This window comes from Aeromonas sp. 601039 (assembly GCF_049174415.1).
Lineage (GTDB): Bacteria > Pseudomonadota > Gammaproteobacteria > Enterobacterales > Aeromonadaceae > Aeromonas > Aeromonas veronii_A.
Window position 1 is genome coordinate 1 of sequence record NZ_JAAKTL010000013.1, and the last position, 57,671, is coordinate 57,671.

49 protein-coding genes (1 of these 49 running past the window's edge) are annotated in these 57,671 nt (G+C 57.8%); 21 read left to right on the forward strand and 28 right to left on the reverse strand.

The window, feature by feature from the left end:
* Positions 1-265 precede the first annotated feature (265 nt).
* Positions 266-1,102: a tRNA cyclic N6-threonylcarbamoyladenosine(37) synthase TcdA gene (tcdA, locus tag G5195_RS12120; RefSeq protein ID WP_421222020.1), complete on the forward strand. Its 837-nt coding sequence runs from the start codon at positions 266-268 to the stop codon at positions 1,100-1,102.
* A 21-nt stretch (positions 1,103-1,123) separates the two neighbouring features.
* Here tcdA and G5195_RS12125 read toward each other — a convergent pair whose 3' ends face one another.
* Positions 1,124-1,558, reverse strand: a complete 435-nt coding sequence (locus G5195_RS12125; protein WP_421206282.1) for a SufE family protein — start codon at positions 1,556-1,558, stop codon at positions 1,124-1,126.
* 13 nt (positions 1,559-1,571) lie between these two features.
* Positions 1,572-2,792: an aminotransferase class V-fold PLP-dependent enzyme gene (locus G5195_RS12130; RefSeq protein WP_421222018.1), complete on the reverse strand. Its 1,221-nt coding sequence runs from the start codon at positions 2,790-2,792 to the stop codon at positions 1,572-1,574.
* A 181-nt stretch (positions 2,793-2,973) separates the two neighbouring features.
* On the opposite strand from G5195_RS12130, the gene rep reads away from it, so the two are divergent.
* On the forward strand, positions 2,974-4,986 hold the full coding sequence (rep, locus tag G5195_RS12135; protein WP_421222017.1) for a DNA helicase Rep: 2,013 nt from the start codon (positions 2,974-2,976) through the stop codon (positions 4,984-4,986).
* Here the strand turns inward: rep and G5195_RS12140 are convergent.
* The 5 genes from G5195_RS12140 to G5195_RS12160 form a co-directional block, all read right to left on the reverse strand.
* The gene (locus G5195_RS12140; RefSeq protein WP_216979758.1) at positions 4,983-7,265 is read right to left on the reverse strand and encodes a putative bifunctional diguanylate cyclase/phosphodiesterase; all 2,283 of its coding nucleotides are present in this window, start codon (positions 7,263-7,265) and stop codon (positions 4,983-4,985) included. The two genes, rep and G5195_RS12140, sit on opposite strands and share 4 nt — an antisense overlap.
* A gap of 85 nt (positions 7,266-7,350) precedes the next feature.
* Positions 7,351-7,806 carry a c-type cytochrome gene (locus G5195_RS12145; RefSeq protein ID WP_204480583.1) on the reverse strand — a complete coding sequence of 152 codons (456 nt, stop codon included), beginning with the start codon at positions 7,804-7,806 and terminating at the stop codon, positions 7,351-7,353.
* 197 nt (positions 7,807-8,003) lie between these two features.
* Positions 8,004-9,032, reverse strand: a complete 1,029-nt coding sequence (tdh, locus tag G5195_RS12150) for an L-threonine 3-dehydrogenase (RefSeq protein WP_421236180.1) — start codon at positions 9,030-9,032, stop codon at positions 8,004-8,006.
* A 55-nt stretch (positions 9,033-9,087) separates the two neighbouring features.
* Complete coding sequence (locus G5195_RS12155; RefSeq protein WP_127007235.1) at positions 9,088-10,278, reverse strand: glycine C-acetyltransferase; 1,191 nt, start codon at positions 10,276-10,278, stop codon at positions 9,088-9,090.
* Positions 10,279-10,393: 115 nt separating this feature from the next.
* Positions 10,394-11,038: a TetR/AcrR family transcriptional regulator gene (locus G5195_RS12160; protein WP_005340848.1), complete on the reverse strand. Its 645-nt coding sequence runs from the start codon at positions 11,036-11,038 to the stop codon at positions 10,394-10,396.
* 158 nt (positions 11,039-11,196) lie between these two features.
* Between G5195_RS12160 and rfaD the strand changes: the two genes are divergently transcribed.
* From rfaD to G5195_RS12180, 4 genes are all read left to right on the forward strand, one after another.
* Positions 11,197-12,153 carry an ADP-glyceromanno-heptose 6-epimerase gene (gene rfaD / locus G5195_RS12165; protein ID WP_040069912.1) on the forward strand — a complete coding sequence of 319 codons (957 nt, stop codon included), beginning with the start codon at positions 11,197-11,199 and terminating at the stop codon, positions 12,151-12,153.
* A gap of 118 nt (positions 12,154-12,271) precedes the next feature.
* Entirely contained in the window at positions 12,272-14,032 is a 1,761-nt protein-coding gene (locus G5195_RS12170) for a polysaccharide deacetylase family protein (RefSeq protein ID WP_421222011.1), read from the forward strand.
* A 3-nt stretch (positions 14,033-14,035) separates the two neighbouring features.
* Positions 14,036-15,262: an O-antigen ligase family protein gene (locus G5195_RS12175; protein ID WP_421222009.1), complete on the forward strand. Its 1,227-nt coding sequence runs from the start codon at positions 14,036-14,038 to the stop codon at positions 15,260-15,262.
* Positions 15,259-16,335 carry a glycosyltransferase family 9 protein gene (locus G5195_RS12180; protein ID WP_421222007.1) on the forward strand — a complete coding sequence of 359 codons (1,077 nt, stop codon included), beginning with the start codon at positions 15,259-15,261 and terminating at the stop codon, positions 16,333-16,335. Before G5195_RS12175 ends, G5195_RS12180 begins: the two co-directional genes overlap by 4 nt.
* A gap of 38 nt (positions 16,336-16,373) precedes the next feature.
* Here G5195_RS12180 and G5195_RS12185 read toward each other — a convergent pair whose 3' ends face one another.
* Together G5195_RS12185 and G5195_RS12190 are read right to left on the reverse strand one after the other, a co-directional pair.
* Positions 16,374-17,351, reverse strand: a complete 978-nt coding sequence (locus G5195_RS12185; protein ID WP_216952610.1) for a hypothetical protein — start codon at positions 17,349-17,351, stop codon at positions 16,374-16,376.
* 52 nt (positions 17,352-17,403) lie between these two features.
* On the reverse strand, positions 17,404-18,465 hold the full coding sequence (locus tag G5195_RS12190; RefSeq protein WP_421222005.1) for a glycosyltransferase: 1,062 nt from the start codon (positions 18,463-18,465) through the stop codon (positions 17,404-17,406).
* A gap of 236 nt (positions 18,466-18,701) precedes the next feature.
* Between G5195_RS12190 and G5195_RS12195 the strand changes: the two genes are divergently transcribed.
* From G5195_RS12195 to G5195_RS12220, 6 genes are all read left to right on the forward strand, one after another.
* Positions 18,702-19,913 (forward strand): 3-deoxy-D-manno-octulosonic acid transferase, encoded by a 1,212-nt coding sequence (locus tag G5195_RS12195; protein WP_216980247.1) that lies wholly within the window; start codon positions 18,702-18,704, stop codon positions 19,911-19,913.
* A gap of 198 nt (positions 19,914-20,111) precedes the next feature.
* The gene (locus tag G5195_RS12200; RefSeq protein WP_194494871.1) at positions 20,112-20,933 is read left to right on the forward strand and encodes a helix-turn-helix transcriptional regulator; all 822 of its coding nucleotides are present in this window, start codon (positions 20,112-20,114) and stop codon (positions 20,931-20,933) included.
* Between the two features lie 40 nt (positions 20,934-20,973).
* Positions 20,974-21,609 carry a LysE family translocator gene (locus G5195_RS12205; protein WP_323913342.1) on the forward strand — a complete coding sequence of 212 codons (636 nt, stop codon included), beginning with the start codon at positions 20,974-20,976 and terminating at the stop codon, positions 21,607-21,609.
* A gap of 57 nt (positions 21,610-21,666) precedes the next feature.
* Positions 21,667-22,797: an ABC transporter substrate-binding protein gene (locus tag G5195_RS12210; protein WP_368173774.1), complete on the forward strand. Its 1,131-nt coding sequence runs from the start codon at positions 21,667-21,669 to the stop codon at positions 22,795-22,797.
* A gap of 390 nt (positions 22,798-23,187) precedes the next feature.
* Positions 23,188-23,844 carry a DUF3313 domain-containing protein gene (locus G5195_RS12215; protein ID WP_421236181.1) on the forward strand — a complete coding sequence of 219 codons (657 nt, stop codon included), beginning with the start codon at positions 23,188-23,190 and terminating at the stop codon, positions 23,842-23,844.
* A 278-nt stretch (positions 23,845-24,122) separates the two neighbouring features.
* Complete coding sequence (locus G5195_RS12220; RefSeq protein WP_019445003.1) at positions 24,123-24,635, forward strand: cupin domain-containing protein; 513 nt, start codon at positions 24,123-24,125, stop codon at positions 24,633-24,635.
* Positions 24,636-24,738: 103 nt separating this feature from the next.
* Here the strand turns inward: G5195_RS12220 and G5195_RS12225 are convergent, their stop codons facing one another.
* Positions 24,739-25,239, reverse strand: a complete 501-nt coding sequence (locus G5195_RS12225) for a DUF1993 domain-containing protein (RefSeq protein ID WP_100644779.1) — start codon at positions 25,237-25,239, stop codon at positions 24,739-24,741.
* Between the two features lie 311 nt (positions 25,240-25,550).
* Here G5195_RS12225 and ydfZ point away from each other — a divergent pair, with 311 nt between their 5' ends.
* The 4 genes from ydfZ to G5195_RS12245 all read left to right on the forward strand — a co-directional run bounded on the left by ydfZ (position 25,551) and on the right by G5195_RS12245 (position 28,597).
* Positions 25,551-25,748 (forward strand): putative selenium delivery protein YdfZ, encoded by a 198-nt coding sequence (ydfZ, locus tag G5195_RS12230; protein WP_005342516.1) that lies wholly within the window; start codon positions 25,551-25,553, stop codon positions 25,746-25,748.
* Between the two features lie 203 nt (positions 25,749-25,951).
* Entirely contained in the window at positions 25,952-26,389 is a 438-nt protein-coding gene (locus G5195_RS12235; protein WP_362785704.1) for a DUF2846 domain-containing protein, read from the forward strand.
* 33 nt (positions 26,390-26,422) lie between these two features.
* A complete protein-coding gene (locus G5195_RS12240; RefSeq protein ID WP_179902909.1) occupies positions 26,423-27,784 on the forward strand; it encodes a hypothetical protein in 1,362 nt (453 codons plus the stop codon).
* 51 nt (positions 27,785-27,835) lie between these two features.
* Positions 27,836-28,597, forward strand: coding sequence for a hypothetical protein (locus G5195_RS12245; protein WP_421236182.1), 762 nt, complete (start codon positions 27,836-27,838; stop codon positions 28,595-28,597).
* A gap of 158 nt (positions 28,598-28,755) precedes the next feature.
* Here the strand turns inward: G5195_RS12245 and uvrD are convergent, their stop codons facing one another.
* A complete protein-coding gene (gene uvrD / locus G5195_RS12250) occupies positions 28,756-30,927 on the reverse strand; it encodes a DNA helicase II (RefSeq protein ID WP_167557297.1) in 2,172 nt (723 codons plus the stop codon).
* A 506-nt stretch (positions 30,928-31,433) separates the two neighbouring features.
* On the opposite strand from uvrD, the gene G5195_RS12255 reads away from it, so the two are divergent.
* The 4 genes from G5195_RS12255 (at position 31,434) to G5195_RS12270 (ending at position 36,169) form a co-directional block, all read left to right on the forward strand.
* Complete coding sequence (locus G5195_RS12255; RefSeq protein ID WP_005340803.1) at positions 31,434-32,432, forward strand: BMP family lipoprotein; 999 nt, start codon at positions 31,434-31,436, stop codon at positions 32,430-32,432.
* A gap of 85 nt (positions 32,433-32,517) precedes the next feature.
* On the forward strand, positions 32,518-34,083 hold the full coding sequence (locus tag G5195_RS12260) for an ABC transporter ATP-binding protein (protein WP_158114109.1): 1,566 nt from the start codon (positions 32,518-32,520) through the stop codon (positions 34,081-34,083).
* Positions 34,083-35,201 carry an ABC transporter permease gene (locus tag G5195_RS12265; RefSeq protein WP_005357011.1) on the forward strand — a complete coding sequence of 373 codons (1,119 nt, stop codon included), beginning with the start codon at positions 34,083-34,085 and terminating at the stop codon, positions 35,199-35,201. The genes G5195_RS12260 and G5195_RS12265 overlap by 1 nt, the downstream gene beginning before the upstream one ends.
* Before the next feature lie 2 nt (positions 35,202-35,203).
* A complete protein-coding gene (locus G5195_RS12270; RefSeq protein ID WP_005340795.1) occupies positions 35,204-36,169 on the forward strand; it encodes an ABC transporter permease in 966 nt (321 codons plus the stop codon).
* 265 nt (positions 36,170-36,434) lie between these two features.
* Here G5195_RS12270 and G5195_RS12275 read toward each other — a convergent pair whose 3' ends face one another.
* The gene (locus G5195_RS12275; RefSeq protein ID WP_421236183.1) at positions 36,435-38,426 is read right to left on the reverse strand and encodes a bifunctional 2',3'-cyclic-nucleotide 2'-phosphodiesterase/3'-nucleotidase; all 1,992 of its coding nucleotides are present in this window, start codon (positions 38,424-38,426) and stop codon (positions 36,435-36,437) included.
* 364 nt (positions 38,427-38,790) lie between these two features.
* Here G5195_RS12275 and G5195_RS12280 point away from each other — a divergent pair, with 364 nt between their 5' ends.
* Positions 38,791-39,732 (forward strand): hypothetical protein, encoded by a 942-nt coding sequence (locus G5195_RS12280; RefSeq protein WP_421236184.1) that lies wholly within the window; start codon positions 38,791-38,793, stop codon positions 39,730-39,732.
* A gap of 81 nt (positions 39,733-39,813) precedes the next feature.
* On the opposite strand, the gene mgtE is transcribed toward G5195_RS12280, so the two are convergent.
* The 16 genes from mgtE to argS all read right to left on the reverse strand — a co-directional run.
* Positions 39,814-41,238: a magnesium transporter gene (mgtE, locus tag G5195_RS12285; RefSeq protein ID WP_421236185.1), complete on the reverse strand. Its 1,425-nt coding sequence runs from the start codon at positions 41,236-41,238 to the stop codon at positions 39,814-39,816.
* A 146-nt stretch (positions 41,239-41,384) separates the two neighbouring features.
* The gene (cysG, locus tag G5195_RS12290; protein WP_421236186.1) at positions 41,385-42,785 is read right to left on the reverse strand and encodes a siroheme synthase CysG; all 1,401 of its coding nucleotides are present in this window, start codon (positions 42,783-42,785) and stop codon (positions 41,385-41,387) included.
* A gap of 12 nt (positions 42,786-42,797) precedes the next feature.
* On the reverse strand, positions 42,798-43,610 hold the full coding sequence (gene nirC / locus G5195_RS12295; protein ID WP_421236187.1) for a nitrite transporter NirC: 813 nt from the start codon (positions 43,608-43,610) through the stop codon (positions 42,798-42,800).
* Positions 43,611-43,667: 57 nt separating this feature from the next.
* Positions 43,668-43,985, reverse strand: coding sequence for a nitrite reductase small subunit NirD (nirD, locus tag G5195_RS12300; RefSeq protein ID WP_041202829.1), 318 nt, complete (start codon positions 43,983-43,985; stop codon positions 43,668-43,670).
* On the reverse strand, positions 43,985-46,531 hold the full coding sequence (gene nirB, locus G5195_RS12305) for a nitrite reductase large subunit NirB (RefSeq protein ID WP_421236188.1): 2,547 nt from the start codon (positions 46,529-46,531) through the stop codon (positions 43,985-43,987). Before nirB ends, nirD begins: the two co-directional genes overlap by 1 nt.
* Positions 46,532-46,827: 296 nt before the next feature.
* Positions 46,828-47,916 (reverse strand): ABC transporter permease, encoded by a 1,089-nt coding sequence (locus G5195_RS12310; protein WP_216949949.1) that lies wholly within the window; start codon positions 47,914-47,916, stop codon positions 46,828-46,830.
* Positions 47,917-47,919: 3 nt separating this feature from the next.
* Positions 47,920-49,029, reverse strand: a complete 1,110-nt coding sequence (locus tag G5195_RS12315) for an ABC transporter permease (RefSeq protein WP_421236189.1) — start codon at positions 49,027-49,029, stop codon at positions 47,920-47,922.
* The gene (locus G5195_RS12320; RefSeq protein ID WP_421236190.1) at positions 49,026-50,795 is read right to left on the reverse strand and encodes an ATP-binding cassette domain-containing protein; all 1,770 of its coding nucleotides are present in this window, start codon (positions 50,793-50,795) and stop codon (positions 49,026-49,028) included. The genes G5195_RS12315 and G5195_RS12320 overlap by 4 nt, the downstream gene beginning before the upstream one ends.
* Positions 50,792-51,760 carry a secretion protein HlyD gene (gene hlyD / locus G5195_RS12325; RefSeq protein WP_421236191.1) on the reverse strand — a complete coding sequence of 323 codons (969 nt, stop codon included), beginning with the start codon at positions 51,758-51,760 and terminating at the stop codon, positions 50,792-50,794. Before hlyD ends, G5195_RS12320 begins: the two co-directional genes overlap by 4 nt.
* 85 nt (positions 51,761-51,845) lie before the next feature.
* The gene (locus G5195_RS12330; RefSeq protein ID WP_421204075.1) at positions 51,846-52,487 is read right to left on the reverse strand and encodes a TetR/AcrR family transcriptional regulator; all 642 of its coding nucleotides are present in this window, start codon (positions 52,485-52,487) and stop codon (positions 51,846-51,848) included.
* Positions 52,488-52,633: 146 nt separating this feature from the next.
* Positions 52,634-52,978, reverse strand: coding sequence for a hypothetical protein (locus G5195_RS12335; protein ID WP_335837535.1), 345 nt, complete (start codon positions 52,976-52,978; stop codon positions 52,634-52,636).
* A 143-nt stretch (positions 52,979-53,121) separates the two neighbouring features.
* A complete protein-coding gene (gene hslU, locus G5195_RS12340) occupies positions 53,122-54,450 on the reverse strand; it encodes an HslU--HslV peptidase ATPase subunit (protein ID WP_033136355.1) in 1,329 nt (442 codons plus the stop codon).
* A gap of 66 nt (positions 54,451-54,516) precedes the next feature.
* Positions 54,517-55,050: an ATP-dependent protease subunit HslV gene (hslV, locus tag G5195_RS12345; RefSeq protein ID WP_005342555.1), complete on the reverse strand. Its 534-nt coding sequence runs from the start codon at positions 55,048-55,050 to the stop codon at positions 54,517-54,519.
* Positions 55,051-55,236: 186 nt separating this feature from the next.
* Positions 55,237-55,431 carry a DUF1737 domain-containing protein gene (locus tag G5195_RS12350; RefSeq protein ID WP_216952631.1) on the reverse strand — a complete coding sequence of 65 codons (195 nt, stop codon included), beginning with the start codon at positions 55,429-55,431 and terminating at the stop codon, positions 55,237-55,239.
* 35 nt (positions 55,432-55,466) lie between these two features.
* Positions 55,467-56,309: an SPOR domain-containing protein gene (locus G5195_RS12355; RefSeq protein ID WP_421209204.1), complete on the reverse strand. Its 843-nt coding sequence runs from the start codon at positions 56,307-56,309 to the stop codon at positions 55,467-55,469.
* A gap of 3 nt (positions 56,310-56,312) precedes the next feature.
* Positions 56,313-57,671: the 3' portion of an arginine--tRNA ligase gene (argS, locus tag G5195_RS12360; RefSeq protein WP_128816165.1), read on the reverse strand. It continues 387 nt past the right edge of the window; only the last 1,359 of its 1,746 coding nucleotides appear in the window; its start codon lies off the right edge, out of view; it ends in the stop codon at positions 56,313-56,315.

Here is a 57,671-nt window from a genome sequence, read left to right on the forward strand (position 1 = left end):
TCAGAAGTGAAACGCGGTAGCGCCGATGGTAGTGTGGCATTCGCCATGCGAGAGTAGGACACTGCCAGGCACCCAATACAAGAAACCCCGCTCATCTGAGCGGGGTTTTTTATTGCGTGTCATTCAGCAAATAGTCTGAAAATTGACCTTTTATTCTCTCTTCTCTGCCGTTTTCCCTGTTTTTCCTCCCCTATTTTCTCCGGTTCTGCCATCGCCGCTGGCTCTGGTTGCCGTTATAATGGCCGCCCTCAAGCAAGGTGGTGGTATGAAAGCAGAATATCTACAGCGATTCGGGGGCATTGCCCGTCTTTATGGTCAGAACGCCCTGCGTTCCTTTAGCCAGGCCAAGGTCTGTGTGGTGGGGATCGGCGGTGTGGGCTCCTGGGCAGCCGAGGCGCTGGCCCGCGCCGGTATCAACCAGATCACCCTGATCGACATGGACGATATCTGCATCACCAACACCAATCGCCAGATCCACGCTATGCAGGGGACGGTTGGTCGCCTCAAGACAGAGGTGATGGCCGAGCGCATTCGCGCTATCAATCCGGATTGTGAAGTGATCGAGGTGGACGATTTCGTCACCGCCGATAACCTGGCCGAGCATATCAAGCGGGAGTTTGACTATGTGGTGGATGCCATCGATTCGGTCAAGGCCAAGGTGGCGCTTATTGCCTTCTGCAAGCGCAACAAGATCCCGGTGATTGTGGCGGGCGGTGCTGGCGGGCAGATGGATCCGACCCAGATCTCTGTGGCCGATTTGGCCAAGACTATTCAAGACCCGTTGGCTGCCAAGGTGCGCTCCGACCTGCGCCGGTTGCACAACTTCAGCAAGAATCCGGCGCGCAAATTCGGAGTGGAGTGTGTCTTCTCAACCGAGCAGCTGAGTTATCCGGATGGTAATGGTGGCACCTGTCAGGCCAAAGCGGCCAGCGATGGCACCATGAAGATGGATTGCGCCTCCGGTTTTGGCGCCGTGACGCCAGTGACGGCAACCTTTGGGCTGGTTGCCGCGTCCCGGGTATTGAAGAAGATTGCCGAGCGGGGGGCCCGCGCCGAGAAAGAGGTCGGGAATGAAGAAGTAGGGGCGATTGGCGAAGCCTAATCGACCACTGAACAAGGCGGGTTAGACCGCTTGTTCCCGGATCGCCAGCACGATCGCTCTGAGCCCGTTACCTCGTGACGGGCTCAAGTGTTTCTCAAGCCCAAGTTCGCTGAAATAGCCTTCCATATCAAAATCCTGGATCGCCGCAGACGATTGGTGGTTGAGCGCGGCCAGCACGATGACGATCAAGCCACGCACGATGCGGGCATCGGAATCACAGGCAAAATGCCAGCAGCCATCCTCGCTTTTCTCTCCCTTCAGCCACGCCTGGCTTTCACAACCCTTGAGGCGGAATGCCTCCTGCTGCCATTCGCCGGGTAGCACCGGTAACTGCTTGCCGAGCTGGATGATGAGCCGGTACTGGTTCTCCCAGCCGTGAGCGGCGGCAAACTGCTGGCGGATGATGTCGGCGTTGGGCTCAAGGCCAATCTGGGTATAGCTTGCGAGGTTACTCATTCGGTTGTCTGCCTTAGAAGAAGTCACTGAGTTTGTGCAGGGCGGCCAGCAGGGCATCGACATCATCCCGATTGTTGTAGCAGCCCAGCGAGGCGCGCATGGTGCCGCCGATCCCGAGCGATTCCATCAGCGGCATAGCGCAGTGATGGCCGACTCGCAAGGCGATCCCCTGCATGTCGAGCAGGGTAGCGGCATCTTGCGGGTGGATATCCTCCAGCAGGAACGAGACCACACCGGCGCGCTGGTCGGGTTCGCCGATCAGGCGCAGCCCCGGCACCTGTTGCAGGCCTGCGACCAGATAGTCGGTTAGCGCCTGCTCATGGCTGGCGAGCCAATGCCGATCTTGCCCCATCACAAAGTCGATGGCTGCGGCGAGGCCGATAGCGCCAGCAATATGGGGGGTGCCCGCCTCGAACTTGAAGGGCAGGGTATTGAAGGTTGTGCCGCTGAAACTGACCCGATCGATCATCTCGCCACCGGCTTGCCAGGGCGGCATCCGCTCCAGTAGTTCGGTGCGGCCCCACAACACACCGATGCCGGTCGGGCCATAGAGCTTGTGACCGGAGAAGGCGTAGAAGTCGCAACCTATGGCCTGCACATCCACCTCGAGATGAGCCACCGCCTGAGCGCCATCGAGCAGGGTCAGAGCGCTGACTGCCTTGGCCGCTGCCACCATCTCTTTGACTGGATTGACGGTGCCAAGGGCATTGGATACGTGGGCCACGCTTACCAGACGGGTCCGTGGCCCCAGCATGGCGTGATAGGCGGCCAGATCGAGATCGCCCCGCTCATCGAGCGGGATGACCCGGATCACCGCGCCGGTACGCTGGGCGACCAGTTGCCATGGGACGATATTGGCGTGGTGCTCCAGCGTACTGAGGATAATTTCGTCCCCCGCCTTGAGCTCGCTCATCCCCCAGCTCTGGGCCACCAGATTGATCGCCTCCGTGGTGCCACGGGTCCAGATCACTTCGTGGCTGCGGGGTGCATTGATAAAGCGGGCGACCGTCTCGCGGGCAGCCTCAAAGGCTCGGGTAGCGCGGCCACTCAGAGCATGGGCGGCGCGGTGCACATTGGCATTGTCGGCCCCATAGTAGTGAGCGATGGCATCCAGTACCGCTTGCGGTTTCTGGGTGGTGGCCGCGTTGTCCAGATAGACCAGAGGGTGGCCGTTTACCTCCTGCGCCAAGGCCGGAAACTGGCTGCGCAGTTGGGTGTGCTGTTGCTGATTCATGCTCCCCTCATCATCCGGAAAAAGTCATCATCTCGAAAGGTCGGCCATGATCCTGAAAATAGCGCCCGAACACAAGGCGCGATAAGCCGGAATGGCGGTTGCCTGCCGTGCAGCAGGTACGGCTCGTCGGGTGATTTCTGGTACAATGCCGCCCCTCATCATAAGCCAAGAGATCCGGCCCATGAAGCTCAACCCCAATCAGAACGAAGCGGTCAAGTATGTCTCCGGCCCTTGCCTGGTGCTGGCGGGTGCCGGATCGGGCAAGACCCGCGTCATCACCAACAAGATTGCCTATCTGGTGCAGCAGTGTGGTTACAACGCGCGCAACATCGCCGCAGTTACCTTTACCAACAAGGCGGCACGGGAGATGAAGGAGCGGGTCGGCCAGACTTTGGGCCGAAAGGAGGCGCGGGGGTTGATGGTCTCCACCTTCCATACTCTGGGGCTCGAGATCATCCGCCGGGAGCACAACAGCCTGAATCTCAAGGCCAACTTCTCCCTGTTCGACGACACCGACCAGCTGGCGCTGCTGAAAGAATTGACTGAAGACGAGCTCGACAACGACAAGGACAAGCTCTCGGCCCTCATTACCCAAATCTCCAACTGGAAGAACGATCTCATCCTGCCTGCCCGCGCCATGCGCATTGCCCGCGGGCCGGAAGAGGTGCTGATGGCCCAGCTCTACGAGCGTTATCACCGCCAGATGGTGGCCTATAACGCGCTGGATTTTGACGACCTCATCGTGATGCCGACCCTGCTGCTCAAGAGCAATCAGGAGGTACGCGAGCGCTGGCAGAACAAGATCCGCTATCTGCTGGTCGACGAATACCAGGACACCAACACCAGCCAATACGAGCTGGTGAAGCAGATCGTCGGCGAGCGGGCCCGTTTTACTGTGGTGGGGGATGATGACCAGTCTATCTACTCCTGGCGCGGTGCCAAGCCGCAGAATCTGGTGCTGCTGAGCGAAGATTTCCCCAGCCTCAAGCTGATCAAGCTGGAGCAGAACTACCGCTCCAAGGGGCGCATCCTCAAGTGCGCCAATATCCTGATCGCCAACAACCCCCATGTGTTCGACAAGGCGCTCTTCTCCGAGCTCGATTACGGGGTGCCGGTCAAGGTGCTGTTTGCCAAGAATGAGGAGCACGAGGCGGAGCGCATCGCCGCCGAGATGATGGGCCACAAGTTTATGAACCGCACCCGGTTCAAGGATTACGCCATCCTCTATCGGGGCAACCATCAGTCGCGCATCTTCGAGAAGGCGCTGATGACCAACCGGATCCCTTACCGTATCTCCGGCGGCACCTCGTTTTTCTCCCGTACCGAGATCAAGGACATCATGGCCTACCTCAAGCTGCTGGTGAATCCGGATGAGGACACTGCCTTCCTGCGGGTGGTCAACCTGCCGCGACGCGAGATCGGCCCCACCACCCTCGAAAAGCTTGGCCAATACGCCAACCAGCGCGGCAAGAGCCTGTTTGCCGCCAGCTTCGAGCTGGGGCTGGAACAGCACCTCTCCGGCCGTGGCCTGACGGCTTTGCAGGCCTTTACCAACTGGCTGGTTCGCCTTGGTGATCAGGCGCTGCGCGGCAATCCGGTGGAGGCGGTGCGGGACATGATCAAGGAGATCCACTATGAAGAGTGGCTCTACGAGACCTCCCCCAGCCCGAAAGCGGCCGAAATGCGGATGCAGAACGTCTCCACCCTCTATCGCTGGATTACCGAGATGCTGGAAGGGGATGAGCTGGAGGAGTCGATGACGCTGGCTCAGGTGGTCACTCGACTCACCCTGCGCGATATGATGGAGCGCAATGAGGGGGAAGATGATGCCGATCAGGTGCAGTTGATGACCTTGCATGCCTCCAAGGGGCTGGAGTTCCCCTATGTCTACATGGTGGGGATGGAGGAGGGCTTGCTCCCCCACCAGACCAGCATCGATGAAGACAACGTCGAGGAGGAGCGGCGTCTCGCCTACGTGGGCATTACCCGGGCCCAGACCGAGCTGACCTTTACCCTCTGCAAGGAGCGGCGCCAGTTTGGCGAGTCGGTACGGCCAGAGCCGAGCCGCTTCCTGCTGGAGCTGCCGCAGGATGACCTTGAATGGGAAAACCAGAAGAAGGTGACTGCCGAGGAGCGCCAGCAGAAGGGGCAGATGGCGGTGGCCAATCTGCGCGCCATGTTCAAGAAAGATTAGGAGGTTGCGTTGCCGGGGGATAGCAGTGGAATGATGTCTGCTCCCGGCATGGGGGGAGATATATAGCGTCCTTGCCCCATCCGGCAGCCGATATCTATCAGCTTCTGTAACTGCTGCTGGTTCTCAATGCCTTCAACCACAAGGGTGTAATCGAGATCCTGACAGATATCCCGCATGGCGCGGATCAGCGCCAGATCTTTGGGGGACTGCAGCATCCGCTGGGTAAAGCTGTCATCCACCTTGATGTAATCTACCGGGAAATGGAACAGGGCGTTGAGGGAGGAGAAGCCGGTACCAAAGTCGTCCAGGCTGATCTGAATGCCCTTGGCACGCAGTTCATGCAGGGAGGCCAGCGCATCGGAATCCTGCCGCGACAGCTCCCGCTCGTTGAATTCAAAGATCAGATAGCCTGGTGCTATCCCCTCCTCATCGATAATGTCCACCAACCGCATGATGTGATCATGGTTGACCAGATGTTTGCCGGAGAGGTTGATGGCGACCTTGAACTTGCTCTGGCCCGAGATCGGAAGCCACACTTTCAGTTGCTGGCAGGTGTGGCGCAGGATCTGATAATCCAGCTCCAGAATCAGGCCACATTGCTCCGCCAGCGGAATAAAGTCGAATGCATCCTTCAGAATTCCCTCTTCGGTCAGCCAGCGCGCCATCACCTCCAGACCGGTCAGGCGGCTATCCTGTAGCCGGATCACCGGTTGGTAGTAGGGGACGATACGCCCTTCCCGCAGGGCCCGAGCCAGCATCTCTTCCGGCGAATTCCAGTTCTGGTTGATGCAATCATCCGAGTAGCTGACGATGCGGCTGCGGCCATTGCGTTTGGCCTGGTACATGGCCAGATCGGCCTGGTGGAGTAACTGGCTGATATCCGATGTCTGTTCGGACACACTCGATACCCCCAGGCTGACGGTAATACTCAGCTCATTGCCAAGCAGCCGGAACGGATAGGAGAGGCGGCTGATGATACGGTTGAGCACCGGGCTGATGTCATCTTCATGTTTGCTGCTATCGAGATAGATGACGAACTCGTCGCCCCCCAATCTGGCCACCATATCGTTTTGCCGGATGCAGGTCTGGAGGCGGCGGCTTACCTCCTTGAGCAGCTGATCACCAGCACTGTGGCCCAGGGTGTCATTGATCTGCTTGAAGTGATCCACATCGATGAAGATCACCGCAAACCCCGGTGACTTGTAGCGGTTGTAGTGGGTCATGGCTTGATTGAGGTGGTTCATCAACAGCGCCCGGTTCGGTAGCTGGGTCAGCGGGTCGTGAAGCGCATCGAATTGCAGCCGCCGTTCCAGCTCCTGATGCTGCTTGAGCTGCTTTTGCAGCCTGAGGTTGGTCTGACGCAGCTGTTGCAGCCGCTGGTTGATGGAGTCTTCACTATTGATGTCGTTAAGCTGCTGGCGGATCCGCTTCAGCTCCAACAGCAGGGTGAGCTGACCACGCAGGAAGTCGAGAAACAGCTTGTCGTCTGTCTCCAGCGGTTGCGCGGTGCTGATGATGAAGTGGGCGAAGTACTGTTGTTGCAGCCGTAGCGGCATGCTGTGCCAGTAGGTTGCCTCCCTGTTGACCTCGATATTGCTGGTGCTGTGGCACAAACCGCTGATGAATTCGTCGCTTTGACGAGGATGTGCGGGATAAATCTTCTCAAGCGTATGGCTGTGGAGCCTGACCAGCAGCATATCCTCAATGGCGAGCATCTGGCGCAGCACCGCCTCCAGCTGGGAGAAGAGCGCCTGACCGGGCAGGGTGTTGGCCAGTCGCATGATGCGGCTGATGCTCTCGATTTTCTTTTTCCAGTTCGGGTCTTTGCGGATCAGCGGCGAAGGCAGCTCGGTGAGATGGGAGCCCGCTTGGGTTTCGGTCAGCCGCTTGGATAGACACTCCAGCAGCAGGCGTAATGTGGGCAGGTCGGATGGTTCGCCGCGAGCCAGCAGCCACTGCACCTGACCATGTTCGATAGGAAAGACGCACCACCCTTCGGCCTCATCGAGCTGGGTGAGCTGATCGGTGATGCGGGACTGCTCCCGCCCCAGTTGTTGCTTGAAGGTATCGCTGATTTTGTAGGCGTAGAGCCAGTTCAGACCACTGTCGGAGAGGCCCAGCATGCCGAAATGCTGCAACGGGCAGAGCTGGTTTATCTGCTTTATCAGATCATCATAATCGCTGCTCTGCGCTGTAGGGGGAGCCGGAAAATCCATAATGGCAGAGACCAACGCCAGCAGAGGAGTTGAGTAGTGGGATTCGGTGGAATGGGGCGACATGAGCAACTCCCGACTATGCCTACCCTACAAGAGTAGTCGGAAGCCGATAGATTGAAAGGGCCGCAATTGCGGCCCTTTCAAATACTTAGAGGTTGTCAGTCATGTAGTGGATGGCGTTTTCAATCTCTTCATCACTACAGTTCGCACAGGTGCCGCGCGGAGGCATCATGCCGGACTTGCCGGTAAAGCCTTCAATGGCATGTTTCTTGAGAGTATCAATGCCTTGGGCGATGCGAGGATCCCAGGCTGCCTTGTCACCCCGTTTGGGGGCACCGGCGGCGCCGGTGTCGTGACAGGCAAAGCAGGCGCCCTTGTATACCGTTTCGCCATCGCGGGGACCGGAAGAGGCGGTCGCAGCAGGTGCAGCACCCGCGCCGGCAATACCTTCCAGATCCTTGGCGGTATAGACCTGACCGATCGGTTTGATCCGCTCGGCAATAGCCTCCGGTGACATCTCATCGGCAGCAAGCACTGCCCCAGACAAGCTGGCGGCCGTCATCCCGACAGCCAGCAAATAGCTCAGTTTTTTCAACACGCTCATATACTCCCAGCAGTCTTTTATTATCCATGTAAACGACGGGATTATAACCGAATAGTTACAGCCATTTAAACGCTTGTGTGTGAAGTGTTAAACACTCTGCGTACAAAGTTTTGGGCGATATCACGGCAATTCTGGTGGTGGAGATAAAAAGAAACCCGGCATTCGCCGGGTTTCGAGTAACCAAAGGGTGAAAAGGGTTATTTATCCCAGCTCAGGATCACCTTGCCGGAGTGGCCGGAGCGCATCGCATCGAACCCCTGCTGGAATTCGTCGATGTGGAATCTGTGGGTGATGATGGGGGAGAGATCCAGCCCGGACTGGATCAGGCTGGCCATCTTGTACCAGGTCTCGAACATCTCGCGGCCATAGATCCCTTTGATAAACAGCCCCTTGAAGATCACCTTGTTCCAGTCGATGGCCATGGTAGAGGGGGGAATGCCGAGCATGGCGATCTTGCCGCCATGGTTCATCTTGTCGAGCATCTCCTGGAAGGCGTTCGGGATGCCGGACATCTCCAGCCCCACATCGAACCCTTCGGTCATGCCCAGCTCGCTCATCACGTCGGCCAGCTTCTCCTTGGCCACGTTGACCGCGCGGGTGGCGCCCATCTTGCGGGCCAGCTCCAGCCGGTATTCGTTGACGTCGGTGATCACCACGTGGCGCGCACCCACATGGCGGCAGACGGCGGCGGCCATGATGCCGATGGGGCCCGCCCCGGTGATGAGCACATCCTCACCCACCAGATCGAAGGAGAGGGCGGTGTGCACCGCATTGCCAAACGGGTCGAAGATGGCGGCCAGCTCGTCCGGGATGTTGTCCGGCAGCTTGAAGGCGTTGAATGCGGGGATCACCAGATATTCGGCGAAGGCCCCCGGGCGGTTGACGCCCACACCTGTGGTGTTGCGACAGAGGTGAGTGCGCCCGGCGCGGCAGTTGCGGCAGTGACCGCAGGTGATGTGCCCTTCGCCGGAGACCCGATCGCCGATGGCGAAGCCGCGCACCTCCTGACCGATGGCGACCACTTCCCCAACATATTCGTGGCCGACCACCATGGGTACCGGAATGGTCTTCTGGGACCACTCGTCCCAGTTGTAGATGTGGATATCGGTGCCGCAGATGGCGGTTTTGCGGATCTTGATCAGCAGGTCGTTGTGGCCGAGCTCGGGGGCCGGCACATCCGTCATCCAGATGCCGACCTCTTTGTGCAGTTTGGAGAGTGCTTTCATGGCTGTTCCTTCAATATGAATGCAGAAAAAAGGGGCTGCAGCCCCTTGATTCAAATCAGATAACGCCGAGTTCACGGCCGATGCGGATAAAGGCGTCGATCGCCTTGTCCAGTTGTTCGCGGGTATGGGCGGCAGACATCTGGGTGCGAATGCGTGCCTGACCCTTAGGTACGACCGGGAAGGAGAAACCCACCACATAGATGCCAGCTGCCAGCATGCGGCTTGCCATTTCGGAGGCCAGTTTGGCATCCCCCAGCATCACCGGAATGATGGCGTGGTCGGCGCCTGCCAAGGTGAAACCGGCAGCGCTCATCCGCTCGCGGAAGTAACGGCTGTTCTCTTTCAGGCGGGCACGCAGGTCGTGACCTTCCGCCAGCATGTCGATCACCTTGATGGTGGCGGCGACAATAGAGGGGGCCAGCGAGTTGGAGAAGAGGTAGGGGCGGGAGCGCTGACGCAGCCAGTCGATCACCTCTTTCTTGCCGGAGGTATAGCCACCGGACGCGCCGCCGAGCGCCTTGCCCAGGGTGCCGGTGATGATGTCGACCCGCTCCATCACGCCGCAATATTCGTGGGTGCCACGACCATTTTCGCCGATAAAGCCGACGGCGTGGGAGTCATCCACCATCACCAGCGCATCGTATTTGTCTGCCAGATCGCAGATGGATTTGAGGTCGGCGATGACCCCATCCATGGAGAAGACACCGTCGGTGGCGATCAGCTTGAAGCGGGCGCCATCGGCGTCAGCCTGCTTGAGCTGGGCTTCCAGCTCGGCCATATCGTTGTTGGCGTAGCGATAACGCTTGGCCTTGCACAGCCGCACGCCGTCGATGATGGAGGCGTGGTTGAGGGCATCGGAGATGATGGCATCTTCGGCGCCGAACAGGGTCTCAAAAAGACCGCCATTGGCATCGAAACAGGAGGAGTAGAGGATGGTGTCTTCGGTGCCGAGGAAGGCAGACATCTTCTGCTCCAGCGCTTTGTGCTGATCCTGGGTGCCACAGATGAAGCGCACCGAGGCCATGCCGAAGCCATGGCTGTCGAGTCCCTGATGGGCGGCAGCGATCAGATCCGGGTGGTTGGCCAGCCCAAGATAGTTGTTGGCACAGAAGTTCAGTACCTGCTCACCGCCGACGGCGATGCTGGCCTGCTGGGCGGAGGTGATGATGCGCTCCTGCTTGTACAACCCTTCAGCTTGCACCTGGTTCAGTTGCTCGGTCAGGTGACGATAGAATCCGTTAGACATCCTCGATCCTTAGTGGCTATTTCAGCTGCGTATCAACAGAGGGCGACATTTTACTGCAATCTGTTGCGGTAAATTCAAATGATTGTGCTGATATTCAACAAATGTGAAACAGATCTCACCCAGCTGGTTGGGCCAGCTGGCGGTAGTGCTGCTCCAGCTGCTGGATCTGTCCGGCAACCTGGGGTTGCACATAGGGGCGCAGTAGGAACAGCACCTTCAACACGCCCTGATAGAGCAGCGGTTTGGTGATGCGGGTGTTGGGGGCCTGGGCAATCTGGAAGGGGATCCAGCAGGTCACCACCATCTTGATGGTCTGTCCCAGATCCGGCAGGTCTTCATCGCTGACATCTATGATGCCCCCTTCGCGCAGGCTTCTGAGCAGCGCGACCACTGAGGATCGCATCTGCTCCTGGGCCTTGAGGTACTTCTGTTGCAGCGGCTCGTCACGGCTCAGGATGTCCGGCAGATTGGCGTAGAAGAAGCGGAACTGCCACATCAGATAGAAGATGGCATCGAGATAGCCCATCAGATCCTGCAGAGTGATTTCACGGTTGCGGGTCGGCACGAAGCTCTCGCTCAGGTGACGGGCATACTGGTCGAAGATGGAGTGGATGATGTCTTCTTTATTGCGGAAGTGGTAGTAGAGGTTGCCCGGGCTGATACCCATGTGCGCCGCAATATGGTTGGTGGTGATGTTGCGTTCACCCTGATCGTTGAACAGCTCGGTCGCGCTGTGAATGATCCTGTCTCTGGTTTTCATCACTCATTCCTCCAACAGGTTCCGCTCGGGGCAGTTTTGAACAAGGTCGAATCCCCGGACGGCCCGTGATAAACTTTTCGGCAATTTCAAATTGGCTCACTATACACAGCTTTAACAAGCAGTCACATGTAGCCATCAACGTACGAGAGGCAAACTCCATGATCGTAGTAACTGGCGGTGCTGGCTTTATCGGCAGCAATCTGGTCAAGCAGCTGAACGCTCAAGGACGGACCGATATCGTGGTCATTGATGACCTGACCGACGGCACCAAGTTCGTCAACCTGGTCGATCTGACCATCGCTGACTACATGGACAAAGACGAGTTTCAGGCGCGCATCGTCTCCGGTGACGAGTTTGAAGAGTGGGACAACGGCATCGAGGTGATCTTCCACGAAGGTGCCTGCTCTGCCACCACCGAGTGGAACGGCAAGTTCATCATGGAGGTCAACTACGAGTACTCCAAGGATCTGTTCCACTACTGCATCGAGCGTGAAATCCCGTTCATTTACGCCTCTTCTGCCGCGACCTACGGTGGCCGCAACGACAACTTCATCGAAGATCCCAAGTTCGAACAGCCGCTCAACGTCTACGGCTACTCCAAGCAGCTGTTTGACCAGTACGTGCGCCGCTGGATGCCGGAGATCAACTCTCAGGTCGTTGGCCTCAAGTACTTCAACGTCTACGGCCCGCGCGAGCAGCACAAAGGCTCCATGGCTTCCGTCGCCTTCCACCTCAACACCCAGGTGAAGAAGGGCGAGAATCCCAAGCTGTTCGAAGGTTGCGATGGCTTCCCGAACGGTGGTCAGATGCGTGACTTCATCTATATCGACGACGTCTGCAAGGTAAACCTCTGGTTCTGGCAGAACCCGCAGCACTCCGGCATTTTCAACTGCGGTACCGGCCGTGCCGAGCCATTCCAGAACGTGGCCGAAGCGGTGATCAAGCATCATCAGAAGGGGTCTATCGAATACATCCCCTTCCCGGATCACCTCAAGGGTCGCTACCAGAGCTTCACCCAGGCTGACATGACCAAGCTGCGCAGCGTGGGTTATGACGCCGAGTTTAAAACCGTTGCCGAAGGGGTAGCGGATTACATGGCCTGGCTCAACCGCTAACAGGTGAGCACAACGCGGCAGTTTGAGCGCAAAACCGGAAGTGGGCACTCGCCTGCTTCCGGTTTCTGGTCTCTGTGGCTGCTTGCCGTTCCTCTCTTCTCTACCGGGTAACCGCGCGATGAATATATTGATGGCACTCTCCCAGCTCGAGGTAACGGGAGCTGAGGTCTATGCCACCACGGTCGGCAACGAACTGACCCGGCGTGGTCACAACGTCTTTTATGTATCAGATACCCTGACCAAGCCGACTCTTGGCCCAGTCTTCAAGCTGAGATTCAACAAGCGCAGCATTCTGCGCCGCTTCTGGCACGTCTTCTACCTTATCTATCTCATCAAAAAGCACCATATCCAGTTGGTGCATGCTCACTCCCGCGCCTCCGGCTGGAGCAGTTATGTGGCCTGCAAGCTGACTGGTACCCCGATGATCACCACGGTTCATGGTCGCCAGCCGGTGCACGCTTCGCGCAAGGCATTCCATGCTCTCGGCTATCGGGCAGTTGCCGTTTGTGAGGATATTGCCCATCAGATTGTCGACAATCTGGGGGTCGATCCCGCGATCGTGCAGGTGCTGCGCAACGGTATCGAAACCGACAAATTCCAGCCTGTGCCAGCGCCGGACAATCCCAAGCCGGTGATCGCCATCATTGGCCGTTTGAGCGGCCCCAAAGGGGAGCTCTGTTACCGTCTGCTCGACGAGGTACTCGATCTGGATGCCTACAAGGTGCGGATTGTCAGTGGTACCAAGGTGCCTGAGCGCTTTGCCCATTTCGAAGGCCGTGCCGAGTTTGTTGGCTATGTTGACGATGTGCCCGCTCTGCTGGCGAGTTGCGATCTGGTGATCGGCGCCGGTCGGGTAGCGATGGAAGCACTGCTCTGTGGTCGGCCCGCCTTTGCCATTGGTGAAGCCAAGGCAGTTGGTCTGGTAACCGAACAGAATCTGGATGATGCTCTGGCGAGTAATTTTGGCGATATCGGCCCCAAGGATCTGGCCATCGATTTTGCCGCGCTGAAGGGCGAAATCGAATCCGCCCTCGCAAGCAATGTGGTGCCGGAAGCCATTCGCCAACGCATTCAGGATGAGTATGGCTTGCAGGGGGTAGTATCCGGCCTCGAAACCATCTATCAGGATGCCGTAGTCGAAACCCTGCGCCGCGAGATGCCCGTCATCATGTACCACCGTTTTATCGAGCAGGATAGCGAGAAAGGAGTGCATGGCACCTGGATGCCGATCACCATGTTCGAGAAGCATCTGCGACTGATGAAGTGGCTCGGCTACGAGACCCTGACTTTCCGCGATTTGGCGGACAAAGGCTTTATCCACCGTCTGCAATACGGCAAGAAGTACCTGATGATCACCGCCGATGACGGCTATCAGGACAACCTGACCCGCATGCTGCCACTGCTGGAAAAATATGGTTACAAAGCCGTGGTGTACGTAGTCACAGGTGAAGGTTATAACCGTTGGGATGTGGAGCATCCGACCAATCCGGATACCAAGGTTTCGCTAATGAGTGGTGAGCAGGTCAAAGCGCTGGCCGCCAGCGGTCATGTGGAAATTGGTGGTCATACCCTGACCCATCCCCGCTTGAGCAAGCTCACACCCGAACAACAAGCCCATGAAATTCAGGAGAATAAACGCCAACTGGAGGCCCTGCTTGGCCATCCGCTGCTCTCGTTTGCCTACCCTTACGGAGATATGGATGAGAGTGCCAAGGAACAGGCTATCACCGCCGGGTATCGTTTTGCTGTCGCTACCAATAGCGGCCCCAAAGCAATGCACCAGGACCCTTTCCAGATCCGCCGGATTGCCATCTTCCCCCGTACCGATGTATTCGGGCTGTGGCGAAAAATTCGTGGGAATTATGTGTTCAGGAAATAACTTGTGAATTTAGATAATAATTGCCTACGACTAAATATTATTGTGCAATTTGCAGCTTTTTTATTTGGCGCAATAGTTTTAACGGTCCCCAGTGGCTATGGATATGGGCCCAGCATTTTAGTTTTGACAAGTGTTTTTGTCTTTTGGCGTAAAAAATATTATTTGGCAATGAGTTCAGAGGTGAAAATATTATCATATATATTCATCTCTTTTTTTGTCATCCAAGCAGTATCAATCGGGATTGATGGTGGCGCTCTCAAAGAGTTAGACCGACCAAGTCGCTTGTTAATGGCTGCAATGACCTTACCTTTATTAAGTGTGTTCCCCATTAACATAAACGTTCTTATTGCTGGCCTCTCTATAGGAGCAGTGAGTTCAGGTCTAATCGCAATATATGAAAAGTTTTATCTTGGAATGCCTCGAGCTTTTGATGAAAGCATGCCAATTCAGTCAGGAAACATCAGCATGACATTGGCATTGTTATGTCTGTGTGCTTTTTTCTGGTTCCGCCATTTAGGGAAGAAAAACATTGCTACCTTTATGCTTCTTTCATTTTTAATGGGGGGTATAGGCAGTTTTCTCTCCGGGACCAGAGGTGGCTGGGTTTTACTTCCAATCGTCTTGTTTACAATAGTTTTTTATTTTAGAAAACAGCTATCCCTGAAAGATGGTCTCTATGCAAGCACTGTATGTGCCTTGTTGCTTTTCTTGGCTATGCTTCCGCAAAGTGGCGTAATGGATAGGATATATAATGCCAAAGCAGATGTTGTTCATTATTTTGATGGTGTGAATCCGGATACATCTCTAGGCATTCGATTGCAGTTGTGGGAAAGTGCATATAACTCTTTTTTGGAAAAACCAATATTTGGTTGGGGAAATAACGGAATTCGCTTATCACAATTAAACCAATATAATAATGGTTCTATATCCGAGTTCATTTATAATTTTAACTCACATGCACATAATCAATTTTTAGATGAATTGGCTAAACGCGGCATTATAGGCTTCTTGATGTTAGCCCTGCTGTACTTTTATCCACTTTGGGTTGCGAGTAAAAATAGAGATAACTTATTGGTCAGTAGTATGTTGGCGGTTTCATCATTAACTCTTGTTGATTATAGCTTGAGTCAAGCATTTATAAGCCATAACTCCGGGATGATATTCTTCATGTTTTTATTTTCGGCTTTAATTACCACAATAAAGGTATCGCCTTTGGAGGGAAGAAAATGATTAAGAAATTGCAATCATGGCGCGATATCATTCGTCGTAAAATAGGGATTGTGCTTTTTGACCGATCTTTGAGATCGTCTTCAAATGAAGATGGTGCTATAGTCTTTGTTCGTTGGGATGCCAAATTGGGTGATGCCATAGTATCATCTTGGGTCACTCGTGAAATAAAAAAGAAGTTTCCAGGCAAAAAAGTAGTTGCAATTACAACCCCTGAGATGAGGTCTTTATTTAAAAACCAGTTTCTTTTTGATGAAGTTTATTCTATTCCGAAAAGACCAAGTTATGCAGCACTCGCCTCATTGGCTAGAGATATAGGAGATATTGAATATCTTGTTCATCTTACTAATGAAATGAAGATGAAAGATATTTTCTTTATCTCAAAATTATCTGTAAAAAATGTTATTGGTATAGATGACAAAATAAAATGTGTGAATATTAAAATTGGTCATTTAACCAAGAATATTCACTTCTCACAGAAGTTTGCCTTGGCCGTTAATAAAATGGGGGTTGATAACCCCGATACAGATTATATTGTTCCAGAATATCTTGAAGATGAGTCAAGCGTTAAATCTAGCTGGCCTGATAATCCCACAATCTGTTTTAATCCTTACGGTAGTGGCAGCTCACGAACATTTAATGATGAAAAAATTATCGAGATCCTGAAGGTTATGTTGAGCAAGCCTGGATATAATGTATGTTTGCTCTATCCACCGATAAAGAAAATTGAAACAGAACACAATATCAGGAGAATGCCTGATATCTTAAGGGAAAGAGTTATCACACATGACTCATCCCATTCTTTAGGTGTTCTATTCGCTCAAATAAGAAATAGTATCGGTATCGTGTCTGTAGATACGGCGACAGTACACATTGCCGCAGGGCTGAAAAAACCTATATTTGGAATATATAATGATAATTTTGGTAAAGGTGAAAACCGGGAGTGGTTACCAAATTTTGAGAAAGCCATGGTAATGTATGTTGATGCCAAAAAAGAACAAAATGTAAACTACATTAATATGGAGGAGTTTGAGAATCAATTTAATGATTGGTATGTTCAGTACATAGCACAATAATTTAGATTTCTGCACCATAGCCTGGTGCAGAATAAAAATTAAAGCATCGCCTTTATGTATTTATTTACCCATATATCTAGTCTGTATTGATTTTTTATCTCGTCAGATATGTGATGATAAGGGATCGTTAAAAAGTCAGGTGAGACTTTTAGATCTGTATCTGTTATGCAAAATATATTGTTGGGATGAAAGAACGGAAATGTCTCTGCGGTATTGTTATTTGATATTATTTTTTGTTCATAGGCAAGAGACTCAAAGAATCTAAAAGACAAGCCTTTTTGTGACTGGTATCCTATATCAAGAATACAGTGATAAGCCGATGAGATTGCCAATAGTTCATCACCAGTAATTGGCTTGGTAATTATTTCGATTCTCTTGTCTCTTATTTTTTTGATCTTTCGGTGGTGATCAACATAAATCATGATTTTAATTTTTAAGTCTGGGTTGGCATCCAGAAATGCAGTCATAAAGGCGTAGCGTTCACGATCAAAGCTAAAAATACCAAACACATCACCATCATAGTTTCTGTTTGGTTGGAGTGGGGTTAAATTCTTTTTATAGTAGTTAGTTACTGGTGTAAAGCCATATTTTTTAACATCTTGCGGATCAAAGCTCAAAACTTTATCAAAAAGTGAAATGTTTTTGATATTATTTGGCATTCTGAGAGTACTGTCCCACAGGTGGCAAATCATCCTGTTGGTGCATTTTTTGAGCTGTGTCAGATGTTCTGCCGTGTAAATATCAGGATTAGTGAGGATAGTGATATCAAAGTGGCGGTTTTTTGTAAAACCATTCAAAAACTGGGTGGTCGACAGCCAGCTTCTTTCTTGTTTTAAATTTCTTTTAAACAGAGCCTTTGAAATTAAGTTTGATATTCTCTCTACTGGGTGCAGGTAATCATATCTAGATATTTCTCCATTCTCAATAAATGTAACCACGTGTCCTTGTTGTCGCATCTCTTCAACTATCGGGGTAATGAGCCCTGCGTTATCGATACCTATTAATAGGATATTCATTGGATTAGCTCTCAAAATGACATTTCAATGTTATTTCATTAAATTTAATAAACTAAAGTGACATAAATGATTTTATGGTCTCTGTACTAGAGAATGGGCTGTAAAAATGATCTGGTATATGCATTTTATCAATATCCATACGAGATATTTTTTGCGCTATTTTGGGAATGTCAAAAAGGGAGCAAAGGTTATCTTGCAGTGGCCCAGTAAGAATTTCTGCCGGCCCAGACGGGCAATCCACGCTGATCACCGGGGTATGGCAGATGAGTGCTTCAATAAGCACTGTTGGCAGCCCTTCAGCATCGGATGTCAGGATGAGCGCCTGAGCGGCTTTGATATAGGGGTAGGGGTTCTTCTGAAAGTCGATGATCTTCACCTTGTTGGCAAGTTTCATCTCCTCGATCATGGCTTCAATGTGAGGGCGTCGCTCCCCTTTGCCCATCAGAACGAGTGGCGTAGCAACGCCGCTTAGCTGATATGCCTGCAAGAGACGATCGTGGCGTTTTCGTTCTTCGAAAGTGCCGACATGGATGAAATACTTTTCAAATGGCTTGTTGAAAGGCTCATCGGCCAACGCCTGAATTTTCTCGATATCAAACGGATTGTAGATAACCTGACACGATTTTGGTGTGGCTCTTACATTGTGCAAAATGTCGTCCGCGATGCCTCGAGATACGCAGATCAGTTTCTTGCCATTATAGAAACGCTTGAATTTTTCATATCCTTTGGCATTGTCTTTGGCAAAGCCGGTGACATTTCCGTGGATCCAGTAATAAATATTCAGTGTATCAGGCAGGTGTCTGGTAATTTTGTCACATGAGCATGAGATAATTACGTCAGGCGAGATCTCTTGGACTTTTTTCAAGATCAGAGATGCTTGTATTTTTTCAACCGCAACATTGGATATGGCTTTAGTCAGCTTTGTGACAATGCCAAGATTAATCGGGTGAATGTTGTCAGGTAGCGTATGGTCTATTTTTTCCCGCAAGGTAAACAAGGTAACATCGACACCTGCATCTTTTAGCAAGGATGCGGTATTGAGCAGAACTTTTTCCGCACCACCACCATACAAGTCTTCAACAATGAATAAAAACTTTTTAACTGGTGGGGTCATAACTGCTCCGCGGGTCTCATAACTGACTGGTAAATCTACTAAAAATGTGAATCGTAAACGAGCAAAATCAGGTGGCAACTGTTAAAGTCGTTAGCAATTTTTTCAATAGGTGTGGATCAATGATTGGTCTTAGTGGGCGCTACCATAACGCATTATTCGCGGCCTGTATATTTGCCGGGCTGCTGCTCTCCTGGTTGTTTTCTGTTAATCAGCTCCTCACCGGCGACCAGACCCAGATGCTCTACAAGGGTTACCTTGGAGCCTATGAGGGGGTCTGGCTCAGCTATGGCAATGCGGCGAGTGCGGTGGGCAATGTGCCGGGGAGCTTGTCGGCCTGGCTGATTGGTGGGCCGCTGCTACTGTGGGATTCTCCCTATGCCCCCATGGTGTTGCTGCTGGTGATGCGGTTGGTCGGTTTTCTGCTATTTGATGCGGTTATCCGCCAGGTGTTTGTTGACCCCGTATCGAAGGGCAATGCGCGGTTGCTGTTTCTGGTGCTCTGCTGGCTCAACCCCTGGTTCCAGTATGAGAGTTTGCTCTACAACCCCTCCTATCTCTTCCTCTTCTCGGCCATGCACTGCTGGTCGGCCTGGCATATGCGCGATCGGGCCTCATTCTGGCACATGATTGTTCACCTGCTGGCTATCGGTATGGCAATGCAGTTGCACTACTCCTGGCCGCTGCTGGCTGTGATCTCCACCTACCTCTTCTGGCGCCGCATCCTCAAGGTGAGCTGGAGCGGGGTGGTGGTCGCTGCCCTGCTGATCGGTGCATCTCTGATCCCCTACGCCATGGAAGTGATGAGCAACAGCCATATCACCCAGAACGTCGATCCCGAAGCGCGTCAGCGCTATATCGGATGGGGGCTGGTGCATGTCTATCCGGTGCTGAAATCGGTGATCTACTGGCTGCGTTACGGCTCCTGGCTGTTTGCCAGCAAGCTGGTCAACGACACCCAGTTCATCTGGCTGGCGGGTCATGAATATTTGCAGATGACAGCAGTCTGGCTGTGGCGGGTGGTGATCTACGGGGTGGGCTCTGCCACCGTGTTGCTGGCGGCCAAGGCCAACTGGCAACTGTGGCGGGATCTCAAGCCGCGTCTGCTGCGCAGCGACCGTGCATCAGTGGACGGCACGAGCTGGCTCGGCCTCTATGCGCTGGCGGCCGTATTGGCTGTGCTGGTGAGTGCGGCGCTCTCGCCCATCATCTTTAACTATTGGCACCTGATGCTGATATTCCCCTATGCCCTGTTCCCGATCCTGCTGTTGCTGGTTAGCTGGAGCCGCAACCATCCTCAGTGGGTTGGCAAGGGGCTGCTGGCAGCCACCCTGTTCTGCACCGCTGTGAACCTGATTGCGGCGAGCGACAGCACCAAGTTCTCCTATCAGGCGGACTACAAGCAGCAGGTGCAGGAGTATTTGCAGGAGATGAAGCTGCAACCCAAGTAACTGGGTTGTGTGATCAGTCGAAGGGAGGCGTAATGCCTCCCTTTGCTTTTTCCGTAGCTCAATAAGCGGGTTGTGGTTGCCGGTTATCGCTGGTGGCGTAGCCGACCTGCTTTGGTGGCCATTGCATCAGCTGCAAGGGCATAGCCGGAATGCAATAATCTACAAGCTTTCAGCTTGTTTGCGGTGTATCTATAACCCATGAATACCACCGATTCCCTCATCCGCTACTGGCAATCCCCGCACCTGCCGGGGGTCGAGCTGTCACACTCCCACCACAGGGCGTTCAGCTACGGCCGCCATGTCCATCTCGACTACCATATCGGGCTGGTGCAGCGGGGTGGCCAGAAGTTTATCCACAAGGGGAACAGTCACCATCTGGTGCGCGGGGTGCTCTCTACCGTCAACCCGGATGAGGTGCACGACGGCCTCAGCCTGCTGCCGGAAGGGTACGAGGTGCGGGTCTTCGCCATCGATCCGCAGCAGCTGGCGCTCTGGCTGCCAGAGCAGCCTGAACCCTTCTTCGACAAGGGATTGCAGAGCCGCCCCGACCTCTATCAGGGCTTTGCCCAGCTGCACGGCTATCTCGACAACCCCAAGGCCGATGGCCTGCTTATCGAGAGCCAGCTGCTCGCCCTGCTGGGAGAGCTGCTGCATCTGGCCCCCGAGGTACACCAGTTGGCGGATCCCCAGTTGCGATTTCTGCGCGACTACCTGATGGCTGCCCTCGACGAGCCCCACTCGCTGGAAGAGTTGGCGGGTCTGCTCGGGCTCGATCGCTTCGCCTTCCTGCGCCAGTTCAAGAAACGCAGCGGCATGACCCCCTACGCCTGGCTGAAACGGCTGCGGCTGGAGCAGGGCAAGCGGTTACTGGCGAGCGGGATGGCGGTGAGCGAGGTGGCGCTGGCGGTCGGTTTCTTCGATCAGAGTCACTTCCACCACGGCTTTCGTCAGGCATTCGGTCTGACGCCCGCCGAATTTCGTGCCCAGATGCAATCTTTTACAAGCCGCCCCCCCTGCTGATCCGCCATGCTGGCTCTCCGTCGTTAAAGCGAGAGTTGTTATGCTGACCAGTCTGTTCGTTACCCTCGGCCTGATGCACCTTATTGCACTGGCCAGCCCCGGTCCCGATTTCGCCCTGATCCTGCGCACCAGCCTGCACCGGCCGACCGCCCTTGGTGCGGCGCTGGGCATCTCGCTGGCGATCATGGTGCACGCCACCCTTAGCCTGACCGGGATCAGCATGCTGATCGCCAGCCACCCGCTGCTGTTTATGGTGATCAAGTGCTGCGGCGCCCTCTATCTGGGCTGGTTGGGGTGGGGCGCCTTGATGGCGGCTCGCCAGCAGAGCAGTACCGTGATGGCCAACGCCGCCAACGAGCTGCATGGTTGGGGCAGGGGCGTGCGCACGGGCCTTGCCACCAATCTGCTCAACCCCAAGGCGCTGGTGTTCTTTATCGGTCTGCTGGCCGCCATGGTGACACCAGAGGTGGACGGGATGACCCGCAGCCTGCTGGTGGGCGAGCTCTTCATCATCTCCCTCTGCTGGTTCGGGCTGCTGGCGTGGAGCCTCTCCACCGATCGCGCCCAGCGCCTGCTGCTGCGGGTGCAGCGGCCGCTCAATCTGGTGACCGGCGTGCTGTTTGCTGTGGTCAGCCTCTCCATTCTGGCCAGCATGGGCGCTGAGCTGGTGGCCTGACGAGTCGGCGCATGGGCCTATACTCCAACAAGGTTTGCCTGTCAGGAGTGCCCGACCATGCGTCTACTGCCTCTTTGCTGGTTGCTGGGGATGACCCCGGCGCTGGCGGCCCCGGTTCAGCTCAAATTGCTGGAGTGGGGCTATCTGCCAGCGGGTTATGAACAACAGTTTGCCGACTACGCCAAAGCCCATGGGGTGGAGGCGACGGTCAGCCGGATCGAGCCGCTGCTGACTGATTTCGACAGCGTCTACCGCGCCCTGCGCACCCGCAGCGCCGATGTGGTGCTGCCGACCAGCTACTTCTACAAGGCCCATCACCAGCCGCTGTTCAAGCTGCTGCTCCCCATCGATTTCAGCCGCCTGCAGCACTACCCCGAGGTGAAGCCCGCCCTCAAGAACACCGAGTATGACAAGCAGGGGGAGCGCAACTACTCGGTGCCCTTCTCCTACGCCATGTTCAGCCTCGCCTATGACAGCAAGCAGGTGCCGCAAGCGCCCACCAGTTGGCAGGTGCTCGCCAACAGCTCGCCGTCGGGCCAGTTTGCCGAGTTCTGCGACCAGTTCGAGCCGCTGCTCTTTTCGGTGCTGCTCTCGCTGGGCAAGTCGCCCGCCCTGTTTGCCAGCGGCGAGATGCTCGCCGACAAGACCTTGCAGCAAGAGGTGGAGCAGCAGCTCTCACAGCGGCTGCGAGCCAGTCGTGGCTTCTGGTTCAATCAGGCCAACCGCTGCGAGGATCTGCGCCAGCAGACCTTTGCCACCACCTGGGGGCTGGAGCTGGTGGAGTGCAACAAGCAGAACGATCAGCAGTGGCGGATCGCCATGGTGCAGGAGGGGGCCATCTATGCCCTCGATGCGATCTCCATTGCCCGCCATGTCGGGGATGATCCTGCACGGCTCAAGGCCGCCTACCTGCTGGTAGATTTTCTGCTGAGCGCGCCGCTGCAGCGCCAGATGCTGGTGGGCACACCCACCATCTCGGCCAGCAATATTGCCTCCCGGCCGCCCCTCAGCCCGCAGGAGCAGGCGGTGCTGCCGGATCGTCCGCTGCCGGAGTTTGACGAGCGGCTGCTGGTGCCCGCGTTGCCCGCCCATATCAAGAATCGCTACAAACGGATGGTGCAGCAGGCGATCGTCGCCAGCGGCAAAGAGGGGCTGGTCAAGCAGTGCCCCTGGGATCTCGATAACTGATGAATGAGCCTGCCGCTTCTCCGGCGGCAGGCAAGTTTGCGCAAGATGGCTGATGATCGGTCATCGCCCGTTCCAGGGCATTCCCCCGTTCAACTCACGCCACTCGCGGGCTCACATCGTTTGAAAAAACTGAGCGCTTTTCGCAGCCCCATTTAGCCGGATTAAACAACCGAACCCTCGCCAGATTGCCGTTCATACCCTGGCTGACCCTGTACAAAAGTGCCTCAATTGTGACAACTTGGATGTGAGCTGAACAATCCTGAACTGTCCCTTGTGGGAAGGTGATGAATAGGTTATTTCTCTGTGACATTGGCGGCATCCGGCACGGGTTCTCCAGCCATGTGGTGCGAAATCCACAGCAAAAACAAACAGTAAAATGCAGGAGCAAATATGAAAAAGGTCGTGATGGTTGCCGTGGCTGCGGCCCTTCTGGGTGGTTGCGCCGTCAAGAATCAGGTATCCCACAGCTTGCAGGCGATCCCGCTGACTGCCTTCCAGCAGAGCGAGAGCAACCCCAATCAGCGCGTCTACAAGGAGCCGGGCGTTGACCTGCGGCAATACAATGAGGTGCTGCTCGATCCGCTGCAGTTTATCCGGCAGGAGAACGGTCAGTGGTATCTGCTGACCGCCAATGAACAGAACCAGATCGGCCGCTACTACCACGACAAGTTCCAGAGCGAGCTGATCAAGCAGGGCGTCAAGATTGCCACCGCCCCCGGCCCGAAAGTCATGCGGATCCAGGCCGCCGTCACCAACTTCGACCTGACCCGCCCCGACCCCAAGCTGCGTGACCTGCTGCCGGCCAAGATCGCCATCAACGTCACCCGCGAAGTGATCGGCAAGGAGCCCTACCTGCTCAAGGTGGGCAGCATGGCCCAGTTGCTCGACTCCCGGAGTGGCAAGTTGCTGGTGCGGGTGATGGATGCCCGCGAGAGTCCGGATACCACCCACAAGGATGAGCCCATCACCGCCGAGGAGATGGAGAAGATGATCGACCAGTGGGCGGCCAGCCGTGCCAAACAGCTGGCGGACAATCTGGGGAAATAAGAGCGGGAAACAAGAGCGGAATGTCAGCCTCGGAAAACCGGTGCAGACAGATCGAGAGAGGGGGCCAGCGGCTCCCTCTTTTTGTCTCTATTTTTGCCCGCGCAACTGCCGGTCGCATGGCTGCGCAGCCCTTGCAGGATGGGAATTGACCCGCAGCCGAGTCCGTCTTTTCACCATCTGCTGCGAAGTGGGCTGACCGATTTCTGCTTTTCTCGCCCGCATTCTGGCAGTTAGGATGACCCTTCTCGTGACTGCATCCTCATGGAAAAGGAACCGCTATGAATCGCCACCCCTGCATCAAACACTGGAGCGAGCTGCAAGAGCAGACGCCGCGCTACTACTCCGGCAGTCAGGAGCCCTTGTCGCGCGGCTGCGCCCTCGGCAAACACTTCGGCTTTAGCCGCATCGGCATTCACCACGAGATTGTCGAGCCCGGCCATCGCACCAGCTGGCCCCATGCCGAGAAGACTGAAGACGAGTTTGTCCACGTGCTGGAAGGGACGCCGGATGTCTGGCTCGATGGCGTGCTCTATCGGCTGCAACCGGGCGACTCGGTCGGCTTCAAGGCCGGTGATGGGCTGGCCCACGCCTTTATCAACAACACCGAAGAGACTGTCCGGCTGCTTTGCATTGGCGATACCGATCGGGAGGACAACCGCATCCACTACGCCGTGCACCCCGAGCGCAATATCACCCTCGGCAAGCTGCACTGGGATGATGTGCCCGAGCGCGAATTGGGTGATCACGACGGCCTGCCTGACAAACTTCGCGAGAGCAACGGCCCCTTCTAGGGCGCTTGCCCTTCTGCGCACCAGCCCTGCACCACCCGACATAAAAAAGCCTGCCGCATGGCAGGCTTTTGCTCTCTGTTTGCCGCCTGTGGCGGCGCGGCGCTTATTGCAGGTTGAGCCCGCCCAGATAGTCGCGCTTGCCGAGATCGACCCCGGCGCGGCGCAGCAGGGCGTAGGCCATGGTGAGGTGGAAGTAGAAGTTGGGAATGCCGTACTCATGGACGCAGGTATGGCCATCCATCCCCTTGCCGCCCGCCCAGTGGGGCACGTAACGGCCGCTGGCGTACTGGCTGTAGTCCGCGTCCAGCTTGCCTTGCAGATAGGTGATGGTCTTGCCGATATGGGCGCGCAGATCGGCCATGGTTTTGGGGTCATCTCCCAGCACCGGCAGCTCGCTGTGGCTGGCGGTGGCGACCACGGCGCGGGCCGAATCGCAGCAGATCAGCACCTGCTTGGACAGCGGCAACATATCGACGATCAGCCGCTCGCCGAAGAAGTTCTCCACGTTGAACTGCTTCGCCGTAGCGTGGGCCTCGGCCTTGACCAGACAGTGGTCGAGGTTGGTCAGCATCTTGATGAACTGGGCGGTAATGTCGCGATTCATGAGCACTCTCCATCTTGTTGGAACAGCGGCCCGCTTGCGCGGCCACAGTGAATGAGACTGGCTAATCGGCCACCAATATACCCCAACCGCTGCCGGGTTCGAGCCCGCTACGATGAAAAGGGCAGGGCTGCGCTACTTCGCGCGACAACCGCTGGCCAAGCAGCCCTGCTCGCTTTCTGAACCTGTGAGACCCATATCGCCCCTTTTTTGATCTGTGACATAAATCACCTTTTTTCAGAAGCGTAGGCTGAATGCGGTTGTCCTGGACACTCGCCTGCGCATTCGCCAGGACACAAGAAAAGGAGAATGAAATGAAGATCTATGACCGTAACCGCAATGTGCTGAACCTGGGTCAGCGCGTGATGATTGCCGCCACTGGCGCAGTCGATTTTCTGAAAGAGGCCCACACCGACAATATGACCCCCTATCAGGCTGAGCATGAGAAGTGCGTGCTGCTGGCAAACTCCGGTGAGCGCTACGCCCCCATCGAGTTGATTAGACTAGGCTGATCCCTTTCCCTGTCACCCTACTCTTTACAATTCACCCGGCCGCCGCGCCCCATCTGGCGGCCGGGTTTCTAATTTCTCCCCTTCATCCCACCAAATGCCGAAAAATTGAGCCGGGTCACACCCCGACCGATTTGAGCGATTGTCAGCCAGCACAGGCTCATGCGAACCTTTAAACTCCGTTAACTCACTAAAAAATAACGACTATGTTCAGGCAAATAATGATGAGTGCCGCCCTGCTGTCGGCGGCGCTGCTTTCCGGTTGTGCTTCCGTACCCATGGCCGATGCCACCGCAGATGCGCAGGCCAAGCAGTTTGTGGCGCCCAAGGATGCGGCCAACCTCTATATCTATCGCAACGAGACCTTCGGTGCTGCCGTCAAAATGCCGCTGCTGGTGGATGGCGTGGCGGTCGGCGATACCGTGGCCCACACCTACATCCTTAAGCAGGTGACACCGGGCAGCCACACCATCACCTCCAAGTCGGAGAACGATGCCACCCTGACCCTCAGCACCGAGGCGGGTAAAAACTACTACGTATGGCAGGAGGTCAAGATGGGCCTGCTGATGGCCCGCTCCAAGCTGAGTCAGGTCAGTGAGGAGGAGGGCAAGCAAGGGGTGATGGAAAGTAAACTAGTGAAGTAACTAGTTAGATATTAATTTTTCTTGGAAAATAAAATGATTAATCAGTTAACTGATTTAGATGAGTTGTTATTAAAGACAAAAGGCAAGCATGCGCGCGAATATTTAAACGAGGCCATAGTATCCTACAGAGCAGGAGCATATCGTGCAGCCGTTACATCTACATGGATTTCAATTTGTGTTGATGTGATAGAGAAAATAAGAGAGCTTGCTATGGGGGCTGATGCCGAAGCAGTAAATATAGAAAAAAGATTAAATAGCATACATTCTAATGATTTTAGGGGGATGCTTGATTTTGAGAATGACATTTTACGTATTGCACATGAGGATTTAGGTCTTATTTCTCTAATTGAAAAAATTCACTTAGAAAGAATAAAAGAGGATAGAAATATATGTGCCCACCCCACATTCTCGATTGATGGGGCACAGTTTGTTCCTCATCCTGAGATGGCTCGCTCATATATAGCCCAAGCTTCTTTATATCTACTTTGTCAGACGCCAATAAGAGGGAAGGCAATCCTCGACAATATATTTAATTTAATTACCAGTGATTCTTTTCCTGAAAGTCCAGAAAAAGCATTTGCAGTGCTTAAAGCCGACCAGTATCTTGGCAGAGTAAAAGTTTCTGTATATAGAAATATCATAGTGATGTTATTAAAACGACTTTTTAAAGACCCTGATAGCATCAACGAATCCTTGGTTGTTAAAATAACGTCAGCATTGTTTTCTATTGAAAGGCTAAATGCTCAGGAATATAGAGATACATGCATGCAAAAATTTACAGATATATTGTCTGGCACAGATGATACGTTGTTAAAGAGAATTTTGCCAGTAATGTCAATAAAGCCTGATTTATGGATTTATGTTAGCGATGCAATAAAACATAGAGTGGAGCAGGTCATCAAATCCATGGATGCGTATGCATTGGTAAAATATCGTGTGACTAGCGCTAGTGAAAAGATATATGACATTAAGGAATATTTCTATCTCTCTATAGAGGACAAAGATAGTGATGATCTTTTAGATCTTATTAAGGGATCCCCCTCTATACTGCTAATAGATAAGGCGATAGATATTTTCATTAATTCAGGAAGCTTTACCTCAGCCTATAGGAATGGTGTTGATGTATTACTTAAATATGCTGATTGGATTACCGTGGAGCATTTGAAGTTAATATTTGATGGAACAATAAAAAATTCTTGGCGAGGAATAAATCAAATAACCAATGCAGGTGGTATAGGAGATGTATTTGGTGAACTTTTCTTGAAAACCAAAAACATCCCCAAAGAACAGCATAATCATATGTGGGTTGAATTTAGAAATAAACTACTTGATGCAAAAATTCAATATCAAGCTCTTGATTCAGTGATGTCTGATGATGGAATTATCACTGTCTAATTTGGTTTACAGGAATGGTTGTATTTGAAGCTTACTTGAGATGGATGTTTTATGATTTATTTAATTGATGGCTTTTTAAAGAAGAAATTCCAGTTAGGTGACGATTTAGAAGTTAGTGGTTATGTTCTTTTAGCAAGGCTTGCACTTTTTTTTATTACTGCGTCATGGATAGCTTTCTACCCTGCTTACTTGTTACTAATTCATATGAAGGTTGAGGGTTTCTTTTCATACGATGTATTTACGGATGGTTTGTTTGGTATTAAATCGTTTTTGTTTTTAGTATTTATATTGATATCTATGAGCTCACTTTATATGTGGGGATTTATATGTGTTTTCAGATATGCTGTATTGAAAAAATCTAAGGCCCTATATGTAATAGGAATGGTTTTAGTATTCTTTTCGATAGTGACTCATATTTATTTGTTTTCTACAGGCTTTATCTCCGGACACCTATCTAGAGTTATGTGGATATCTCTTTTAGGGTTTGTTTTTTCAAGTGTAATATCATTTTATATTGCTAATCCATTGAAGACTTTTTTATCCAATTGGATTGGGCCGGCTTTAGGTATATTCATTACTGCTACAGTGCCTATTTTCCAAGCAAATATGGCATCTGACATAGTTAAAACTGGTCTTGAAAGCTTTAAAGTGGGAGGCGGGATGGATGTGTCTGTACATAGAGTACATAATAATGCAGAGATTCAAAAAGGGACTTTGCTATTACTGACACCATCCTACATATATTTACGTAGCAGTGAATCAGGATATGTATCTATTACTAGAACGGGTGATACATATGTGGTTGTGAAATAGATATTCTTCTATAACAATCAGCCACAGTGTTATTTATTCAGGCATCCAATGTTCGAATAACTCATATTCGTACACATGAAGTAATGTAAATGAGTGGATGGAAAATATCACAACCAACCCGGCCTAAGCCGGGTTGGTTGCATCAAGAGCGGGAAAAATCAGAGCGCTTCCAATCTGGCATAGGCCGTCACCAGCCACTTGGCGCCGACCTCGTCGAACTGGATCTGCACCCGGCTCTGCTGGCCGACCCCTTCGAAGTTGAGTACCACCCCTTCGCCGAATTTCGGATGGAGCACCCGCTGGCCAAGTTTGATGCCGCTGGCGTCAAAGCTCTGCTGCACCTCGTTCTGGCTAAAGCGGCCGTACTGGGTGGGGCGGCTGACCTGGGTGCGCAGCCGGATCTCTTCCAGACACTCGGCGGGCATTTCGCGGATAAAGCGGCTCGGCTTGTGGAACATCTCACGGCCGTAGATGCGGCGGCTCTCCGCATAACAGATGTAGAGCTTCTCCATGGCGCGGGTCATGCCGACGTAACAGAGGCGGCGCTCCTCTTCCAGCCGGCCCGACTCCTCGGTGGATTGCTGGCTGGGGAACATCCCTTCCTCAACGCCGACCAGCAGCACCAGCGGGAACTCCAAGCCCTTGGCGCTGTGCAGGGTCATCAGCTGTACCGCATCGGCATATTCGTCCGCCTGATTCTCGCCGGATTCCAGCGCCGCGTGGGCGAGGAAGGCGGAGAGATCGCTCATATCCTCCAGCTCGTCCGGGCGCTGGTACTGGCGGCAGGCGGTGACCAGTTCGTCCAGGTTCTCTACCCGCGCCTGGGATTTCTCGCCTTTTTCCGCCAGATACATCGCCTTGAGGCCGGAGTTCTGGATGGCGATATCCGCCTGCTGGTGCAGCGGCAGCATGGCTACCTGCTCCTCCAGCGCGTCGATCAGCTCGACAAAGCCGCGCACCGCGTTACCGGCGCGACCGGTCAGCACCTTGTCATTGAGCAGCGCCTTGGCCGATTGCCACAGGTTGAGCCCCTGATCGCGGGCGTTGCCGCGCAGGATCTCGAGGGTGCGATCGCCGATGCCGCGGGTCGGGGTGTTGACCACCCGCTCGAAGCTGGCATCGTCGCCACGGTTGTTGATAAGACGCAGGTAGGCCATGGCGTCCTTGATCTCTTGCCGCTCGAAGAAGCGCAGGCCGCCGTAGATGCGATACGGCATGGCGTCCTGCATCAGTGCCTCTTCCAGCACCCGTGACTGGGCGTTGGAGCGATAGAGGATGGCGCAGTCGGCCAAGAGGCCGCCCTTTTCCTTCCAATCCTTGAGACGGCCGACCACGAAGCGCGCTTCGTCCACCTCGTTGAAGGCGGCGTAGAGGGAAATCGGCTCGCCCTCGGCCCCTTCGGTCCACAGCTCCTTGCCAAGGCGCTCGGCGTTGTTGGCGATAACGCTGTTGGCCGCTTTGAGGATATTGGCGGTGGAGCGGTAGTTCTGCTCGAGGCGGATGGTCTCGGCGCCCTGATAGTCGGTCAGGAAGCGCTGGATGTTCTCGATCTTGGCGCCGCGCCAGCCGTAGATGGACTGGTCATCGTCGCCGACGATCATCACCTTGCCGCTGTTGCCCGCCAGCATCCGCAGCCAGGCGTACTGGATGCCGTTGGTATCCTGAAACTCGTCCACCAGGATGTTCTGGAAGCGGTCGCGGTAGTGCTCGAGGATGTGCGGCTTGTTCAGCCACAGCTCGTGGGCGCGCAGCAGCAGCTCTGCAAAATCCACCAGCCCGGAGCGATCGCAGGTCTCCTGATAGGTCTTGTAGATCTGCTGGTAGGTGCGGGTGACGGGGTCGCCATAGAGATCGATGTCGCCGGGGCGCAGCCCCTCGTCCTTCTTGCCGTTGATGTAGCCCATCACGGCGCGCGGGGCCCAGTGCTTCTCGTCGAGGTTGAGCGCCTTGAGCACCCGGCGAATGAGGCGGTACTGGTCGTCCGAGTCGAGGATCTGGAAGTCCTGCGGCAGCCCCGCATCCAGATGGTGGGCCCGCAGCAATCGGTGGGCGATGCCGTGGAAGGTGCCAATCCACATGCCGCGCACCCCGTCCCCTATCACCTTCTCGACCCGGCCGCGCATCTCGGCCGCCGCCTTGTTGGTAAAGGTCACGGCGATGATGGAGAAGGGTGAACAGCGTTCCACCTGCATCAGCCAGGCGATGCGGTGCACCAGCACCCGGGTCTTGCCCGAACCGGCACCGGCCAGCACCAGCAGGTTGCTGCGGGGCGCCGCAACGGCATCTCTTTGCTTGTCGTTGAGCCCGTCGAGCAGGGTTGAAACGTCCATCACCACTCCTGTTTATTTATACAGGCTGGGATTATACGGCCATCCCCCCTGCCAGACCAAATCCAAACTCGGGGGAGGGGCGAGATGGGGTCTTGCAGGGGCGCCGGTGCGGCCATTTTTGGCTGGCGCAGAGAGAACGGGACGGGGAGGTCTCCAGCTGTAGCCAATCTTTGCTCGCGCGGTTTGTGGGGATTTTGCGAGCCGGATCACGGGCTTGCCGGGGGGCTGGATGAATAAGAGGGGAAAACGGTTTACAGTAACTTGCTGAACAATAAGAGAAATGTCGTTTGGGTCTTTTGGTTGTTAGCATAAAAAACTGAAAAGTAGCTAAAAAACAACTGCTTATAAGGTTATTTGCTTAGAATTCAAACCGTTAACGCAAACGTTTTTCCCTTATCATTTGCTTGACCCGCATCGGGGCTGACTTAGAGTAAGCCTGCGTGCTAGATAGCCTGCTCTGACAGGCAAGCAAGTTCCCTCACTTAATAACAATCAAGGATACGATCGTGACTAAAGTGCTCAAGCTGGCCACTGTGGCCTCCCTCACTCTCGCTGCTCTCTCTGCTCAGGCTGCTTCCGAGCCAGCCGTCATTTATGACACCGCGGGCAAGTATGACAAATCATTCAACGAAGCCGTGTTCCGTAACGGCGTCGAGCTCTACAACAAGGACAAGGGTGTCAAGGTCAAAGAGTTTGAACCCCAGAACGAAGCCCAGCGCGAGCAGGGTCTGCGTCGTCTGGCCAGCCGTGGCAACGGCCCGATCGTGGCGGTCGGTTTCAACATGGGTTCTGCCGTTGAGAAAGTAGCGACCGAATTCCCGAAAACCCAGTTCACCATCATCGACATGGTGGTCGACAAGCCGAACGTCCAGTCCGTCATCTTCAAGGAGCATGAAGGTTCCTTCCTGGTGGGCGCGCTGGCTGCCATCGCTTCCAAGAGCGGCAAGGTCGGCTTCGTGGGCGGCATGGATATCCCGCTGATCCGCAAATTCCAGTGCGGTTACGAGCAGGGTGCCAAGTTCGTCAATCCGAAGATCGAAGTGTTCCAGAACATGGCGGGCTCTACCCCGGCCGCGTTTGCTGACCCGGCCAAAGGTGCCGAGCTGGCCAAGTCCCAGTTCGCCAAGGGGGCTGACGTGGTTTACGCCGCAGCTGGCGGTACCGGTATCGGTGTCTATCAGGCAGCCAAGGACAGCGGCAAGTTCGCCATCGGTGTGGACTCCAACCAGAACCACCTGCAACCGGGCACCATGCTGACCTCCATGGTCAAGTCTGTGGGTCTGGCCGCTTACCAGACCTGGGATGACGCTGCCAAAGGCGAGTGGAAGCCGGGTATCAAGAACCTGGGTCTGGCCGAAGGCGGTGTGGATTGGGCGCTCGACAAGGACAACGAGAAGCTGATCACCCCGGAAATGAAAGCCAAGGTGGATGCCATCAAGGCTGAAATCATCGCTGGCAAGGTCAAAGTTCATGACTACATGAGCGATAACACCTGCAAATACTAATTAGATAGCTGCTACGACTCTCAACGCACCACCGGCCCGCACGGGCCGGTTTTTAGTCTTATTTCATGAAACGCAGGGCTGCATCATGGACCAGACAGATCGCTATGCCATCGAATTAAGAGGTATCGATAAGCGGTTCGGCGAAGTGTACGCCAACAAGCTGATCGACCTTAAGGTTCGCAAAGGCAGTATCCACGGCATTGTCGGCGAAAATGGCGCCGGTAAGTCCACCCTGATGAGCATCATTTATGGTTTCTACCATGCCGACAAAGGCGAGATGCTGATCGACGGGAATCCTTTCAAACCCCATGGCTCACAAGATGCGATTGCCGCAGGGGTGGGCATGGTTCACCAGCACTTCATGCTGGTCAATAACTTCACCGTATTGGAAAACGTCATCCTCGGCGCTGAGAACGGCTGGCACCTTCAGCAGAGCGTGGCGTCAGCCGAAAAGCTGCTGGGCGAACTGGCGCGGGATTATGGCCTCGACGTGCCGCTGCACGAGAAGGTCGAAGATCTGCCGGTTGGCTTGCAACAGCGGGTCGAAATTCTCAAGGCGCTCTATCGCGGCGCCCGCATCCTGATCCTCGACGAGCCGACCGGGGTACTGACCCCGCAAGAGGCGGATCACCTGTTCGAGGTGCTGAAAAAGCTGCGGGATCAGGGGGCGACCATCATCCTCATCACCCACAAGCTGCGGGAGATCCTGGCCATTACCGATCAGGTTTCCATCATGCGCCGTGGCGAGATGGTGGCGCACGTCGCCACCAAGGATACCGACAAGGAGCAACTGGCCGAACTGATGGTGGGCCGCAAGGTGCGCCTCAAGGTCGACAAGGGGCCAACCCAGCCCGGTGAAGCCAAGCTGAAGATCGAAGGGCTCAGCTATTTCGACGCCAGCAAGGTGGAGCGGGTCAAATCGGTCAGCTTCGAGGTGCGGGCTGGTGAAGTGGTCGGCATCGCCGGGGTCTCCGGCAACGGTCAGTCCGAACTGCTCAGCCTGCTTGGCGGCATTCTCAAACCGAGCAAGGGTGGCTTCACCATCAGCAGTCGCAGCGGTGTACACAAGGTGAGCGCGGAGCAACCGGCCGATCCCGAGCTGGTGCGCAACTACGGCCTCGGTCATGTGCCGGAAGATCGCCACAAGATGGGGCTGATCAACCGCTTCGAGGCGAAAGAGGCCTTTATCCTCGGTTATCACCGCCGTCCGCAATACAACAAGGGGTGGCTGCAGAACAAGGAGGCGATCCAGCAGGATTGTCAGGCCAAGATGGAGAAGTGGGACGTGCGCCCGCCCCATCCCGATCACAAGACCGCCAACTTCTCCGGTGGCAACCAGCAGAAGCTGGTGATCGCCCGTGAAGTGGAGCAGGACCCGGATGTGCTGTTGATCGGCCAGCCGACCCGCGGGGTCGACATCGGCGCCATCGAGTATATCCACCAGCAGATCATCGCCATGCGTGACAAGGGCAAGGCGGTATTGCTGGTCTCGGTGGAGCTGGACGAGATCATGAGCCTCGCTGACCGGATTCTGGTCATTGCCGATGGTCGCATCGTCGGCGAGCTGGATGGTGCCAAGGCGGATGAGCGCACCATTGGTCTGATGATGGCGAACATAGTGCCGGACGAAGTAGCCAAGGAGGCCCACTGATGAGCCAAGTACGTATTCCTGCCTGGGTCTCCGTAGGCGTCTTGTCTGCGGTCAACATCCTGCTGGCCTTCCTGGTGTCGGCCATTCTGTTCTACTACCTCGACATCAACCCGGTCGATGCCGCCAAGATCATGTGGTACGGCGCGTTCGGCACCGGTGAAGGGGTCGGCTTTACCCTCTACTACGCAACCGGTTTTATCTTTACCGGTCTGTCGGTGGCGGTCGCCTTTCACGCCGGTCTGTTCAATATCGGCGGTGAAGGTCAGGCCTATATCGGCGGGCTCGGTGTGGGTCTGGTCTGTCTGATGCTTGGTGATGTGCTGCCGTTTGCCCTGCTGTTGCCGCTCTCCATCATTGCCGGTGGTCTGTTCGGCGCCGCTTGGGCCTTTATTCCGGCCTGGCTGCAAGCCAAGCGCGGCAGCCACATCGTGATCACCACCATCATGTTCAACTTCATCGCCGCCTCCCTGATGGCCTATCTGCTGGTGGAGGTGTTCAAGCCGCCCGGCTCGATGGCGACCGAGAGCAAGGTGTTTGCCGAAGCAAGCTGGCTGCCCAAGATGAGCGGGTTGGCGAACCTGTTCGGGATGGAGATCCCCAACAGCCCCCTTAACATCAGCTTCTTCTGGGCGCTGATCTGTGCGGCGCTGGTGTGGGTCTTTATCTGGCACACCCGCTGGGGTTACGAGATCCGCTCGGTCGGGGCCAGCCAAAGCGCCTCCGCCTACGCCGGTATCTCCTATCCCAAGGTGGTGATCCTGGCGATGGTCATCTCCGGCATGTTGTCGGGCTTCTTTGCCCTCAACGTGCTGCAGGGTGAGCTGCACCAGATCAAGCTCAACTTCGTGGAAGGATTCGGCTTCACCGGTATCGCGGTGGCGCTGATGGGGCGCAACCATCCGGTCGGCGTCATCATCGCAAGCCTGCTGTTCGGTTTCCTCTATCAGGGGGGCGCCGAGCTCAGCTTCGAGTTCGGTGTCGACCGCAACATCGTGGTGGTGTTGCAGGGTCTGGTGATCCTGTTCTGTGGCGCCCTTGAGCACATGATGCGTCCGCGTATCGAGCAGCTCTATCTGGCGTTTGCCAACCGCTCAGCCGCGCAAGCTAAAGGAGTCTGATCATGTTTGAAATTCTGATCCTGATGCTGGATGCAACCATTCGTACTGCGCCGCCGCTCATTCTCGCCGCCATGGCGGGCATGTTTTGCGAGCGCTCCGGGGTGGTCAATATCGCGCTGGAAGGCAAACTGCTGGCAGCAGCGTTCGCCAGTGGTGCGGCTGCGGCGGTCTCCGGTTCTGCCTGGGTAGGTCTGGGTGCCGGGGTGGGTGTCTCCATCCTGTTCGCCCTGATGCACGGTTTTGCCACCATCACCCATCGCGGTGATCAGGTGGTGAGCGGCATGGCCATCAACATTCTGGCGGCCGGTCTGACCGTCACCCTGGGCCGTTACTGGTTCGATCAGGGTGGCCAGACGCCGGCGCTCTCCGGTGATGCCCGTTTCGCCCCCATCGATCTGCCCTATGCCAAGGAGTTGTGGGATGTGCCGGTGATCGGCCAGCTCTACAGCGAGCTGTTGAGCGGCCACTCCCTGCTGGAGTACGTGGCGTTTGCCTGCGTACCGCTGGCCTGGTGGGTGATGTTCCGTACCCGCTTCGGTCTGCGTCTGCGGGCGGTGGGTGAGGCGCCCGCAGCGGTCGATACCGCCGGTATCTCTGTGGTGCGGATGCGCTACACCGCGCTCCTCATCGGCGGCCTGCTGGCCGGTATCGGTGGCACCTATCTGGCGGTGGCCCAGACGGCCCAGTTCATCCCCAACATGAGTGCGGGCAAGGGCTTTATGGCGCTGGCGGCGCTGGTGTTCGGCAAGTGGCGCCCCTGGAATGCCATGGCCGCCTGTCTGCTGTTCGGCTTCCTCGATGCGGTCGCCATCCGGCTGCAAGGGGTGAGCATCGGTGGCTTCGCCATTCCGGTGCAGGCCATCGAGGCACTGCCCTACATCCTGACCGTGTTCCTACTGGCCGGTTTTATCGGCCGCGCGGTGGCACCCAAGGCACTTGGTACACCTTATGTGAAGGAGCGGGAGTAGCGCCCTCTATCGCGATACTCCCGGTCACACAGATAACTGCAGGCCCACTTCGGTGGGCCTGTTTTTTTATGGGCGGGATGGGGCAGATCAGCCGGGATCTGGATGGTTCGACAGAGGGAGGCGATGGCGTGAAGGGATAAATGGGCTGCGTGAGTTGCTGCGGGTAGCGGCTGGCGTACAAGAGCTGACCCTCTGCCTGCACCATCAAAAACCCCCTCGTATCAGGAGGGGGTTGCAGAAGTTATTGCCGGATTAACCCTGAGACTCAGGGTGCCAGCACCAGCTTGTAGACACCAAAGCCGGGGTGTTTGGCATCGGTGGGCGGCAGGGTCTCCACATAGTTCAGCTTGCCACCGGTCAGGGCTTGCGCCTCGCTGCGTGGCGAGCTGTAGATGCGCAGATCCAGATTGGCGGGCAGGGGGGCCAGCTGCCAGTTGTTGTCTGCCGGGGGCTCGAAACCGGCCGGATTCTTCTCTGCCAGATCCTTGAGGTATTCGGAGAGCACTTCGCGGGTTTCGAACTGATCTTCATGGACGATCACCTTGGCGTTTATGCCCGGGAAGTTGCCACCACCACTGGCGCGGTAGTTGTTGGTCACCACGTAGAACATCTGGGCCGGGTCGATTGCCTTGCCCTGATAGGTGAGGTTGGTGATGCGGTAGCTGTCGCTCACCTTGTTGCCATCCACATCGTAACGGGCGGGTTTGGTCACATCGACCTGATAGTTCACCCCGTCGATCACGTCGAAGTTGTAGGTGCGGTACTTCTCGTTCACCAGCCACTGGGTGGCGGTGCTGGCGGCATCGATCTTGTTGAACTGGACGGCGCTCTTCTCCAGCCACTCCTGTACGGTCGCGCCATTGATGGCGACCACCTGCAGGGTGTTGGGGTAGACATAGAGGTCGGCCACGTTGCGCAGGGAGATATCGCCAGCCGGTACATAGGTGAAGTCGGTCGGGCCGTTGCGACCGCCACGGAATGGCGCGGCGGCGGAGAGGATGGGCCATTTCTCCTTGAGCTGACCATCCTGTTGCAGTTTCTTGGCGTGCCACAGCTGGGCGTCGCTGACGATCTGGATGGAGGGGTCATCCTGTACCAGCGCGAAGAAGCTGTGGATTGGCTTGGTGATCTTGCTGAGGGGCTCGTCCAGCCACTGGTTGGCCTGCTCGTGCTCGGCAATGACCTGATCGACTACCGCCTGATCTTCGGTGCTGGTGGCGCTGCTGTCGATTTTGCGCAGCTGGGACTGGCTGGAGGCCACTTCCCAGCGACCCTCTTTCCAGGTCATGTGCAGGTCGATGATGCCGAGGTGGTTGCCCCAGACGCCCGGCATCACGGTCGGTACCCCCGCCAGGGTGCCTTTCTCGTTGTCCACGTCGGTCATGTTGGGGTAGTCACCCGGGAAGGTACGGTGGGCGTGGCCCAGCAGCAGGGCATCAACCCCTTTCACCTTGGCCAGCGGCAGGGCGGCGTTCTCCATCATGGGTTCGCGCGGGTCACCTATGATGCCGGTGTGGGCCACGACCACGACGATGTCAGCGCCCTTGGCGCGGATTTCGGGTACATAGTGCTCGGCGGTCTCGACCATATCGGCCACCACCACCTTGCCTTCCAGATTGCGCTTGTCCCACTGGGTGATCTGGGGGGGAGTCAGCCCCAGCACACCGACCTTGATGGTCTGGGTATTGCCGTTGGCATCCTTCACCTGACGATCCAGCACCACATAGGGTTTGAACTTCTGCTTGCTCCAGTCGATGGTGCCCTTGCCATCACGGCTGAAGGCATCGGCCTGGAAGACGTTGGCGTTGATGTAGGGGTAGTTGGCCCCTTTCAGGGTCTCCGAGAGGAAGTCGAGACCGAAGTTGAATTCGTGGTTGCCCAGGTTGCCGACATCATAGCTCATGGTGTTGAGCGCCTTGATGGCGGGATGGGTCTGCTTGCTCAACCACTGCTGTTTGACCTGCTGGTCGTGGATATAGTCGGCCAGCGGGGTGCCCTGGATCAGGTCGCCGTTGTCGACCAGTAAGTTGTTGGCGTTCTCTTCGCGGGCCTTGCGGATCAGCACTGCGGTGCGGGCAAAGCCCAGCGAGGCATCCGGCTTGTTCTGGTAGTAGTCGTAGCTCAGCAGGTTGGAGTGGATATCAGAGGTTTCGATCAGCCGCAGGGTGAGATCACCGGGGGCCTGAGAGTTGTTGTCGTCACAGCCGGACAGCAAAAAGATAACTGCCACCGCGCTCAGTTTGAGGGTGGTTTTCATTGTTGAATTCTCTTGTTATGGGTATGCCAGCGTGGAGCATTCTATCGATAGCAAAAGAATCCTATTGTGAGCCGGCTGGCAATTCGGGTTAATTGCCTTCCTGTTAATAGAGTTATGGCTCTGATTTTAATCTCTTTTTTTTATCTTTCTTCAGGGCCGCCACCCTCAATGCTATTTCACTGTTAGTCACCCTGTTGTCGTCACCGCTGTGCGGTCGGGGCAAGCGGAGCGGTCTGCCGCTCCTGCGAGGCTGTAATGGTTGGTTACAGATCTCCATTCGACTGATAGATGACCTTTCCCTTAAATTCAGCGGCGATTGATTGCATCTAAAAAATTACAAAGCGACAGCAAGGAATAAAACTTCATGAAAATGCACAACAAAGCGCTGCTGGCCATCGCCTGCGCTGCGGCCCTGTCTGCCTGTGACAGCGAAAAAGCTGCCAACAGCATCGCCAAGCGGGTGCCTCTGGCTCTGCCGGAGGCGGGTCTTTACCAAGCGAATCTGATGAGCCGCGACGGTGACAAGGCGACGCCGCGCATGATCAAGGATCTGGATGGTCTGGCGCTGGTCTACCCGAAGGGTGAAACCGTGCAGTACTGGGGTGTCTGGGTGGATCATCAGGTGGGCAAGGTCGAGACCAACAGCCAGTGGCTGGGTCAGGCTGACCAGAAAGCCGACAAAGACGGGATCTACCCGGTGCAGTTGATCCGCAACAGCGAGCGGCTCGGCACCAGCACGGCGCTCAGCTCGGTGACCAACGACCACAACCTCATCACCTTCCAGGATCAGCCGGTCATCGATCTGCAGGGCAAGGAGATCAAGCGCTGGGTTTTTGATTTCACCCGGACCGGCACCAAGTTCTCCGACAACTCCCCCATCTATTCCGGTTTCAGCGGTCATGTGGCGGTGACGGCCCTGACCACCAAAGCGGTGACCACGGCCAGCTGGGGTGCCACGGACAGCGATGGCTTCAGCAGCGACATGGTGGGCAAGGTGGATACCACCAACAACGGCGGCAAGCTGACGGTAGCGATCGAGTTTCCGGCGGCAGGTTGTACGCTGGTGGGCGAGGGGAGTGCCACTGCCGGGTTGAGCAAGCTGACCATGACCGGATTTGGCAAGTGCAACTTCAAGCAATCCGCTGCCGCCACGCCGATCGAAAACCTCTGGAATGCCGCTCTGGCCCGGGCGATGGATAACAGCGTCGCCTATGTCACCACCTATACCACGGATGCCAAAAAAGAGGCGCTGGTCATCGGCTTCCCCGACACCAATGGCCTGCTGATCACCGCTGACAAGCGGTAAGCAGCCCAACGGCAGGGGCGGGCAAACACGCCTGAAACAACAAGGGAGCCAGTGGCTCCCTTGTTGTTTTCAACGCACGGTTTACAGCAGGAACAGGGTCGCCAGCCCGAGGAAGATAAAGAAGCCGCCTGTGTCGGTGATGGCGGTGATCATCACGCTGGCACCGACTGCCGGGTCGCGGCCGAGGCGGGTCATGGTCATGGGGATGATGACCCCCATCAGGGCGGCCACCAGCAGGTTGAGCATCATGGCCAGGGTCATCACGGCGCCGAGCGCCGCATCCTGATAGAGCAGATAGGTGGCGATGCCCATGGTGCCGCCCCACACCAGCCCGTTGATAAAGGCGACGCCAAGTTCCCGCAGCAGCAGGAAGGAGAGGTTGCCTGCCTGAATGTGCTGCAGCGCCAGCGCCCGCACTATCATGGTGATGGTCTGGTTACCGGTGTTGCCGCCGATCCCGGCGACGATGGGCATCAGGGCCGCCAGTGCCACCAGTTGGGAGATGGTGTGCTCGAACAGGCCGATCACCCGCGAGGCGACAAAGGCGGTGCAGAGGTTGATGGCAAGCCAGGCCCAGCGGGTCTTGACCGCCTTGGAGACGGGCGCGAATACGTCTTCATCCTCGCTGATACCCCCCATCCGGCGCAGGTCGGTGTCACTCTCCTCATAGACCAGATCCACCACCTCTTCGACGGTGAGGCGGCCCATCAGCTTGCCCTTGCCATCCACCACGGCGGCGGAGAGCAGGTCATCCCGCTCGAAGGTGCGGGCGGCCGCTTCGTCGTTATCCTCCGGATCGAAGGTGACCGGATCCCGCTCCATCACGTCGCTCACCAGGATGGCGGGCTTGTGCAGCAGGACAGTGGTGAGGGCCAGCTCCCCCAGCAGGTGGTTGCGCCGATCGATGACGAACAGCTTGTCGGTGTTGGCGGGGATCTTGCCGCGCAGGCGCAGATAGCGCTGCACCGTGGCGAGCGTCACCTCGGGGCGGATGGTGATGATCTCGAAGTCCATCATGGCGCCGACGGTGTGCTTGCCGTAGCGGATCACCTCCCGCACCCGATCCCGCTCTTCGGGGGCCATATAGGTGAGCAGCCGCCCCATCAGGTTGCGGGGCAGGTACTGGCCCAGATAGATCTGGTCGTCGATATCCAGGGTGCGCAGGGCGTGCAGCAGCTCCTTGTCGCTCATCCCGCTGATGAGGCTGTCCCATACCGTCTCCGACGCTTCGACCAGGATCTGGCCGCGCTTCTCCTCCTCCACCAGTGCCCACAGGGCATGACGTTCATCAGGCGGCAGCGACTCCAGCGCATCGGCGACGTCGGCGGCGGGCAACCCGTTGACCAGCGCAGTGAGTTCGCTGGTCTGATCGCGCTGCTCGGCATCCTGCACCACCTGCGGGTCGAGCAGGCTGTCGGTGAGGGCATCATCGCGCAGCAGCAGGGTGAGAATGCGGGATCTGTCATCCGCGCGCTGCCGGGCGCTGTTCTTGATGGGAAGAGACATGGGATGAATTCCTGAGATGGTAGCCAAGGGCTCAATGCCCATAGGATACCAGACTTAAAACAACAGGTTATGACCGTGATGGGAGAAGAGGGGGGTAAAAGTGAGGCCACCTGCTGGTGGCCTCATGATCGTTTGCCGAGGATCCTTCAGGCGAGGGCTTGCTGAACCTGCGGTGCCTCGCCAAACCAGGCGAGCCGGTCGGCAAGGGTCACCACGGATCCCACCATGATGAGCGCCGGACTCTCAACCCCCACCGCCAGCGCGGGTAGCTCATCGAGAGTGCCGCGAATGACCCGCTGGCAGGGCTGGGTGCCGCGCTCGATCAGCGCCACCGGGGTGTTGCCCGCCTTGCCGTGGGCCAGCAGCTGCTCGCGGATGGTGGCGCAGGATGAGAGCCCCATGTAGAACACCAGAGTCTGTTTGTCTTTGGCCAGCAGCGGCCAGTCGAGATCCCGGGCGCCCCCCTTGCAGTGAGCAGTGACGAAGCGCACGCTCTGGGCGTGGTCGCGGTGGGTCAGCGGAATGCCGGCGTAGGCGGCGCAGCCGCTGGCCGCAGTGATCCCCGGCACCACCTGAAAGCCGATGCCGCTGCCGACCAGCGTCTCCAGCTCCTCGCCGCCGCGGCCGAAGATAAAGGGATCGCCCCCCTTCAGCCGCACCACCCGTTGCCCCTTCTTCGCCTCCTCCAGCAAGAGCTGGTTGATCCCCTCCTGCGGCACGCAGTGGTTGCCTGCCTGCTTGCCGACGAAGATGCGCTTGGCATCCCGGCGCACCAGCGCCATCACTTCGTCAGAGACCAGCCGGTCATAGACCACCACGTCGGCCTGCTGCATCTGGCGCAGGGCGTGCAGGGTGAGCAGACCCGGATCGCCGGGGCCCGCTCCCACCAGCACCACCTCGCCTCCGGTCTGGCTTTCATCGGCAAACAGGCTGTCGGCCAGCTGGTGGGCAGAGGCGCAATCACCCCGCGCCAGCGCCTGCCCGAGCCGATCCGCCCCGAGCAGCCGCTCCCAGAAGCGGCGCCGCTCTCCCATGCTGGCGAAGCGGGCCTTGACCCGCTCCCGCAGGCTGCCGGCGAAGGTCGCCACGGCCCCCAGATGCTGCGGCAGCAGGGCTTCCAGTTTTTCCCGCAGCAAGCGGGCCAGCACAGGCGCCTTGCCGCCGGAGGAGATGGCCACCATCAGCGGCGAGCGGTCGATGATCGACGGCATGATGAAGCTGGAGCGCTTCGGGTCATCCACCACGTTGGCAAAGATCCGCGCCTGATTGGCGCTCTGGTAGACCAGTGCATTCACCTCGCGCCGATCGGTAGCGGCCACCACCAACCACTTGCCCGCCAGTTGTTCCGGCACAAATTCACCGGCCAGCCACTCGATGTTGCCATTGGCAGCCAGTTCCGCCAGCTCGGGGTCGAGCTCGGGGGCGACTACTGTGAGCTGGGCACCGGCATCCAGCAGCAGGCGCGCCTTGCGCTCCGCCACCTCGCCGCCGCCGACCAGCAGCACGGGTTTGTTGTCGAGTCGGCAAAAGATGGGCAAGTAGTCCATGGGGCCTCCGGATCAGGCGGTTTGTGTCTGGTTAGCGGTGCTGGTGGTCTCGTGTACCGCGACCGGGCGCTCTGCTTTCGGGGTGGCATACCAGTAGCCGAGGCCCATAAAGAGGACGCCGGAGACTGTGTTACCCAGGGTCACCCACAGCAGGTTGTGGCCGATGCCGCCCAGGGTGTAGGCATCCGAGTGGGCACCAAACCAGGAGAGGGCAAACAGGGTCATGTTGGCGATGGAGTGCTCATAGCCGGAGGCGATAAAGGCCAGCAGGCACCACCAGATGGCGATGAAGCGGGCGGCCCCTTCGGTGCGCAGCGCCATCCAGATGGCGAGGCAGACCAGCCAGTTGCAGAGGATCCCCTTCATAAACAGGGTCAGCGCCGGTGCCTGGGTCTTGGCCAGCGCCACCTTGTGGGCCAGACTGCCCGCATCCGGCAGCAGGCTGCCGCCGTAGGAGTAGATGAGCGCCACCACGATGGAGCCAATCAGGTTGCCCGCCCAGGTCTGCGGCAGGATGCGCAGCAGGTCGGCCATGGTGATCTTGCCCGTCTTCACCCCGAAGGTGAGGAACATGGTGTGGCCGGTAAACAGCTCGGAACCGGCGATGATCACCAGCGTCAGGGCGATGCCGAAGGTGGCCCCCATCACCAGCGGCCGGATGGCGGGATCCACCAGATTGCCGAGGGTGAAGATAAGGATGATTCCGAGGCCCACATAGGCCCCCGCCATGGCGGAGCTTAGCCAGAAGCCGAGCTTGTCGCTGCGCTCGAAGCGGTTGATGCGGGCCGCGTTGGCGGCGCACTTGTTGATGGTTTCCGTGTACATCTTGTGAGTCCTTGAAAGGGCTGCCCTCTGGCAGCCCGAAAGAGAGTGAAATCCGCGTTAGACGGCGACCCAAACCTGCTGGTCGCGCACTTCAACGGGGTAGCTTTGAACAGACATGGCGGGGTTGTCGAAACAGTGGCCATCGCTCAGACGAAAGCGCTGCTTCTTGAGCGGGCTGGCCACCCAGAGTTCGCCGTCGTGTTCGCAGATCAGGCCCCGCGACAGCACGTTGGCGGCGAAGAAGGGATCCCGGTTGTCGATGGCGAACACCTCGGCCGCCGCGCTCGGGCGGAACAGGGCGATCTGGCGACCTTCAATGAGTGCACAGACGCCGGTTCCCGGCAGGATGTCGTTGAGTTGGCAGGCAAGTTTCATCATTTGGTTTCCACCTCGATCTGGTAGACGGGGATGCGCTCGGCCGGGGTCGCCGGTCGGTGCTGGTCGCGCTCGGCGACGAACTGGACGTCCGGATCGCGCTTGTCGCTGTTGATGAAGTGGCTGAAGCGCTTGAGCGCCTCCTCTTCATTGAGGGTGCGCGACCATTCGCACTCGTAGCTGTCGATGAGGGTCTGGATATCGCGCTCCAGCGTCTCGGCCAGCCCCAGCTTGTCGTCGACGATCACCTCGCGCAGGTAGTCGACGCCCCCTTCCAGATTGCCGAGCCAGACTGAGGTGCGCTGCAGTTTGTCGGCGCTGGTGACGTAGAACATCATAAAGCGGTCGATCAGCTTGATGAGGGTCTCGCGGTCGAGGTCAGACGCCAGCAGGTCGGCGTGGCGCGGCTTCATGCCGCCGTTGCCGCCCACATAGAGGTTCCAGCCCGCGTCGGTGGCGATGATGCCAACGTCCTTGCCCTGGGCTTCCGCACATTCGCGGGTACAGCCGGAGACGCCGAACTTCATCTTGTGCGGGGTGCGAATCCCCTTGTAGCGGTTCTCGAGGAAGACCCCGAGGCCGACGCTGTCCTGCACGCCGAAGCGGCACCAGGTGCTGCCGACACAGGTCTTGGCCATGCGCAGCGCCTTGGCGTAGGCCTGACCGGTCTCGAATCCGGCAGCCAGCAGCTTGCGCCAGATGGCGGGCAGATCATCCTTCTGGGCCCCGAACAGACCGATGCGCTGGGCGCCGGTGATCTTGGTGTAGAGCTTGTAGTCGCGGGCCACTTCGGCCACCGCCAGCAGCCCTTCCGGAGTCACTTCGCCACCGGCCATGCGCGGGATGACGGAGTAGCTGCCGTCCTTCTGCATGTTGCCGAGGAAGATGTCGTTGGTGTCCTGCAGCGGGATATTGCGCGGGCTCAGCACATGCTCGTTCCAACAGGAGGCGAGAATGGAGCCGACGGTCGGTTTGCACACCTCGCAGCCATAGCCTTGGCCGTGCTTGGCCAGCAGCTCGTCGAAGCTCTTGATCCCCTCCACCTTGACCAGATGGAACAGCTCCTGACGGGAGTGGGGGAAGTGGGCGCAGAGGTGGTTGTTGACCTCGATGCCCTGCTTCACCAGCTCGGCGTTGAGCACCTGGCTGATGAGCGGCACACAGCCGCCACAGCCGGTACCGGCCTTGGTGTGCTGCTTGATGGCGGCCAGGGTGGTGTGACCCTCGGCGACGGCCTGGGCGATGTCACCCTTGGAGACGTCGAAGCAGGAGCAGATCTGGGCGCTCTCCGGCAGGGCATCCACCCCCAGCGTCGGCTTGGCACCGGCGTAGGCGGGCAGGATCAGGGTGTCCGGGTGGCTCGGTAGCGGCAGGGCGTTGAGCATCATCTGCAGCAGGTTGCCGTAATCCTCCACGTCACCCACCAGCACGGCGCCGAGCAATCGGCTGTTGTCTTCGCTCACCACGATCTTCTTGTAGACGCCGGCCTGATCGTCCTGAAACACATAGCTGTGGCTGCCCGGGGTGCGGCCGTGGGCATCACCGATGGAGCCGACGGAGACGCCGAGCAGCTTGAGCTTGGCGCTCATGTCTGCCCCTTCGAAGCGGCTGTCGCCGCCGAGCAGATGGTCGACGGTGATCTGGGCCATCTTGTAGCCCGGCGCTACCAGCCCGAAGAAGCGCCCCTGCCAGGCGGCGCACTCGCCTATGGCGTAGATGTCGGGGTCGGAGGTGAGGCAGTGATCATCGATGACGATGCCGCCGCGCTCGGCGATGGCGAGATCACCGTAACGGCCAAGGGTATCTTGCGGACGAATGCCGGTGGAGAAGACCACCACGTCCACTTCCAGTTGGCTGCCGTCGGCGAAAGCGAGGAGGTGTTTCGCCTGCTCGCCGCCATGCATCAGGATCTCGCTGGTGCTCTTGCTGGTGTGTACCTGCACACCCATGGATTCAATCTTGCGGCGCAGTAGCTGGCCGCCCTGACCGTCGAGCTGCTCGGCCATCAGCACTGGAGCAAACTCCACCACATGGGTCTCGAGACCCAGCGCCTTGAGGGCGCCGGCGGCTTCGAGGCCAAGCAGGCCGCCCCCGATCACCACCCCGCTCTTGCCGCTTTTGGCGGCGCTGCGGATGGCTTTCAGATCCTCGATGGTGCGATAGACGAAGCACTCGTGGTGCTGACTGCCCGCAATGGGCGGCACCCAGGGGTAGGAGCCGGTGGCCAGCACCAGCTTGTCGTACCCGACCACAGTGCCCTTGTTGGAGTGCACTTCGCGGTTGGCCCTGTCGATTTTTTTCACCGCTTCGCCGAGCAGCAGGCGGATGCCGTGCTTGTCGTAGAAGCCGGGTTTGACGAGGGAGAGATCTTCGCTGGTGTGATGGGAGAAGTAGGAGGAGAGATGGACGCGATCGTAGGCGGGACGGGGTTCTGCACCGAAGACGGTGATCTCGTAGCGGCCCGGGTCGGCCCGCTCGATCAACTCTTCGATGAAGCGGTGCCCCACCATGCCGTTACCCACAACGACCAGTCTGACTTTGCTCATGATTGCCTCTAGTTTGGAGTAATAAAACATCATTCTGGGGCTAGGCTACCCAGTCAGTCGGGGCGGGCAATTGATGCAAATCAAGTGTCTATTTATATATCTCGTCAGGGGTAATTCGATAAAATTCAAAGATATACAAAAATAGGTATACCAGTTGATGATTTCTGCGCTGGCTTGGAGTGAGGGATGGTGGAGGGAAAGCCCGGTTTACCCACGGCCGGGGAGTGAAAACTTCTGGCGGAAAATGGCCGGCCTCGCACTGGGCGAGACCGGCATCAGCTGAACAAGGTGGCGCGTCAGGCGATATGGCGGCGGAACATGGCGAGCGCTAGCGACAGGGTGACGCCGGCGATGGCGAGCAGCGGCCAGAGCAGGGGCCAGGCGGCCGACCAGTCAAACCCCTTGAGGAAGACCCCCTTGAGCAGCACGATGAAGTGGGTGAGGGGGTCGATGGCCGCCAGCCACTGGAACACCTGCGGCATGTTCTCCACCGGCGAGATGTAGCCCGAGAGGATCACCGCCGGGACGGTGAAGGAGAAGACCCCGAGAAAGGCCTGCTGCTGGGTCGAGCAGAACGACGAGATGAAGAGCCCGATCCCGGCCAGTGCCAGCCCGTAGCAGACCATGCCCGCCATCAGCAGGCTGAGGCTGCCGGCAAAGGGGAGGTGAAAGACAAAACGGGCGGCCAGCGCGACTATGCACCCTTGCCCCACCGCCACCATGATGCCGGGCACCGCCTTGCCCGCCATGATCCAGCCCGCGGTGAGGGGGGAGACCAGCAGCTGATCGAAGGTGCCCTCTTCCCGCTCCCGCGCGACCGAGAGGGCGGTGACAATCAGGCAGCCAGTGGTGGTGATGATGGCCACCAGCGCTGGCAGGATATGCCAGTGGAACTCGACGTTGGGGTTGTAGAGGTTGCGTACCGCCAGCTCGGGTTGCCCCTTGCCCTCACTTTGCCAGCGGGCGATCACCTGACTGATGTAGCCAGCCGCCACCTGACCACCGTTGGAGCGGCGTCCGTCGATGATCAGCTGTACCTTGGCCTGTTCGCCCCGTGCCAGCCGGCGTGAGAAATCCCCCGGAATAATCAGCCCGAGCAGTGCCTGCTGCCCGGTGATGGCCTCGGTCATGCCCGCCTCGCCCTGCACCGGGATGATGGTGGTAAAGGCGGGCATATGGGTGAGGCGCTCCAGCAGCTCGCGGCTCTGGGCTCCGCCATCCTGGTTGTAGATGGCCAGCGTGTTGCCGGTCACCTCCAGAGTGGCGGCGAACGGGAAGAGGGCGGTCTGCAGCAGCACCGGCATGATGAGCAGAAAGCGCCCCTGAGTATTGCCCATCAGGGCCTGCAGCTCTTTTCGGATCAGCCACCAGAGTCGGATCAGCATGAGTTACTCCAGAGTGCGCCGCGTCTTGCGGGCGGTCAGGGCCAGCCAGAAACCGGCCAGCAGCAGCAGACAGAAACCGTTGACCAGCAGGATCGAGAAGACGCTACCCGCCTGATAGAGAGTCTGCAGCGAGCTGGCGAAGTAGCGGGCCGGAATGAGGTGGGTGATGGCCCGCAGCAGCGGTGGCATGCTGGCGATCTCGAACACGAAGCCCGACAGCATCACCGCGGGCAGAAACGCAGCGATCAGCGCCGCCTGTGCGGCATTGAACTGGCTGCGCATCACGGTGGAGAGGAACAGGCCGAGCCCGAGGGCGCTGCCGAGAAAGACGCTGGTGACCAGAAAGAGCAGCAGCAGGGAGCCGCGCCACGGCACGCCCATCACCGCCACCGAGAAGAGCAGGCAGAGCAGCATGGCGATGATGCCAAGGCCATAGTAGGGCAGCAGCTTGGAGAGCAGCAGCTCCCCCTTGGTGACCGGGGTGGCGAGCAGCGCCTCCATGGTGCCGCGCTCCCACTCCCGCGCCACCACCAGCGAGGTGAGCAGGGCCCCTATGATGGTCATCACCACCGCAATGGAGCCCGGCACCAGAAAGTTGCGGCTCACCAGCGCCGGGTTGAACCAGGCGCGGCTCTCTATCGACACCGGCATGACGACCCCCTCGCCAGCGAGCCACCCCTGCCAGATCCCCTGCACATAGTTGGTGACGAAGTTGGCGGTGTTGGGCTCGGAGCCATCGGTCAGCAGCAGTGCCTGCGGCGTGCCATTGCCCTGACCGGCCAGCGAGCGGGAGAAGCCGTCATCGATCACCAGCAGGCCGCGGATCTCGCCGCGGGCCAGACTGGCGAGCAGGGACTCCTTGCTCGGGCCGCTGTGGATCTCCAGTGCGGTAGAGCCGCGCAGGGCCTGCTCCAGCCTCACCGCCGGGGCGCCGCTATCGGTACGCCAGATGCCGAGGCGCAGATGGTCCACATCCAGATTGATGGCGTAACCCATTACCACCAGCAGTACCACCGGCATGATGAAGGCGATGAGGATGCTGCTCGGGTCACGGACGATTTGCAGCGTCTCCTTGCGGCAGAGGGCCAGCAGTCGCCGACGGTTGATGCTCATGCGTCCTCCTCACTGGCCCGCTCGACCAGGGTGATAAAGGCCTCTTCCATTGTTGGCAAAGAACAGGTCGGCAAGGAGCCGGTTGGCAAAGAGGTCGCCGCCTCTTTGGCGGCCAGCCCCTTGAGATCGTCCGGGGTGCCGAGTGCCAGCAGCTTGCCGCGATAGATGAGGGCGATGCGGTCGCAATACTCCGCCTCATCCATAAAGTGGGTGGTGACCAGCACGGTGACGCCGTGGTCGGCCAGCGCGTTGATGTGCGACCAGAACTCGCGCCGGGTCACCGGATCGACCCCGGAGGTGGGCTCGTCGAGAAACAGCAGCGGCGGCTCGTGCAGCAGGGCGCAGGCCAGCGACAAGCGCTGGCGCAGGCCGAGCGGCAGGGATTCCGCCTTCTGATCGAGCCAGGGGGCGAGGGCAAAGGCAGTCACCATGGCGTCGATCCGCGTCTGCTGGTGGCGGCCGAACAGGCCGTAGATACCGGCGAAGAAGGAGAGGTTCTGCGCCACGGTGAGCTGCTTGTAGAGGGAGAACTTCTGCGCCATGTAGCCGAGGCGCTGGCGTGCCGCCGAGGGGCTGTGAGCCAGATCGATGCCGGTCACCAGCGCTTGCCCCTCGCTCGGGCGCAGCAGGCCGCACTCCATCTTGAAGGTGGTGGACTTGCCCGCCCCGTTGGGGCCGAGCAGGCCGAAGATCTCGCCGCGGCGCACCGCAAAGCTGACGTCATCGGTGGCGGCAAAATCGCCGAAGCGCTTGGTGAGGTGGCGCGCCTCGATCACCGCCTCGGGGGAGACCCCCTGCGGCAGTTCGGCTTCGCGCATCCCGGCTGCCAGACTCGACTCCCCGCCGGGGCCGCCGCCGAGCAGGTCGATAAAGGCATCCTCCAGCCGAGGCTGGGCTGGTTGAAAGGCGCCGTTGGCGAGATGCAGCTCCGCCAGCGGCGGGGGCGTCATGTCCGGGTGCAGCAGCAGGCGAACCCGCTCCCCCGCCACCGCGCCGTCCATCACTGCTGGGTGGGCCAGTGCCCGGCGCAACAGGGCGCGCCGCTCGCGGCCATCCAGCTGCCCCGCCTCCAGCAGCCAGCAGCGGCTGGCCATGGCCCCCATCAGATCGGCCGGCGTGCCGCTGGTGCGCACCTCGCCATCCGCCATCAGCAGCACGTGGTCGCACAGCTCCGCCTCATCGAGATAGGCGGTACTCCAGAGCACCGTCATCCCCCCCTTGGCCAGCTCCCGCACCATCTGCCAGAGGGCGCGGCGGGAGATGGGATCGACCCCGACCCCCGGTTCGTCGAGCAGCAGCACATCCGGGGTGCCGAGCAGGGCGCAGGCCAGCCCGAGCTTCTGCTTCATTCCGCCAGAGAGCTTGCCTGCCGGCCTTGCGGTGAAGCGGGCAAGATCGGTAAAGGCGAGCAGCCGCGCAAAGGTGGGCGTGCGTTCGGGCTCCAGTACGCCGCGCAAGTCAGCGTAGAGGGTGAGGTTCTCCAGCACGCTGAGATCCTCGTAGAGGCCGAACTGCTGGGGCATGTAGCCGAGGCGCTGGCGCAGCCGATCCCCCTCGCTCACCGGATCCAGCCCCAGCACCCGGATGGTGCCCGCTTCGGGGATCAGCAGACCGGCCAGCAGGCGCAGCAAAGTGCTCTTGCCCGCGCCGTCGGGGCCGACCAGTCCGGTGATGCCGCCAGCCGGAATGGTGGCCGAGATGGCGTTGAGGGCGACCCGCTCACCAAAGCGTTTGGTGAGCCCCTCAAGGGAGATGGCGCAGCTCATGGGGCCAGCCTGACGGTGACCGGCATCCCTTGGCGCAGGGCCGGGTCGGGATCCTGCACCACGATGCGCAGCCGGTAGACGAGGTGAGTGCGCAGGTCCGGCGTCTCCACCGATTTCGGGGTGAACTCGGCGGTGGGCGAGACAAATCCCACTACTCCGTGATAGGGCTTGTCCGGCCGCGAGTCGGTGGTGAGGGTCACCTTGGCGCCGCTCGGGAAGTGGCCGAGCCAGGGCTCCTCCACATAGGCGCGCACCCAGACCGGCGCGGTCAGGGAGAGGTTGAAGGCGGTCGCTCCGCTCTGCACCATGCTGCCGTTCTCGATGGCGCGGCTGATGATGATGCCGTCGCTGGGGGCGGTCAGGCTGGCATCCGCCAGCGCCAGCTCGGCACTGGCGAGCGCCGCTTTGGCCCCTTCCAGCTGGGCATCGGACTGGGCAATCTCTTCCGGGCGGTAGCCGGTTTCGAGCTGGGCGAGCTGTTCGCGTGCCGAGCGTACCTGCGCCTGAGTCTGATCCCGCTGGGAGCGGGCGGTATCGAGCTGACCGCGGGAGATGGCGCCGGTGGCGGCCAATGCGCTCTGGCGGCGCCACTGCTGGTCGGCTTCCAGTGCAGCGGCTTCGGCGGCGGCCAGTGCGGCCCGGGCGCGGTCGGTCTCTTCGCTGCGATAGCCTTTGTGGATCAAGGTGTTGGCGGCAGTGAGCGCGGCCAGATTGGCGCGGGCGCTGTCGCGGCTGTGGGTGAGGGGAACCGGATCGAGGCGTGCCAGCAGTTGACCGGCTTTTACCCTATCCCCCTCATCGACCAGTATCTGATCGACGCGGCCGCCGACCCGAAAGGCCAGATTGACGTCGCGAATATCGACGTTGCCGTAGAGGATGGAGCCGTCAGCCGGGCGCCCCTGCCACCAGAGATAGCCACCGATAACGGTTAGCAGCAGGGCTGCGATGGCAATGCGTTGCTTCATACCGCTTCTCCTTGAGGATGGCGCTGTAACCAGAGGTAACCACTGGGAACCGCCAGCAGCAGAGCTACCATCGCGATGCGTTGTTTCATGCCGCTTCTCCTTCCTTCATGTCGGTGGGGCGCAGGCCGCGTAGGGCCCATACCAGCCGCTGTCTGGCGGCCTCGGGGCTGTCTATCTGGCTGAGAAAGGGGCCGGCCTGTTCGGGCAGCCAGCCGAGCTGACGACCGCTGCCGGCGATCACCAGTGGCAGGCCGACCGACCCCATGATGAAGATCATCAGCTGGAGCGGGTGACCCGCGACCAGCGACCCTTCCGCCTGTGCCATCCGTACCTGTTCGATCAGCAGCAGGGGATGACGGCGTGGCAGGCTGAGCAGAAAGCGTTGGGCCGCCCCTTCACCCGCCAGCGCATCGCCAAACAGGTGGTTGATAAAGCCGCGCTGGCGCGCCACCAGCCCGATCAGCGCCTCCATGGTCGCCTCGAACATGGCGATGGCGGAGGGGTAGGAGCCCTTGGCTGCCACCGCCTTGAGCTCGTCATAGAGGGGGGCGTACCAGAGCTCCACCAGCTCGTCGATAAAGGCGTCGCGGTTGCCGAAGTGGTAGACGAAAGAGCCGAGGTTCACCTCGGCCGCTGCCGCCAGTTCGCGTACCGTCAGGCCACGCAGCCCCTTTTCGGTGGCGATGGCGAGGCCGGTATCAAGCAGTTTCTGCCGGGTTGGATTCATCTTTCTGGTTCCTGCTGCACAGATTTTGATCTGATTTATACGCATGTATAAATCAATCACGCAGAAGTTGATAGATCTTTTTTTGAGCAAATTTCAGCGGAGATGAAAAAGGACGCCTCCACACAGGGAGGCGTCCATGATGTCGCTTATTGGCTGGTGTCCCAGTCAGTAAACTCGAGATACCAAGTGTCGTGGGTATTGCCGACAATAGAGCCACGTTTACCGATCTTTTTTCTTAATGTAGCGATGCAAGCAGATTCAAAATCCAAGCTGTATCTTCTTTGCCGAGATATTGAGTCAAGCCATTGCCAATCACTGCTGCCTGGATTGATGCTCAGGCGAATTTTTTGTCCTGTGCCTCCGAGTTGGATTACTCCGCCACCCTGTGATCTGCTCAAAATAAGTGGCACAAGGGGGCCGTCCTCATGGATCTCAATGAAATCAATCTGACGACCATTTACTGTCACAATATCAGGTTCACGTTCAGTCATTGGCATGCTCCATTAAAGAGGAATATAAATAATATCAGTGCCTTAGTTGACAGTCCCGTCAATGGCTGGAGAGGATGGTTAGGGGCATTAAAATGCAAAACGCCCCCATTTCTGGAGGCGTTTTTTTACAAACAGAACTGCGCTTACAGAATAAAGCGGCTCAGATCCTCGTCTTCAATCAGCTTGCCGAGGTGGGCGTTGACGTAGTCGGTGTCGATGACAAAGGTCTCGCCGGACTTCTCGGAGGCGTCATAGGAGATATCTTCCATCAGGCGCTCCATCACGGTGTGCAGACGACGGGCACCGATGTTCTCGGTACGCTCGTTGACCTGCCAGGCCGCTTCGGCCAGACGGCGGATGCCATCCTTGGTGAACTCGATGTTGACCCCTTCGGTGGCCATCAGCGCCTTGTACTGATCGGTCAGCGAGGCGTTCGGTTCGGTCAGGATACGCTCGAAGTCATCTGTGGTCAGGGCGGTCAGCTCGACGCGGATCGGCAGACGGCCCTGCAGCTCTGGGATCAGATCTGACGGCTTGGCGATCTGGAAAGCGCCGGAGGCGACAAACAGGATATGGTCGGTCTTGACCATGCCGTGCTTGGTGTTGACGGTGCAGCCCTCGACCAGCGGCAGCAGGTCGCGCTGAACCCCTTCACGGGAGACATCGGGGCCCGAGCTCTCGCCGCGCTTGCAGATCTTGTCGATCTCGTCGAGGAAGACGATGCCGTTGTTCTCGACAGCGGCGATGGCTTTCTGCTTCAGCTCTTCAGGATTGACCAGACGGGCCGCTTCCTCTTCGATCAGCGCCTTCATGGCCTCTTTGACCTTGATCTTGCGCTTCTTCTTCTGGTTCTGGCCCAGGTTCTGGAACAGCCCCTGCAGCTGGTTGGCCATCTCTTCCATGCCCGGCGGGGTCATGATTTCGACGCCCATCGGGGAGGCGGAGAGCTCCAGCTCGATCTCCTTGTCATCCAGCTGACCTTCCCGCAGTTTCTTGCGGAAGATCTGGCGGGTGTTGGAGTTGTCGGCTTTCTCTTCCTCACCCCAGGTGTTGCGCGGGTTGGGCAGCAGGGCGTCGAGGATGCGCTCTTCGGCGGCTTCTTCGGCGCGGTATTTCATCTTCTCCATCTCGGTTTCGCGCACCAGCTTGATGGCGGCATCGGTCAGATCGCGGATGATGCTGTCCACTTCCTTGCCGACATAGCCCACTTCGGTGAACTTGGTCGCTTCCACCTTGATGAAGGGGGCGTTGGCCAGCTTGGCCAGACGACGGGCGATCTCGGTCTTGCCGACACCGGTCGGGCCGATCATCAGGATGTTTTTCGGGGTCACTTCATGGCGCATCTCTTCGTTGAGCTGCATCCGGCGCCAGCGGTTGCGCAGGGCAACGGCAACGGCGCGCTTGGCATCGGCCTGACCAATGATGTGACGATCCAGCTCGTGGACGATTTCTCTCGGGGTCATCTCGGACATGATGGTGTTCCTGTATCCGGGGCGGGCAGTGCCCACCCCTTGGGAAATTGGGTTTGGCTGGTGGCCTTATTTGGCGGCGTAGTCCAGCACTTCGATGGTGTGGTTGCCGTTGGTGAAGACGCAGATGTCGCCCGCAATCTTGAGGGACTTCTCGACAATGGTCCTGGCATCCAGCTCGGTGTTTTCCAGCAGGGCGATGGCGGCGGACTGGGCAAAGTTGCCGCCGCTGCCGATGGCGATGAGATCGTGCTCCGGCTGCACCACGTCACCGTTGCCGGTGATGATGAAGGATTTGTGTTCGTCGGCCACGGCCAGCAGTGCTTCGAGGCGGCGCAGAGCGCGATCGGTGCGCCAATCTTTGGCCAGCGCCACGGCGGCGCGCTCCAGATTACCCTGATGGGCCTGCAGTTTTGCTTCGAAACGCTCGAGCAGGGTGAAGGCGTCGGCGGTACCGCCAGCGAAACCGGCCAGCACCTTGCCGTTATAGAGACGATGAACCTTGCGGGCGTTGCCCTTCATGACGGTGTTGCCAAGAGAGACCTGGCCATCGCCACCGATGACGACCTGACCGTTGCGGCGAACTGAAACTATGGTAGTCACTTTACTTACCTCGCTTGAGCCGAATGACGGCCTGACTGTGCATGGCAAGAAAGATGGGGATGGCAAACGGGCTTTTCAACCCTGCCTTTGGTCGGGATAAACGGGGTAATAAAGAGCGTGGGTGCGAGTGACACCAAAAGAACAGGGCCGGGTGTTGCCACCCGGCCCTGCTGCACACTGTCCGCATTATGTTGTTTCAGACCAGACTACCGCTTGGCACACGATCACAGTTTGGCCATTGAACGTCGCCGAGGGAGAACCATACAGCGTGTAGCCTTGAGCTAGTGCCTCGCTGACACGAAAACAAAATGTCGCGTCATCAGGCCCAGTAATCAAGCGGTAAACCGGAAGGCCATTTGGTGGCTGTTTCGAATTTGTCATGTTCTGGTTCTCTGCTGGTTCAGCCTGACAGTATGCTAACCCTTCTTGGCAATGCAGCCGCTGATGCCGGAGCTCTGCAGCTTGCCGTTGGCCGCGTCGGCGGCCGCCTTGCCGTTGAAGGGGCCCACCATCACCTTGTAGACGGTACCGTTGGCTGTGTTGACCACCTGCAGGCTGGAAGAGAGACCGGCGGTGAAGGCGATACGTGCCTTGAGCGACTCTGCGGAATCCTGCGAGCGCAGAGCCGCGCACTGCATCATATAGCGACCGCTGTCGGCGGCTGCGGTCTGGGCTGGCGGGTTAGCCGCTTTGGCCTTGGCCGCTTCGGCCTGCTCCCGCTCCAGCTCGGCACGGATCTCCCGCTCCATTCGCTCCCGTTCGGCCTGGCGATCGATCACCTGTTCCCGAGCGCTGGCAACGGGCGCACCGTTGTCAGGCGTGGTCGCCGGATTGGTCTGATAGGGTTTGGACTGGCCGATGGGCGTCCCCGGTTGGGGAATGTCGGTCGGTACCGGTTGCGGCAGCTTTTCCGGCTGCAGGGTCAGAGTATCGGCGGGGGGCGGTGGCAGCACGCCCGGCTGGGGCGGTGGCTCGATAACATCGACCTGCTTGTTCTCAAGCCGTTCGATGTAGCTCCACTTCTCCTGTGGCAACCCGTTGTTCTGTGGTTTTGGCTTGTTGGCCTTTACCTGCTCTTCGATGGTGGGGGCGTCGCTGCCCTTGCCATTGATCATGTAAAGGAAGCCACCAAAGCCTGCCAGCAGTGCCACGACCAGCAGCACTGGAATAACAGGAAAGCGGCGAGGGGCCGCTTTCTTGCTGTTTCGACCACCCGCCCGACGTCGTGGGCGGCTGCCGACATAATCCCGGGTTGCCATCTATTACATGCGCTCCAGGGTATGGATGCCCAGTACGCCGAGGCCCAGTTTCAGCACCTTGGCGGTGGCGGCGCACAGCAGCAGACGGCTCTGACGGGTTGCCTCGTCCACGCCATCCTTGTTGATCGGGCAGGCTTCATAGAAGGTCATGAAGTTGCCGGACAACTCGTACAGGTAGGTACAGAGCAGGTGCGGCATGCCTTTGTCGGCCACGCCATTGACCGCGTCGGAGAACTGGATCAGCTTCTGGGCCAGCACCTCTTCGGCCTCTTCGTTCAGGGTCACATTGCCGGTCAGGGTAGCGGCATCGACGCCAGCCTTGCGGAAGATGGACTGGATACGGGTGTAGGCATACTGCAGGTAAGGGGCGGTGTTGCCTTCAAAGGAGAGCATCAGATCCCAGTCGAAGATGTAGTCGGTAGTGCGGTTCTTGGAGAGATCCGCATACTTGACCGCGCCCATGGCGATTGCGTTGACCACGTTGGCCTTCTCTTCGGCAGAGAGGTCGCTGTTGCGGCTCTCCAGCAGGGCAGCGGCGCGCTCTTCCGCTTCGTTCAGCAGGTCAACCAGCTTGACGGTACCACCGGAGCGGGTCTTGTAGGGACGACCATCCTTGCCCAGCATCATGCCGAAGGCGTGGTGCTCGAGCGGCACGGATTCCGGCACATAACCCGCTTTGCGGGTGATGGTCCAGGCCTGCATCAGGTGCTGGTGCTGACGGGAGTCGATGAAGTACATGACACGGTCGGCGCCCAGGGTCTCATAACGGTATTTGGCACAGGCGATGTCGGTGGTGGTGTAGAGGAAACCGCCATCGCTCTTCTGGATGATGACGCCCATGGCCTCGCCATCCTTGTTCTTGAATTCGTCCAGGAAGACAACGGTGGCGCCTTCGCTCTCGACCGCCAGCCCCTTGGCTTTCAGGTCGGCCACGATCTCCGGCAGCATGTCGTTGTACATGGACTCGCCCATGATGTCCTTGTTGGTCAGGGAGACATTCAGGCGGTCATAGTTGATCTGGTTCTGCTCCATGGTCATGTCGACCAGCTTCTTCCACATGGTACGGCAGTACTCGTCGCCGCCCTGCAGCTTGACCACGTAGTTACGGGCGCGCTCGGCAAAGGCTTCGTCTTCGTCGTAGCAACGCTTGGCCTGGGTGTAGAAGGCTTCCAGATCCTTGAGCGCCATGTCGCTGGCGTGCTCGTTGGACATCTTCTCCAGATAGGCGATCAGCATCCCGAACTGGGTGCCCCAGTCGCCGATGTGGTTGGCACGGATCACTTTGTGGCCGAGGAACTCCAGCGCGCGCGCAGCCACGTCACCGAGTACGGTGGAGCGGATGTGGTGCACCGCCATCTCTTT

Bases quoted from the DNA above. Each gene is read 5' to 3' on its own strand.
- tcdA (WP_421222020.1), top strand. From the start codon at position 266: ATGAAAGCAGAATATCTACAGCGATTCGGGGGCATTGCCCGTCTTTAT.
- G5195_RS12125 (WP_421206282.1), bottom strand. From the start codon at position 1,558: ATGAGTAACCTCGCAAGCTATACCCAGATTGGCCTTGAGCCCAACGCC.
- G5195_RS12130 (WP_421222018.1), bottom strand. From the start codon at position 2,792: ATGAATCAGCAACAGCACACCCAACTGCGCAGCCAGTTTCCGGCCTTG.
- rep (WP_421222017.1), top strand. From the start codon at position 2,974: ATGAAGCTCAACCCCAATCAGAACGAAGCGGTCAAGTATGTCTCCGGC.
- G5195_RS12140 (WP_216979758.1), bottom strand. From the start codon at position 7,265: ATGTCGCCCCATTCCACCGAATCCCACTACTCAACTCCTCTGCTGGCG.
- G5195_RS12145 (WP_204480583.1), bottom strand. From the start codon at position 7,806: ATGAGCGTGTTGAAAAAACTGAGCTATTTGCTGGCTGTCGGGATGACG.
- tdh (WP_421236180.1), bottom strand. From the start codon at position 9,032: ATGAAAGCACTCTCCAAACTGCACAAAGAGGTCGGCATCTGGATGACG.
- G5195_RS12155 (WP_127007235.1), bottom strand. From the start codon at position 10,278: ATGTCTAACGGATTCTATCGTCACCTGACCGAGCAACTGAACCAGGTG.
- G5195_RS12160 (WP_005340848.1), bottom strand. From the start codon at position 11,038: ATGAAAACCAGAGACAGGATCATTCACAGCGCGACCGAGCTGTTCAAC.
- rfaD (WP_040069912.1), top strand. From the start codon at position 11,197: ATGATCGTAGTAACTGGCGGTGCTGGCTTTATCGGCAGCAATCTGGTC.
- G5195_RS12170 (WP_421222011.1), top strand. From the start codon at position 12,272: ATGAATATATTGATGGCACTCTCCCAGCTCGAGGTAACGGGAGCTGAG.
- G5195_RS12180 (WP_421222007.1), top strand. From the start codon at position 15,259: ATGATTAAGAAATTGCAATCATGGCGCGATATCATTCGTCGTAAAATA.
- G5195_RS12185 (WP_216952610.1), bottom strand. From the start codon at position 17,351: ATGAATATCCTATTAATAGGTATCGATAACGCAGGGCTCATTACCCCG.
- G5195_RS12190 (WP_421222005.1), bottom strand. From the start codon at position 18,465: ATGACCCCACCAGTTAAAAAGTTTTTATTCATTGTTGAAGACTTGTAT.
- G5195_RS12195 (WP_216980247.1), top strand. From the start codon at position 18,702: ATGCTCTACAAGGGTTACCTTGGAGCCTATGAGGGGGTCTGGCTCAGC.
- G5195_RS12200 (WP_194494871.1), top strand. From the start codon at position 20,112: ATGAATACCACCGATTCCCTCATCCGCTACTGGCAATCCCCGCACCTG.
- G5195_RS12205 (WP_323913342.1), top strand. From the start codon at position 20,974: ATGCTGACCAGTCTGTTCGTTACCCTCGGCCTGATGCACCTTATTGCA.
- G5195_RS12210 (WP_368173774.1), top strand. From the start codon at position 21,667: ATGCGTCTACTGCCTCTTTGCTGGTTGCTGGGGATGACCCCGGCGCTG.
- G5195_RS12215 (WP_421236181.1), top strand. From the start codon at position 23,188: ATGAAAAAGGTCGTGATGGTTGCCGTGGCTGCGGCCCTTCTGGGTGGT.
- G5195_RS12220 (WP_019445003.1), top strand. From the start codon at position 24,123: ATGAATCGCCACCCCTGCATCAAACACTGGAGCGAGCTGCAAGAGCAG.
- G5195_RS12225 (WP_100644779.1), bottom strand. From the start codon at position 25,239: ATGAATCGCGACATTACCGCCCAGTTCATCAAGATGCTGACCAACCTC.
- ydfZ (WP_005342516.1), top strand. From the start codon at position 25,551: ATGAAGATCTATGACCGTAACCGCAATGTGCTGAACCTGGGTCAGCGC.
- G5195_RS12235 (WP_362785704.1), top strand. From the start codon at position 25,952: ATGTTCAGGCAAATAATGATGAGTGCCGCCCTGCTGTCGGCGGCGCTG.
- G5195_RS12240 (WP_179902909.1), top strand. From the start codon at position 26,423: ATGATTAATCAGTTAACTGATTTAGATGAGTTGTTATTAAAGACAAAA.
- G5195_RS12245 (WP_421236182.1), top strand. From the start codon at position 27,836: ATGATTTATTTAATTGATGGCTTTTTAAAGAAGAAATTCCAGTTAGGT.
- uvrD (WP_167557297.1), bottom strand. From the start codon at position 30,927: ATGGACGTTTCAACCCTGCTCGACGGGCTCAACGACAAGCAAAGAGAT.
- G5195_RS12260 (WP_158114109.1), top strand. From the start codon at position 32,518: ATGGACCAGACAGATCGCTATGCCATCGAATTAAGAGGTATCGATAAG.
- G5195_RS12265 (WP_005357011.1), top strand. From the start codon at position 34,083: ATGAGCCAAGTACGTATTCCTGCCTGGGTCTCCGTAGGCGTCTTGTCT.
- G5195_RS12270 (WP_005340795.1), top strand. From the start codon at position 35,204: ATGTTTGAAATTCTGATCCTGATGCTGGATGCAACCATTCGTACTGCG.
- G5195_RS12275 (WP_421236183.1), bottom strand. From the start codon at position 38,426: ATGAAAACCACCCTCAAACTGAGCGCGGTGGCAGTTATCTTTTTGCTG.
- G5195_RS12280 (WP_421236184.1), top strand. From the start codon at position 38,791: ATGAAAATGCACAACAAAGCGCTGCTGGCCATCGCCTGCGCTGCGGCC.
- mgtE (WP_421236185.1), bottom strand. From the start codon at position 41,238: ATGTCTCTTCCCATCAAGAACAGCGCCCGGCAGCGCGCGGATGACAGA.
- cysG (WP_421236186.1), bottom strand. From the start codon at position 42,785: ATGGACTACTTGCCCATCTTTTGCCGACTCGACAACAAACCCGTGCTG.
- nirC (WP_421236187.1), bottom strand. From the start codon at position 43,610: ATGTACACGGAAACCATCAACAAGTGCGCCGCCAACGCGGCCCGCATC.
- nirD (WP_041202829.1), bottom strand. From the start codon at position 43,985: ATGAAACTTGCCTGCCAACTCAACGACATCCTGCCGGGAACCGGCGTC.
- nirB (WP_421236188.1), bottom strand. From the start codon at position 46,531: ATGAGCAAAGTCAGACTGGTCGTTGTGGGTAACGGCATGGTGGGGCAC.
- G5195_RS12310 (WP_216949949.1), bottom strand. From the start codon at position 47,916: ATGCTGATCCGACTCTGGTGGCTGATCCGAAAAGAGCTGCAGGCCCTG.
- G5195_RS12315 (WP_421236189.1), bottom strand. From the start codon at position 49,029: ATGAGCATCAACCGTCGGCGACTGCTGGCCCTCTGCCGCAAGGAGACG.
- G5195_RS12320 (WP_421236190.1), bottom strand. From the start codon at position 50,795: ATGAGCTGCGCCATCTCCCTTGAGGGGCTCACCAAACGCTTTGGTGAG.
- hlyD (WP_421236191.1), bottom strand. From the start codon at position 51,760: ATGAAGCAACGCATTGCCATCGCAGCCCTGCTGCTAACCGTTATCGGT.
- G5195_RS12330 (WP_421204075.1), bottom strand. From the start codon at position 52,487: ATGAATCCAACCCGGCAGAAACTGCTTGATACCGGCCTCGCCATCGCC.
- G5195_RS12335 (WP_335837535.1), bottom strand. From the start codon at position 52,978: ATGACTGAACGTGAACCTGATATTGTGACAGTAAATGGTCGTCAGATT.
- hslU (WP_033136355.1), bottom strand. From the start codon at position 54,450: ATGTCCGAGATGACCCCGAGAGAAATCGTCCACGAGCTGGATCGTCAC.
- G5195_RS12350 (WP_216952631.1), bottom strand. From the start codon at position 55,431: ATGACAAATTCGAAACAGCCACCAAATGGCCTTCCGGTTTACCGCTTG.
- G5195_RS12355 (WP_421209204.1), bottom strand. From the start codon at position 56,309: ATGGCAACCCGGGATTATGTCGGCAGCCGCCCACGACGTCGGGCGGGT.